Here is a 57671-nt window from a genome sequence, read left to right as displayed (position 1 = left end):
CCCGCTCCCACCGTTTGATCTGTGTTCAATCAGCAAAATCTGTTCAAAGCACTGAGCCCCAATGAAACGCTACGAAAAATTCGCCGACGACATCGCAGAACTGATCCGCTCCGGCGTGCTCGGGCCCGGCCAGCGCGTGCCTTCGGTGCGTTATGCCAGCCAGACCTACGGTGTCAGCCCGTCCACGGTGTTCCAGGCGTACTACCTGCTGGAGCGACGCGGGCTGATCCGCGCCCGGCCGCGCTCCGGGTACTTCGTCAACACCCATGCGCCCAGCCCGTTTTCCGAGCCGGTGGTGAGTGCCCATGTGCACGAGTCCACCGAGGTGGACGTCAGCGAATTGGTGTTCTCGGTGCTCGATTCCATCAAGGACCCGCAAACCGTGCCCTTCGGCTCGGCCTTCCCCAGCCCGACGCTGTTCCCGCTGCAACGCCTGGCCCGTTCCCTGGCCAGCGCCAGCCGGGAAATGGACCCGCGCATGGTGGTCACCGACATGTCGCCGGGCAACCCGCAACTGCGCCGGCAAATTGCCTTGCGCTACATGGTGGGCGGGCTGATGCTGCCCATGGAAGAACTGTTGATCACCAACGGCGCCCTTGAAGCACTGAACCTGTGCCTGCAAGCCGTGACCGAGCCGGGCGACCTGGTGGCCATCGAAGCACCGGCGTTCTACGCCAGCCTGCAAATCCTCGAGCGCCTGAAACTCAAGGCGGTGGAAATCCCCGTACACCCACGCGATGGCATCGACCTCAAGGTGCTGGCGCAAAGCCTGGAGCGCTACCCGATCAAGGCCTGCTGGTGCATGACCAGTTTCCAGAACCCGATGGGCGCAACCATGCCCGAGGCCCGGAAACAGGAACTGGTGGAGTTACTGCGCAGCCACCAGGTGCCGCTGATCGAAGACGACGTGTACGCCGAGTTGTACTACGGTCAACAGGCGCCCAAACCGGCGAAGGCGTTCGACACCGAAGGCCTGGTGATGCATTGCGGCTCGTTCGCCAAGAGCCTGGCTCCGGGCTACCGCATCGGCTGGGTCGCCGCCGGACGTTATGCGCAGAAGATCGAGCGGCTGAAATTGATGACGTCGCTGTGTGCCTCGATGCCCGCCCAGGCGGCGATTGCCGATTACCTGCAACACGGCGGGTACGACCGGCATCTGCGTAAATTGCGTTACGCGCTGGAAGAACAGCAAAGCGCCATGCTCGCCGCCATCGCGCGCTATTTCCCGGCGCAGACACGGGTCAGCCAGCCTGCCGGCGGGTACTTCCTGTGGCTGGAATTGCCGGAGCAGACCGACTCGTTGAAGTTGTTCCAGATGGCGCTGGCCCAGGGCATCAGCATCGCACCGGGACCGATCTTCTCGCCGACACAGCGCTTCAGGAACTGCATTCGCTTGAACTACGGCAGCCCGTGGGATGAGTCGTGTGAGAAGGCGATGGAGACGCTGGGGAAGATTGTGCGGTCGTTTTAACCTACGGATGGGAACCGTAGCCGGGCTAAGAACCACACAGGAGTGCGCTATTTCTTACGATAGAAAGAGCGCATTCACTTGGTTCACATCAGAGATGCCTTATGACTATTTCTTCAGCTGCCGGCCTGCGACCCCTTCCCGTTCCTCCCCACTATATGCGTGCCGCAGAGCAGCAACAGGTGCGCGAAATGACAGGCGCTACCGGGCGCCCCGCGGGAGATCATCGATCAAGTAACCAGATTACCGAACAAAGCCCTGTGCTGAAGAACTTCCTGGATAACCGCGACCACTACGAAGTGAGCGATGACCTGAAGCGCCAGGTGGGTGACTGGAGCGCGGCCAACCAAGACCCGGACTCTCGCGCCGACGCCACCTACAACCTGGATAAGGTACTGCGATTTATCGACAACGTGGACGATCTCAAATTAAGCGCCAGCCATAGCCGCAACGGTGTCCTGGACGGTTTTTCGAATCACGGCTACGCCATTCATCCAGACTCGGAGGCCAGCCTGCTCAAGGCGTTTTCCCTCAGGGGCTATGAAGCGCTGCGCGGCGCCTGATACCTGGGCTGTGGCGAGCGGCGTGCCCCTCACCACAGGCGGTACAAAACTAACGACCGCCCGCCAGGTCAAGAAAGGTTCCCGTCGCATAGGACGCCTTGTCCGAGAGCAGCCAGATAATCCCTTCCGCGACTTCCTCTGCACGCCCGCCACGGGCCATGGGGATGCCCGGCTCAAGCTTGCTGACCCGATCCGGGTCGCCGCTCAGGGCGTGGAAGTCGGTGAAAATAAGCCCGGGACGCACGCCATTGACCCGGATCCCCTCGCCCGCCACTTCCTTGGAGAGCCCGAGAGTGAAGGTATCCAGCGCGCCCTTGGACGCGGCGTAATCCACATATTCCCCCGGCGAGCCCAACCGCGCGGCGGCCGATGAAACGTTGACGATGCTGCCGCCCTGCCCGCCATGCTTGGGCGACATGCGCAGCAGCGCATGCTTGGCACACAGGATCGGCCCCAACACATTGGTCCTGAGGGTCTTCAGGATGCGGAACTCGGACATCTCATCGACCCGCGACTTGTGCCCGACGGTACCTGCGTTGTTGACCAGTGCCGTCACCCGGCCCAGTTCGGTATCGACCCGGTGGAACAGGCCAATCACTTCGTCTTCAATGCTGACATCAGCCCGCACGGCAATCGCCTGGGCGCCGAGGGCACGCACTTGCTCAAGTACGCGGTGGGCGGCGTCTTCATCGGCCTGGTAATTGATACAGATGCGATAGCCCTGGGCGGCGGCCAGCAGCGCCGTGGCGGCGCCGATCCCACGACTGCCACCGGTGATGACGACGACTTTGTCCATGTGTAAGGTCTCCTGGTTCAACGTGAGCTGATGGATCCAATACTACCTGCGCCCTGCAGGTTTTGCATGGGCTCACATCACCGAATGCACACTCACCACCTGCTCGGCGCGCTGGATGTCGGCCATGAAACCCTCGGCCGGTAACGGATGCCCCAGCAGATACCCCTGAAGCGAATCGCAGCCCAGCCGGGTGAGGAAGCTCTGCTGTGAGTCGGTCTCTACACCCTCGGCCACAATACGCAGGCCCAGGGCCTGACCGAGGGCAACGATTGCCGAGACGATAGCGGCGTCGTCGCTGTCGTGCTCCAGGTCACGCACGAAGCCCCGGTCGATCTTCAGCTCATTGGCCGGCAGACGCTTGAGGTACATCAGGCTCGAATAGCCGGTACCGAAGTCGTCGATGGACAGGTCGACGCCCATGTCCGAAAGCTTCTGCAACACCGTCATGCTCGCGTCGGCATCGCTCATGGCGGTGGTTTCGGTGATTTCCAGGGTCAGGCTGTTGGCTGGCAAGCGGTGGCGTTCCAGGGCAGCGGCGACACTCTTGACCAGCCCGGCGTGGCAGAACTGCAACGCCGACAGGTTCACGGCAATGCGCCAGTCGTGATAGCCCTGGGCATACCACACCTGCATCTGGCGGCAGGCTTCGTTGAGTACCCATTCGCCGATGGGGATGATCAGCCCGGTCTTTTCCGCCAGCTCGATAAACTTGTCCGGCAACAACAGGCCTTGTTGCGGGTGTTCCCAGCGCAGCAGCGCCTCGGCACCGACCGGGCGGCCGCTGATGGCGTCGAACTTGGGCTGGTAATAAAGCCGGAACTGCTCGTGCTCCACGGCATTGCGCAAGTCCTGCAGCAGTTGCAGTTGCTTGCGCGCATTGGTGTTCATCGACACGTCGAAAAAGCTGTAGCCGTTCTTGCCCATGCCCTTGGCGTGATACATCGCCGCGTCGGCGTTCATCAGCAGTTCCTGGGGCGTGGCGCCGTTGCCGGGGAACAGTGCGATGCCGATGCTGGCGGAGATTTTCAGCTCATGCTCGGCGACGTGGAAGGCCTGGTTGATCATGCCCACCTGGCGCTCGGCCAGGCGCAACGCATCGTCGGGCTGGCCCAATTGCACCAGCAATACAAACTCGTCACCGCCGATGCGGGCCAGGGTGTCCTGGCTGCGCAAGTCTTCGCGCAGGCGCAGGCCGACTTGCTGCAACAGCTGGTCGCCCATGTGGTGACCAAAAGCGTCATTCACCGGCTTGAAGCCGTCCAGGTCGATAAACATCAGCGCGAAGCAGCCGCCCTCTTCGTTCACCCGCTGTATCGCCTGCTGGATCCGGTCGGCGAGCAGGGTGCGGTTGGGCAAGCCGGTGAGCATGTCGTGCAGGGCCAGGTGGGTGAGTTCCTGGTTGGCCTGGGTCAGGGAGTCGGCCAACACCGCGGTGCGGGCTTCCAGGCGGGCGTCGGCCAGGGAGGTCAGCAGCGCGATGATCAACACTGCCAGGGTGGTGACCAGCACCAGGTTATCCAGGCCCTTGCCACTCAAGCCGTCCAGGGCCGCGCCGCAGAAGCTGCCATCGGCGAAACGCGCGGCGGCCATGCCGGTGTAGTGCATGCCGACAATCGCCACGCCCATCACCATCGCCGCCCCGCCTCGGGCCAACCGCACATACGGCGTGTTGCGCCGCAGGTTGAAGGCAATCCACAACGCCGCCGCCGACGCACCCACGGCAATCAGCAACGAGGCGGTGAACAGCGTGGGGTCGTAGTCGATGCCGGGGGTCATGCGCATGGCGGCCATGCCGGTGTAGTGCATGGCGCTGATGCCGGCGCCCATGATCAATGCGCCAAATGCCAGTTGCCACGCCGGCAAACGCGGCTGGCTCACCAGCCACAAGGCAAACCCGCTGGACAGGATCGCGATCAACAACGACAGCGCCGTGATGCCGACGTCATAGCCGAGGCTGATGGGCAGGCGGAAGGCGAGCATGCCGATAAAGTGCATCGACCAGATGCCCACGCCCATCGCCAGCGCGCCGCCGCCCATCCACAGGTACACCGCGCGGCCCCTGGCAGTGGCGATGCGGCCGGTCAGGTCCAACGCCGTATAGGATGCGAGGATCGCGACGAACAGGGAAATCAGGACCAGGGCGGGGGAATAACTACCGGTGAGCATGGGACTTCTCGTGACCTATGGGCCGAACGGCATCCGTGCCGGGCTGAAAAGTCAGGGATTGTAGCGAGAATAAATCTTGTACACCTGAAATATTGTCGTATAGCCATCATTCAAAATTTGACGCCAATCCGCTGGCTCAAAAACACCGCAGAACCCTTGTGGGAGCGGGCTTGCTCGCGAAAGCGGCGGGTCAGTTCATACACAGTTGACTGCCCCACCGTTTTCGCGAGCAAGCCCGCTCCCACACAAGCCCGTACACCAGCCAGAGCGGTGTTTACTTCTTGTCGCTCAGCTGCATTTGGCCATCCCAGCCACCGCCCAGTGCAGCGATCAGTTGCACACTGGCAACCAGCCGGGTTTGCAGCAGGGTCAGCACCGTACGCTCGTTGCTCAGGGCGGTGGCTTGCACGGTGACCACATCGAGATAGGCGATCAACCCGGCCTTGTACTGGTTCTGGGTCAGGCGCAGGGATTCCCGGGCCGCTTCGAGGGCCTCGTTACTCACGACCGCCTCGTCTTCCAGGACCTTGAGCTGGACCATGTAGTTTTCCACCTCACGGAACCCATCGAGTACGGTCTGGCGGTACTTGGCCACGGTTTCATCGTAGGACGCCTCGGCGCGGTCAACTTCGGCCGAACGCTGGCCCCCGTCGAACAGGGTCATGGCAAGTTTCGGCCCCACCGACCAGAAGCGGTTCGGCAGGCTGATCCAGTCGGCGTAGGTGCTGCTGGAGTAGCCGCCGGCCAGGCTCAGGGTCAGGTCCGGGTAGTAGGCGGTCTTGGCCACGCCGATGTTGGCGTTGGCCGCGATCACCGAGCGCTCCGCCTGAGCGATATCCGGGCGGCGCTCCAGCAGTTGCGACGGCAGGCTCACCGGAATCTGCGGCAGCGCCGGAATGTCCTTGCTCACCGCCAGGTTGAAGTTGGCCGGCGGCACACCGATCAGCACGGCAATTGCGTTTTCCAGTTGCGCCCGCTGCCAGATCAGGTCGATCATGCTGGCCTGGGTGCTTTTCAGCTGGGTCTGGGCCTGGGCGATGGCGTCCTTGCCCGAGACACCGGCGCGGTATTGGTTCTGGGTCATCTGCAGGGAGCGCTGGTAGGTGTCCACCGTGGCCTGCAGCAAACGGGTCTGTTCGTCCATGACCCGCAGTTGCAGGTAATCCTGCACCAGTTCCGATTGCTGGCTCAGGCGCATCGCCGCAAGATCCGCCGCGCTGGCTTCGGCGCTGGCTTCATTGGCTTCCAGGCCCCGGCGCAGTTTGCCCCAGATATCGGCTTCCCAGCTCACGCCCAACTGGGTGTTGAGGGTGTCGCGAATACCGCTGCTGGAGCTGCTGAGGCTGGCATTACTGCTGCCGGTACCCTGGCTGGCCCGGCTTTTCGAGGCACTCAGGTCAACCGTGGGGAAGAACGCCCCACGGGCACTGCGCACCTGCGAGGCGGCCTGGCGATAACGCGCCTCGGCCTGGGCCACGGTCTGGTTGGAGCTGTTGAGTTTTTCTACCAGCTCATTCAGTTGTTTGTCGCCGTACAGCTCCCACCAGGCGCCCCGGGCCAGCGAGTCGCTGGGCGCGGCCTGGCGCCAGCCCTGGGCCTCTTTGTACTGGGCAGGCTCGGTCAATTCGGGGCGTTTGTAGTCCGGGCCGACGGCGCAGGCGCTGAGCATCACGCCGCACAGGGCCAGGCTCAGCAGCTTTGAGCCGCGAGTCATCGCCAGACGTTGCACGGTGGGAAACGTTGAATCGGTCATAGCGCAGTGTCCAGGGCAGCATCGGTACGCACTCCGCGCCAACCGTTGAAACGGTGGCGCAGGCGGTCGAGATAAAGGTAAACCACAGGCGTGGTGTAGAGGGTCAGGATCTGGCTGAACACCAGCCCGCCGATAATCGTCAGGCCCAGGGGCTGGCGCATTTCCGCGCCTTCGGCCGTGCTGAGCAGCAGCGGCACGGCGCCAAGAATCGCCGCCAGCGTGGTCATCAGGATCGGGCGCAGCCGCACCAGGCAAGCGGCGCGGATCGATTCCAGCGGGCTCATGCCGTGCTTGCGTTCCAGTTGCAGCGCAAGGTCGATCATCAGGATCGCGTTTTTCTTCACTACCCCGATCAGCAGGAACAGCCCCAGCAGCGAGATCAGGCTGAACTCGCCCCCCAGCAGGTAAATCGAAAGCAAGGCGCCCACCCCCGCCGACGGCAAGGTCGACAGAATGGTCAGCGGGTGGATATAGCTCTCATACAGAATCCCCAATACCAGGTACACCGCTACCAGTGCACCGAGGATCATGAACGGTTGGCCTTTCTGGGTGGCGGCGAAGGCGTCGGCCGTACCGGCCATCTTCGCGATCACCTCTTCCGGCAGGCCGACCTTGGCAATCGCCCGCTCAATGGCGGCCGTGCCCTGCTCCACCGTGACGCCGGGCGACATATCAAACGCAATGTTTTCCGAGGCGAACTGGCCTTCATGGCTGACCCGGTCGTCCGCCAGGCTGTTCTCATAGTGAGCGATGGCCGACAGCGGCACGCGCGCACCGGTGGACGTGATCACCTGCATCTGATTGAGGGTGATCGGGTCCTGGGCGTACTTCGGATTGACCTCCATCACCACCTGGTACTGGTTGAGGCTGTCGTAGATGGTGGAAATCTGCCGCTGACTGTAGGCGTTGTTGAGCACGGCAGTGACCATGTCCATGTCAATGCCCAGGCGCTTGGCCTGGTCGCGGTCGACAATCAACGTCACCTGGGCCGCGCCGCGCCCTTCACGGGCATCGATGGCGGTCAGCTCCGGCAGCTCACGCAACGCGGCAACCACTTTCGGGTACCACAGGCGCAAGGCCGCCAGGTCACCGCTTTGCAGGATGTAGGAATACTGCGAGGTGGTCTGGTCGCGGCCGCCGCCGAATTGCAGGTCCTGGTCAGCCATCAGCATCAGGCGCCCGCCGGGCACCAGTGGCACATTCTTGCGCATGCGCTCGATCACCGCCTGGGCAGAAATCTTGCGTTCGCTGATGGGCTTGAGCCGCACCAGCATCACCGCGTTGTTGGTGCCGCTGTTGCCGCCAATAAAGCCTGCCACGCTCAACACCGCGGGGTCCTGCAGGACGGCCTTGCGGAAGATTTCCATCTTCGGCTGCATCACACTGAATGACAGCCCGTCGTCGCCACGCACAAAGCCGATCAGTTGCCCGGTGTCCTGCTGGGGCATGAAGGTTTTCGGCACCACCACATACAGCGCGACGTTGACTCCGATGGTCACCAACAGGCTGAGCAGCGTCAGGCGCTTGTGGCGCAGCACCCAGTCCAGGCTGCGGGCGTAGCCTGCCACCATGCGGTCGTTGATCTTCTGGCTCCAGCGCTGCAAGCCTGTTTCCTGGCCTTTGACATGGGGCTTGAGCCAGCGGGCGCAGAGCATCGGGGTCAGGGTCAGCGACACCACCAGCGAGACGATGATCGCCGCTGCGAGGGTGATGGAAAACTCGCGGAACAGGCTGGTAACGATACCGCCCATGAACAGGATCGAGAGGAACACCGCCACCAGCGAGACGTTCATCGACAGCAAGGTGAAGCCGACTTCCTGGGCCCCCAGGTACGCCGCCTTCATCGGCGGCACACCCTCGTCGATGTGCCGGGAAATGTTCTCCAGCACCACGATGGCATCGTCCACCACCAGGCCGGTGGCGAGGATCAGCGCCATCAGCGACAGGTTGTTCAGGGAAAAGCCGAACAGGTACATCACTGCAAACGTGCCCACCAGCGACACCGGCACCGCCAGGGTGGGAATCAGCGAGGCGCGGAAGTTGCCGAGGAACAGGTACACCACCAGGATCACCAGGGCCACGGCAATCAGCAGGGTCATCTCGGCTTCGTGCAAGGTGGCGGTGATCACCGGCGAACGGTCCATGGCCAGGTTCAGCTTGACGCTGGACGGCAACACCGCCTGCAAGGCCGGCAGTTGTGCCTTGATCTGCTTCACCGTCTCGATGATGTTGGCGCCGGACTGGCGGTTGATCACCAGCAGCACCGCCGAGTCATTGTTGAAGAAGCCGCTGTTGTAGCGGTCCTCGACGCCGTCGCTGATCTTCGCCACATCCCCCAGGCGCAAGGCCGCGCCATTCTGGTAGCGGATCAGCAGCGGTTCATAGTCCTTGGCCTTTTCCAGCTGGTCGTTGGCCTGGATCTGCCAGTTGCGCTGGCTGTCCTCCAGCGAACCCTTGGGCCGGCGCACGTTGGCATTGGCGATGGTATTCCGCACATCGTCCAGGGCCACGCCGTACTGGTCGAGGGCCTTGGGTTCCAGTTCGATACGCACGGCGGGCAACGAGCTGCCGCCGATCTGCACTTCACCCACGCCCGGCACCTGGGACAGGCTCTGGGACAGAATGGTCGAGGCCAGGTCGTACAGCTGGCCCTTGGGCAACACGTCCGAGGTCAGGGACAGCACCATGATGGGCGCCTGGGACGGGTTGATCTTCTTGTAGGTGGGCATGCTGCGCATGCCACTGGGCAGCAGGTTACGCGAGGCGTTGATCGCCGCCTGCACTTCCCGCGCCGCGCCGTTGATGTCGCGATTGGAGTCGAACGCCAGGATCACCCGGGTCGAACCCTGGCTCGACGAACTGCTCATGGTGGTAATGCCGGCAATCGCGCCGAAGGAGCGCTCCAGCGGCGTGGCCACCGTAGACGCCATCACCTCGGGGCTGGCCCCCGGCAAGCTGGCCGACACCACGATCACCGGGAAATCGATCTGCGGCAATGGCGACACCGGCAACAGGTTGAAGCTGACGCCGCCCAGCAGCATGATCGCCAGGCTCAGCAGCATGGTGGCTACCGGCCGGCGAATGAAAGGTCCGGACAGGTTCATGACTCAACCGGCTCCAGGCGCACCGGCTCTTTGCGCCAGCGACGGCCGAGGCGGTCGAAATACAGGTAGATCACCGGGGTGGTAAACAGGGTCAACACCTGGCTCACCAGCAACCCGCCCACCATCACCAGGCCCAGCGGCTGGCGCAACTCGGCGCCGGAGCCGGTGGCGAGCATCAACGGCACGGCACCGAACAGCGCCGCCAGGGTGGTCATCAGGATCGGCCGGAAGCGCAACAGCGCCGCCTGGTAGATCGCGGTTTGCGGGTCCAGGCCCTGGTTGCGCTCAGCGTCGAGGGCAAAGTCGATCATCATGATCGCGTTCTTCTTCACGATGCCGATCAGCAGGATGATGCCGATGATCGCGATCATCCCCAGGTCGTTGCCACTGAGCAGCAAGGCCAGCAAGGCGCCCACCGCTGCCGACGGCAGGGTGGAGAGGATGGTGATCGGGTGGATGTAGCTCTCGTAGAGCACCCCGAGCACGATGTACATGGTCACCACCGCCGCCAGGATCAGCAGCAAGGTACTCGACAGCGAAGCCTCGAATGCCTGGGCCGCGCCCTGGAACTGGGTCTGCACGCCCACCGGCATGCCGATGTCTTTCTGGGTCTGGTTGATCAGTTCGACGCCCTTGCCCAGCGCCACGCCGGGGGCCAGGTTGAACGACATCATCACCGCCGGGAACTGACCGATATGCGCGATTGCCAACTGGGCCTGGCGCTGTTCCACATGGGCCAGGCTCGACAGCCGCACCTGGCCGCCGTCGGTGGTTTTCACATGGATCTGGTTCAGGGCGTCCGGGCCGAGGGTTTCACCGGACTGGGCCTGCAATACCACGCGGTACTGGCTGGCCTGGGTGTAGATGGTGGATATCTGCCGCTGGCCGAACGCGTCGTACAGCGCGTCGGTGATGGTCGACACCGACACACCAAGGCGCGATGCGGCGTCACGGTCGATCACCAGGTACACCTGCAAGCCCTTGTCCTGCAGGTCGCTGGCGACGTCGGAGAGTTCCGGCAACTGGCTGAGGGCGTGTACCAGCTTTTCACTCCACAAGGCCAGCAGCTCGGCGTCCGGCGAGGACATGCTGAACTGGTACTGGGTACGGCTGACGCGGTCTTCGATGGTCAGGTCCTGCACCGGCTGCATGAACAGGCGAATCCCCACCAGCTTGTCCAGTTGCGGCTGCAGGCGCGTGATGATCTGTGCCGCGCTCAGGTCCCGTTCGCCGTGGGGCTTGAGGTTGATCAGCAGGCGCCCACTGTTGAGGGTGGCGTTATCACCGTCTACCCCGATATAGGACGACAGGCTCTCCACCGCCGGGTCTTCGAGGATGATCTTCGCCAGTTCCTGCTGGCGCTGGCTCATCGCCGCAAAGGAAATCGACTGTGGCGCTTCGGAAATGCCCTGGATCACGCCGGTGTCCTGCACCGGGAAGAAGCCCTTGGGCACCACCATGTACAACACCACGGTCAGGCCCAGGGTGGCGATGGCCACCAGCAGGGTCAGCGGCTGATGCTTGAGCACCCACTGCAACTTGCGCCCGTAGGCCTCGATCAGCCAGTCGATCCAGGCGCCGCTGGCCTTGTAGAAACGGCCCTGCTCTTCCTCTTTCGGCTCACGCTTGAGCAACCGCGCGCACATCATCGGCGTCAGGGTCAGGGACACCACCAGGGAAATCAGGATCGCCACCGCCAGGGTGATCGCGAATTCACGGAACAAGCGCCCCACCACGTCCGCCATGAACAGCAGCGGGATCAATACCGCGATCAGCGACAGGGTCAGGGAAATCAGGGTGAAGCCGATCTGCTTGGCGCCCTTGAGCGCCGCATTGAGCGGTGTATCGCCTTCCTCGATGTAGCGGGAAATGTTCTCCAGCATCACGATGGCGTCGTCCACCACGAAACCGGTGGCGATGGTCAGCGCCATCAGCGTCAGGTTGTTGATGGAGAAACCGGCGAGGTACATCACGCCGAAGGTGCCCACCAGGGACAGCGGCACGGCGATGGACGGAATAATGGTCGCGCTGAAGCGGCGCAGGAACAGGAACGTCACCATCACCACCAGGGCAATGGCGATCAGCAATTCGTGTTGTACATCCTTGACCGAGGCCCGGATGGTCTGGGTACGGTCGGTAAGCACCGTCACGTCCAGGCCCGCCGGCAGGTTGTCGGTGATGCTTGGCAACAGCGCCTTGATCCGGTCCACCACCTCGATGACGTTGGCCCCGGGCTGGCGCTGGATGTTCAGCAGGACCGCCTGGTTTTCGTTGGCCCAGGCCGCGAGGCGTTCGTTCTCGGCGCCGTCGACGATCTGCGCCACATCCTTGAGCCGCAACGGCGCGCCGTTGTTGTAGGCGAGGATCAGTTCGGCGTATTCCTTGGGCGAGACCAACTGGTCGTTGGCGTCGAGCATCGACACCCGCGTGGGGCCGTCAAAGTTACCCTTGGGCTGGTTGACGTTGGAGGCGGCGATCAGGGTGCGCACATCCGACAGGTTCAGGCCGTTGGCCGCCAGTGCCTCGGGGTTGACCTTGATCCGCACCGCCTGGCGCTGGCCGCCGGCGATGCTGACCATGCCGACGCCGCTGATCTGCGCGATCTTCTGCGCCATGCGCGTGTCGACCAGGTCATTGAGCTTGGGCAGCAACATGGTCTTGGAGGTGATGGCCAGGGTCAGCACCGGGGTATCCGCCGGGTTGACCTTGTTGTACACCGGCGGCGCCGGCAGATCCTTGGGCAGCAGGTTGGTGGCGGCGTTGATCGCGGCCTGCACCTGTTGCTCGGCGACATCCATGTTGATGTCGAGGTTGAAACGCAGGGTCAGCACCGAGGCGCCGCCGGAGCTGGTGGACGCCATCTGGGTCAGGCCGGGCATCTGCCCGAACTGACGCTCAAGGGGCGCCGTGACCGCGCTGGTCATTACGTCCGGACTGGCGCCGGGGTACAGGGTCATCACCCGGATGGTCGGGTAATCCACCTGGGGCAAGGCCGAGACCGGCAGCAGGCGATAAGCGATCACGCCGGCCAGGACAATGGCCAGCATGCTCAGGGTAGTGGCTACCGGGCGAAGGATGAACAGCCGCGAGAGGTTCATGCGCCGCCCTTTTGCGCCTTGGCGGCATCAGCCGGGCCTTGTTGCGTCTTGGCTGCCGGTTGACCCTGGAGGTGTTCGGTCGGCGTGGTCGGCACTTCAGTGCTGTCGTTGACCACTTCAATGTCACTGCCGTCCTTCAGGCGGTCGGTGCCTTCCAGCACCACACGGTCGCCGGCGGCCAGGCCTTGCTTGACCACGGTGTTGTCGCCGTCGGAATCACCGATCACCAGCGGACGCACCTTGACCTTCTTGTCGCCATCGAGCACGTAGACGAAGGTGCCGGTATTGCCGAACTGAATCGCTGCCGACGGCGCCAGCACCACGTTGTGCAGGGTGTCGGCCAGCAAGTGCACGTTCACGAACTGGTTGGGGAACAGCGCCTGGTCCTTGTTATCGAACCGCGCCTTGAATTTCAGGGTGCCGGTGGTGACGTCGATCTGGTTATCGAGGCTCTGCAGCACGCCCGTGGCTTTCACCGCGACATCGCCACGGTCCCAGGCTTCCACCGGCAGCTTGTTGCCGGCGTGATAACGCGCCAGCACGGTTTCCAGGGTGTTTTCCGGCAACGTGAAGACCACGCTGATGGGTTGGGTCTGGGTGATCACCGCCAGGAAGGTGGTGTCGTTGGCGGCGACGAGGTTGCCCACGTCCACCTGGCGCAGGCCGACACGCCCGGTAATCGGGGCGCGGATCTTGGTGAATTCGAGGTTGAGCTTGGCGTCATCCACCGCGCCCTGGTTGGTCTTGACCGTGCCCTGGTACTGCAACACCAGCGCTTCGGCGGTGTCCAGGGTCTGCTTGGCGATACTGTCCTGGGCATACAGGTCGCGATAACGCTGCACGTCGACCTGGGCGTTTTTCAGCTGGGCCTGGTTCTGCAGCAACGTGCCCTGGGCCTGGAGCAAGGCATTCTGGTAACTGCGCGGGTCGATTTCCGCCAGCAGGTCACCGGCCTTGACCATCTGCCCCTCTTCAAAGGCGATCTTGACCAGCTCTCCGCCAACCCGGCTGCGCACATTGATGGTGTTGAGTGCCGTCACCGTACCCAGCGCCTTGTAGTACACCGGGAATTCGCCCAGCACCGCCGGCGCCACACGCACCGGCACCGGGCCAGTAGAACCCCCAAAGCCCGGGCGCATCATCCCCGACTTGCCGGCATGCCCGGCAGGCTTCTTCTCGGCGCTGTCCTTGTGGCTGGTGCCAGGCCAGAACTTCCAGCACAGGCCGGCAATGACCAGCAGCACGAGAAGGCCGAACAGCCAGCGGCGGGAGTGACGAGGGGTGGATTGCATGGAGTGATCAACCATTGGGTGCGAGAGCTTCTTCTTCGGGAGGCTGAAAGATAAGCACTGGGGCGCGTTAAGAAAAGCGCCTTTACCGGCTATTTACCTTGGATTACAACTTTTAACTTCTGTGCTTAGTCCATTCGCTATCTGGCTAAGCCTCTGAAGCACAAATAAAAACGGCCTGGACTAGGCCAGGCCGTAATACTGCATCACGCGTGTTACTGCAAAACGACAGTAATGCGTAGTAACAGTTACTTCAAAACAGCCAGGGCTGCCTCGTAGTTCGGCTCTTGGCCGATTTCGCTGACCAGTTCGCTGTGCAGTACGTTGTCGTTCTCGTCCAGTACCACGACGGCACGGGCGGTCAGGCCTTTGAGCGGGCCATCAGCAATCGCAACACCGTAGTCGACAGCAAAGGCTGCCTCACGGAAGTCCGACAGGTTCTTCACGTTTTCCAGGCCTTCGGCACCGCAGAAACGCGCCTGGGCAAATGGCAGGTCGGTGGAAATGCACAACACTACGGTGTTGTTCACGTCGTTGACCTGGGCGTTGAACTTGCGAACCGAAGTGGCGCAGGTCGGGGTATCAACGCTTGGGAAAATGTTCAGCACTTTGCGCTTGCCGGCGAAAGTCGCCAGGGTCGCGTCAGACAGGTCGCCGGCAGTCAGGGTGAAGTCTGGCGCCTTGGCGCCGACTTTCGGCAAATCGCCTTCGACCTGGACAGGGTTGCCTCGGAGGGTAACTTGAGCCATGAACGGAATCCTTCTAGTGGTGGTAGTGAAACGAATTTCAGGTGCCGAAGTTAAACACAAAGTTCGATGGGCACCTATGGGCGGACGCAAATTGTCATGGTGCGAGGCTCAACGCCCCGCCGCCACGAACCCGCGCTGCAGATCCTCGATCAACGCCTCCACATCCTCCAGCCCCACATGCAGGCGCACCACCGGGTTCAATCCACGGTCGGCGGCGCTCTGGCGATCCTGTGTATCGGCCAGGGTCACCAGGCTTTCAAAGCCGCCCCAGGATGCGCCCAGGCCAAACAGCTGCAGGCCGTCGATAAACCGTTCGACGTAGCCGGCATCCGCGCGGTCGAGTTCGAAGGACAGCAAACCGTTGCTCCCGCTGAAGTCACGCTTCCACAGCGCGTGGCCAGGATGCTCCGCCAGTGCCGGATGAAACACCCGCCTGACCTGCTGCTGCCCCTGCAACCACTGGGCAATCTTCAACGCCTGGCGCTCGTGCACGTCCAGCCGGGAAGCCAGGGTGCGTGCGCCACGCAGGATCAGGTAGGCATCGTCGGCACTCACCGCATTGCCAAAGGTATCGCTCATTTTCGCCAGGGCCGGCCATGCCGCTTCGGTGGTGCAGACGCTGCCCATCATCACGTCACTGTGGCCGCCAAGGTACTTGGTCAAGGCCATGATCGAGATGTCGGCACCCAGCGCCAGCGGTCGGTACAGGTACGCCGAGCCCCAGGTGTTGTCCACCGCCAACAGAATGCCCCGCGGCTTGCACAGTGCGGCTAGCGCGGGCAGGTCACACAGCTCATACAGCAGCGAACCCGGCACTTCGGCGTAGACCATTTTGGTGTTGGCCTGCAGTTGCGCTTCCAGGCCGCTGCCGTCCGGGGCGAAATAGCTGACTTCGATGCCGAATGGCTGGAGGAACTCCCGGGCCAGTTTGCGCACCGGCGAATAGACGGCGTCGGTGATCAACACATGGTCGCCGGGCCGCAGGTAGGCCAGGAACGTCTGCGCCGCGGCGGCGAGCCCGGTGCCATACAGCCGTGTGCGATAGCCACCCTCAAGTTCGGTGACCAGGTCTTCAAGGGCAAAAGCGGTGGGATTGCCGCGTGCGCCGTAACTCAGGACCCGCTCACTGTCGCGTCGGGAGCGCGCGTCACGCATCTGGGCCAGGTTGTCGAACAGCACGGTGCTCAGGCGGGTGATCGGTACGTTCACCGCCCGACCACCATTGCCGCCTTCGGTACGCGCCGCGTGAATCAGCCGGGTACGCACGCGTGACGCGGGCAACAACGGCTTGAGACTGGCGATTTCCGCTTCGCTCATCTGTGCCAACAGGCCAATTTCCCAGGCGAGATATTGGCGGGCAGCGTCCTTGTTGCCGCTGTGACGGTCGTGGGTGAAGAACAGGAAGTCGATGCACTGGTTGTCCGGAGGCGTTTGCGCATCCTCGATCACCGGCAAACCGGCCGCAACCCACGCGGAATAGCCGCCGTCGAGCAAACGCACATCGCCGCCCAAGCCCAACGCAGCAAAAGCGGCCAGTGCCGGATCATCAGCCAGCAGCACCAGTGGACGCCCACCCGCGGTCAACCGCGAACGAATCGACCAGCGCGAACCGACAATCCGGCCCTTGCGATGGATCGTGCTCGGGCGCAGGTCCACCAGGTCCACGGTGCCGTCCTTCAGCGCCTCGGCCAGCGCCTGCACCGAGATCAGCGGCAGCGCGTCAAAGGGCACGGCCTCCTTGACCTCCAGCGCCAATCCACTGTGGACGCCACCCTCCAGCACATACGCCTCATGCCCCAACTGCCGCAGCCAACTGGCGACAATCGGCGCACGCACACCATCACTGTCCAGCAGCACCACCCGTGCCTGACGCACGCCGATGTACAGGTCGGTGGACTGGATCAATTGCCCGCCCGGCGTGTGTTGCGCCCCCGGCAAACTGCCGGCGGCAAATTCTTCAGCGGTACGCACATCGCACAGGAACAGGCTACGGGCCGGGTCCGCCGCCCATTGCCGGACCTGCTCCGCCTTGACACTGACCACCCCTGCCCGCTCCGCCAACTGCCGGGCAGCTTCGCGCTGCCGGCCCAGATCCGTCGAGACCTGGTCGGCATAACGCCGAGTGCTGCCATGCTCCAGCTTGAAGTCCGCCAGGTACCAACCCTGGGTACCGTTTTCCAGGGCATAAACCGGGTTCTTCACCCCGAGGTTGATCAACGTCTGGGCGCCGATAATGCTGCGGGTACGCCCGGCGCAGTTGACCACGATCGGCGTGGTTTCATCCGGCACCAGGTCGTGCACGCGGTAACCCAGCTCACCATTGGGGCAGCAGATCGAACCGGGAATGGTCATCTTGCGGTATTCATCGAACGGCCGACCGTCCAGCACCACCAACGGCTCGCCCGTGGCCTGCCAGTCCGCCAGTTGCTGCGCGGTGACGTGGGGTGTGTGGCTGGCCTCTTCCACCAATTCGCCAAAGGCTTTCGACGGCACATGCACCCCGGCGAACAACTGCAAACCCGCCGCCTGCCAAGCGTTCGCACCACCTTCCAGTACATGCACATGGCGGTAGCCCAGCGCTTGCAAACGCAGTGCCGTGCGCGCAGCCACATCGCCGCCGTCCTGGTCGTAGATCACCAGGCGCACCCGGGGATTCGGTGCCAGGCGCTGCACCTCCAGTTCCAGGCGGCTATAGGGCAGGTTCACCCCGTGAAACAGGTGGGCCTCGCCGTATTGGCCGTGCTCGCGTACGTCGAACAGGGCGATTTCCTGGCCGTCAAACAGCCATTGTTGCAATTGCCCGGGTGTGATGGTCTGGCTCATGGAAGTCCCGCAAAAAATAGATGGGTTACTGCAAGGCCAGCGAACGCTCGCCAGCGGCCACTTCACGGCCCTTGGCATAGGCCCGCTGGACTGCCGGGCGCGCCTTGATGCGCAGACGCCAGGCCTGGATGTTCGGGTAGTCCGCCAGGTCCTGGCCTTGGCGCAGGGGCTGGATCCACGGGAAAATCGCCATGTCGGCCACCGAATATTCGCCCGCCACATACGGCACCTCGGCCAGGCGCTGCTCCAGCACCCGATACAGGCGCGTGGCTTCGGCGTTCAGCAGGCCCAGGGCAAAGGGAATCGGTTCCGGGGCCTTCTCCTTGAACAGCTGCAACTGGCTCAGGTACGGGGTGATATGCCCTACCTGCCAGAACAGCCATTCCTGGACCTTCTGGCGCTCGGCGGTACCGGCGGGCGGCAGGAAGCGCCCGGCCTGGTCGGCCAGGTAGTTCAGGATCGCCCCGGACTCGAACAGGCTCAGGGGTGCTTCAAGGCGGTGGTCGACAATCGCCGGAATCCGCCCATTCGCACTGATGCGCTGGAAGCTTTCCTGCTTCTGCGCGCCTTCGCGGATGTTGACCGGAATCAGGCGGTACTCCGCCTCCAGCTCTTCCAGCAGGATGCCGACTTTCAGGCCGTTGCCCGTAGGCCAGTAATACAGATCAATCATAAAAAACCCTGGATGAACGCTGATCCAATTGTGGGAGCGGGCTTGCTCGCGAATGGGGTGTGTCAGCCAATGAATGCGTTTCTGACCCACCGCATTCGCGAGCAAGCCCGCTCCCACAGTTGATGTGTGTTGTGCTCAGGAATAGGCCCGGATTGAAGGCGCCATCTGCGAGGCGTTGTAGTTGAGGATCCGGCCGTCTGCTTCAACGCCGTAACGGCCATTGAGGGATTCCAGCGGCAAGCCGTACAGGTGGAAATGCAAGGTCGCCTGCTCACCCTCAACGCGAATCCCGTGCAGGTCTTCACCGAGGAACGAGATAGAGGTGCCCGGCTGCACGACGACTTCTTTCTCAAGGGTCAGGGTGGTGAAGCCTTCCTCACGCCCTTCATCGTTGCGGCCATACACGTAGTTGATTTCCTGGCCTTCAACGGCACTGATGATCGCCCAGGTTTCGTGGTTGTGCGGGAGGGTGCTTTTGCCCGGCAGCAACGAGTTCAGGTACAGGGTGGGCGTGTCGCCGTCGTCGTTCAGGCGATAGCGGAACGCGGTACTGCCCTGCCCCGGCACCGGCGCGGGGAATTCGCTGAAGTTGAACAGGTCCCGGCGCTCGGCCAGGGTTTCCAGCAGCCCGACGATTTCCACCAGGGCCGCGCGGTCTACGCCACGCTGGTTGATGACGCGGATCTGCTGCAGGAAGTCTTCGATAACGGCGGCACGGTTTGCGGTACTCATGACGAGGTTCCTCTTGTTAGACGGACAGGGTGTAGCGGCTCAGGTTGGTCAACAGGTACGGATCATTGGCGATCGGCGGCCGACGGCCGGGATCGCCCAAGGCATGGCGCAGGAATTCCTGGGTCCGTTCACTGGTGGGGCGCTGGAAGATCTGCTCGGCGCTGCCGTGCTCGACGATCACGCCGTTTTCGGTGAAATAGACGATGTCGCTGATCTCTTCGGCAAAGCGCATTTCGTGGGTCACCAGCACGCAGGTCATGCCTTCTTCGGTCAGCTCGCGAATCACCGTCAGTACTTCACCGACGGTTTCCGGGTCCAGGGCCGAGGTCACTTCATCGAACAGGATCAGCTCGGGGCGCATCGCCAACGCCCGGGCAATCGCCACCCGCTGCTGTTGGCCGCCGGACAATTGGCCCGGATAGGCATCGGCCTTGTGCTCCATGCGCACCTTGGCCAACAGCGCCCGGGCATCTTTCTCGGCATCGGCACGGTTGCGACCGAGCACCTTGCGCGGGGCGATCACCAGGTTTTCCAGCACGGACAAATGCGGGAACAGGTTGTATTGCTGGAATACAAAACCCACACGCTTGCGCAACTCGATGCGCTGGGCTTCCTGGGTCAGCGTATCGACCCGGGTTTCGCCCACGCGAATGGTGCCGCGCTGAGGCTGCAACAGGCCGGTGATGCAACGCAGGATGGTCGACTTGCCCGAGCCCGACGGGCCGATGATCGACACCGCCTGGCCGCGATGCACATCGAGGTCGATGCCCTTGAGCACCCGGTTGTCACCGAACGACAGCTGCAAATCCCGCAGGCTGACCAGGGGTTCAATAGAAGGCATAACGGCGCTCCAGGCGTTGGGTCAAACGGGAAATCGGGTAGCAGTAGGCGAAGAACAGGACCAACAGGCTGAGGTAGATCACCACGGTAAAGCCGGACATGTTCACGGTGTTGCTGGCGATCTGTGCGGTATCGATCACGTCGTGCACGCCCACCAGCGACGCCAGGGCGGTGCCCATAGTGACCACCGCGTAGAGGTTCATCCACGGCGGCAACATGCGCTTGAAGCACTGGGGCAGAATGATCGAGCTGAATATCTGGCCGCGGGTAAATGCCAGCGAGCGCGCCGCTTCCCATTGGGTGCTGGGGATCGAGCCGATGGCGCCGCGAAAGATCTCCGCCACGTTGGCGCTGGCCGGCAATGCCAGGCCAATCGTCACCTTGACCCAGTCCGGGAACGACACGTAGCTGCTGCCGATATGGATCTCGAACGGGAACACGTAGGTGGTGAAATAGATCAGCACCAGCCACGGTGCATTGCGGAAAACCTGCACCCAGATCCGCGCGGGCAACCGCAGCAGGCGCAGGGGTGACAGGGCCAACGCGCCCACCATCAGGCCCAGCAGCGAACCAAGACCAATCGCCACCAGGCTGATCAGGATGTTCTGGCCGAAACCAGTCACCAGCGCCGGCGACCATTGCAGCAACGCCGACAGCACCGGGAATGAATCAATGGCCATAGCCGGGCATCCTCAGGCGCGCTTCCAGCCAGCGCCCCACACAATTGACGGTAAAACTCAGCAAGCCGAAAAAGCTCAGGATCAGAATCATCAGCTCCAGCACGTTATCGCTCTGGGTCCAGATCATGATCGAGGCGTAAGTGATGTCGCCCACGGCGATGGCCGAGGCCACGGCGGTCATTTTCACCAGGTCGATCAGGTTGTTGATCAGCGACGGCAGCGCGAAGCGCAGGGCCAACGGCAACTGCACATTCCACAGCAATTGCCGACTGCTGAACGCCAGGGAGCTGGCGGCTTCCAGGGTCACGGCGGGCACCGCTTCGATGCCGGCGCGCAGGGCTTCGGCGTGGAACGCGCCCTTGTGCAGCGAAATCACGATCACCACCCAGGCAAACGGCGTCAGCGGGTTGGCCGCGCCGACGGCCTGGGTCAGCAGCATGTTCAACACCAGGAATGCGCAGTACAGCTGCACCAGGGTCGGCGTGTTGCGGGTGACTTCGATAAACACCCGCGCCGGTTTGGCCAGCCACGGGTTGCCGGAAGTCAGCAGCGCTGCCAGGCTGATCCCGGCCAGCAGGCTGCCGACGATGGTGAACAGGCACAACAGCACGGTGGTCAGCGCGCCCTGCTCCAGGGTGCCGCGCTGATAGGCATCCAGCAGGAAGTTGTAGTTGAGGCCGATACCGGCGGCCCAGTGCACAAAAAGCTCCAGCCAATGACTCATTCGACGCCCCGCAGCTTGCCGCAGGCGACAGCGATACGGCGGCCGGCCTCGGCCACGCTGTCGGTCGCCGTGGCGATGGACAGGCGAAACCACGGTGACAGGCCGTAGGCACTGCCCGCTACTCCGGCGACGCCTTCCTCCAGCAAGTACGCGACGACATCGCCGTCATCGTTCAGGCGCTGACCGTCCGGGCGATAGCGACCAAGCAACCCGGCGCAACGCACGAACACGAAAAAGCCGCCCTGGGGTTCGAGTACTTCCAGGCCCACGACGGTGCCGAGGGCCATCATCAACAGGTCCCGGCGCAGCTGATAGGCCGCTACCTGCTCGGCCAAAAAGCCCAGCCCGCCGGTGAATGCCGCCAATGCAGCAGCCTGGCCCACGGAGGAAGCACCGGAGGTGGATTGCGACTGAACAACCGCCATTGCATGGGTCAAGGCCTGCGGTCCGGCGCCGAAACCGATGCGCCAGCCGGTCATGGCGTAGGTCTTGGACACGCCGCCCACCAGCAGGCAACGGTCCCGCAAATCCGGCGCAACGTTCAGCAGGCTCTGGGCCGGGCGCCCGTCGAAGCGGATGTGTTCGTAGAGTTCATCCAGCAGCACCAGCACCTGGGGATGGCGACGCAGCACCTCGGCCAGCGCGTGCAGTTCAGCCTCGCTATACACCGCACCGCTCGGGTTGCCCGGGCCGTTAAGGATCAGCCAGCGGGTGCATTGATTGATGTGCTGCTCCAGCTGGGCGGGCAGCAGTTTGCAGCCCTGCTCCAGCCCGCACTCGATAAAAACCGGCTCGCCACCGTTGAAGCGCACGCTGTCGGGGAACGACGGCCAGTAAGGCGTCGGCACCAGCACTTGATCGCCGTCGTCGAGGGTTGCGGCGAAGGCGTTGAAGATGATTTGTTTCGCGCCGTTGGCGATCACGATATTCGGCAGCGAATAGTCCAGGTGGTTTTCTTCGGCCAGTTTTCGCTGCACGGCCACGCGCAAGGCTTTTACCCCGGGTGTCGGCGTGTACTTGGTGGCGCCCGCAGCAATGGCTGCGCAGGCGGCTTGCTTGATGTGCTCCGGGGTATCGAAATCCGGCTCGCCGGTGGTCAGGTCCAGGATGTCGCGGCCGGCGTCACGCAGTTCCGTGGCGCGGGATTTGGCCGCCGCATTGGCCGACAGCGACACACGCTGCACCCGCTTGGACAAGCGAACGGTCATGGCTGCACCTCAATGACTTTGCCGGGATTGAGCAGGTTTTTCGGGTCGAGGGCCCGCTTGATGCGGCGCATCAGGTCCAGTTCCACCGGGCTTTTGTAGCGGCCCAGCAGGCCGACCTTGCGCTGGCCAATCCCGTGTTCGGCGCTGATAGAGCCGCCATGGGCATGGGCGCTGTCATGTACCAGCAAGCTCAATTCGGCGTAGTTGCGCATGTGCTCGTCAACCGTTGAATCCAGCGGATGAGCCACGTTGTAATGCAGGTTGCCGTCCCCCAGGTGCCCGAACGTGAAGTTGCGAACACCGGGGAAATGCGTCTGCAACAGCGCATCGGTATGGGCGACGAAGGCGACGATTTGCGAAATGGGCACCGAGATATCGTGCTTCATATTGCGTCCGGCACGCTTCTGCGCTTCGCTCATGTTCTCCCGCAGCAGCCATAGCGCTTCGCTTTGCGCCAGGCTTTCGGCGATCAGTGCGTCGGCCAGCAGTGGCTGTTCGAAGGCTTCACCGAGGACCGTTTCGAAGGCTTCGCGGGCGTGGTTTTCACCGTGGTTATCCGACAGCTCCAGCAAGGCAAACCAGGGTTGACTGGCGTTGAGAAACGGTTGCGGGTCCTCGGGAAATTGCTCGCGTAACAACGCCAGGCAATCGGCGCTGAGCAATTCGAATGCAGTGAGGTTTGCACCAAAACCGGCGCGGGCATGGGACAGGAACGCCACCGCCTGGGCCAACTCGTCAAACGCCAGCAGCGCTGTCGCCTGGGCCTTGGGCAGCGGGAACAGCTTCAGGGTCGCGGCGGTGATAATCCCGAGGGTACCTTCGCTGCCCACATACAAATCCCGCAGGTCGTAGCCGGTGTTGTCCTTGCGCAACCCTCGCAGGCCATTCCAGATTTCGCCTTCGGCGGTCACCACTTCCAGGCCCAGGGTCAACTCGCGGGTGTTGCCATAACGCAGCACGGCGGTGCCGCCTGCATTGGTGCCAAGGTTGCCGCCGATGGTGCAACTGCCTTCGGCGCCCAGACTCAATGGAAACAGGCGACCGGCTTCACGGGCCACGTCCTGGATGTTTTGCAGGATGCAGCCGGCTTCGACGGTCAGGGTGTCGTTGTCGGTATCGATCACGCGCACCCGGTTCATGCGGTCGAGCAGCAACAATACCGCGCGGCCGCTGGCATCCGGTGTGGCACCCGCCATCAGGCCGGTGTTGCCGCCCTGGACCACGATGGGCGCTTCCAGGGCGACACACGCACGCACCACGGCGGCCACTTCCTCGGTGTTGGCCGGATGCACCACGGCGATCACCTCGCCGGTGTAGCGGCCCTGTTTGTCGGTCAGGTACTGGGCGGCATCTTCACTGCGCTGCACATGGGCGGCGCCGAGCAGTTGTTGCAGGGTGGCGAATAGCGCTTCACTCATGGCTGTACTGCTCGTGCAGATCACGCAGGGCTTGGGACGGAGCCATGCCGGTACGTTCGCCGAGGGCGATCAACCAGCCGCTGCGATGCCAGTCGCGCACGATGGCGTCGAGCCTGGCCTGGGTGTCGTGTTCGCCTTTGCGGATCCAGATCACGGATTTGGACGGGATCAAATCCCCCGGCAACGGGATCTCGTAGCCGGACCATTCGGCATCCTCCAGCAGCGCATGCATGGTCGGGCTGACGTGCACCGCCGCCACGCAGCCATTGCCGCGCAACGACAGCAGGGATTCGGACTGGCTGCGGAACGCCTTGATCTGCGCGCCGTAGGTTTCCTGCAACGGCTTGATGAAGTTGCTGCCCTGGGACACGCACACCGGCTTGTCCTTGAGGTCGGCCCACTGGGTGATGCCGGCGCCTTTGCGGATCAACGCCGCGCCGCCGACTTCTTCATAGGGCGTGGGCACGTAGTCGAGAATCTCGGCGCGTTCGTCGGTGTACTGCATGTTGGCGATCAACACATCGACCTTGCCCTGTTGCAGGAACTGCACGCGGTTGGGCGCCAGTACCGAAACGGTCCTGGTCTCCACACCCAGCGCCTGGCCCAGGCCCTTGGCCAGTTCGACGTTGTAGCCCAGGTGTTCGCCGGTCTTGGGGTCGATGGTGCCAAACGGCGGACCGCTGAGGATCACGCCGACGCTGATGGCGTGGCGTTGCTGGATCTTGTCGAGGGTGGCGTCGGCGTGGGCCAGGCTGGCGCACAGTGCCAGGCCCAAGGCGGTCAGGGTTCTCAATGTCATGTGTCAGGCGCCCTTGAACTGTTTTTGCAACTCCACCAGCGCCGGGGACGCCGGGGTGATGTGGTTGCGGGTCTGGGCTTCGATCAGCCAGCCGCTGCGGTGCAGTTCCTTGACGATGGGGTCGAGTTTGGCCTGGGTGTCGCTCTCGCCACGGCGGGTCCAGATCACCGATGGCGCCGGGTTCAGCTCGGGACTGAGGGTGCGGTGATCCTTCCATTCGGCGCTGTCGTTGATCAGCGGGTTGACCAGGGTGGAGTCATGCACCGCGGCGACGCAGTTGTTGCCGCGCAGGGCCAGCAGGGATTCCGAAGAGCTCTTGAAGGCCTTGATCTGCGCGCCCAGTTCGGTCAACGGCTTGACGTAGCTGCTGCCCTGGGAGGTGCACACCGGCTGGTCCTTGAGATCTTCCCAGCGGGTGATCTTGCTGTCCTTGAGTACGGCAGCAGTGCCGCCGATCTTGTAGAACGGCGTCGGCACGAACCCGAGGATCTCGCCACGCTCGGCGGTCCATTCCATATTGGCGATCAGCAGGTCGACCTTGCCCTGTTGCAGGAACTGCACACGGTTGGCCGGCAATACCGGCACCAGCTGCACCTCGGCGCCCAACTGACGGCCCAGCTCGTTGGCCAGGTCGACGTTCAAGCCCCTGGGCTTCTGGGTGGTGGGGTCGATGCCGCCAAACGGCCCGCCAGACAGCAGCACGCCGACCACCAGCACATGGCGCTGCTGGATCTTGTCCAGGGTCGCATCGGCCTGAGCCACTGCGCTGCCGCCCAGGGCGATCAACGCGCCCAGGACCACAGGCAACCTTCGTTTTACCGCCGCGCGCACAAACCCCATGGAACTCCCCTCATTAGCGATCGGCGTACCCCGACCTGATGTGGGGGCATGCTAGGGAGAGTGCCGGGCTAACGGAAATTCAAATATCTAATATCGTTATAACTTCCCGTATATGGACGCGCTGACTTTTGGCCATATACTCGAATTCATTAGCCCTCGTAAAAACCCAGCGCGACAAAACATAAACATCTGTAATGTTTATCTTCGCACCCTTGATATAAAAACGCCCTGGAATGGCCATGTCGACCCTCGATCTTGAACTGCTCCGCACCTTTATCGCCGTGGTCGACCACCACAGCTTTGCCGAAGCCGGCACTCACCTGGCACGCACACAATCTTCCGTCACCCAGCATATGCAGCGTCTGGAACAACAAGTGGGCGTCAGCCTGTTTGAAAAACGTGGCCGGCAAAAACAACTGACAGAACCCGGGATGCAGCTGTTGCGGCATGCGCGGCAGATGCTCTCACTGAATGACGACGCACTCAATTCCCTGCGGGAAAGCAGCCTCAGCGGCGTACTGCGTATCGGCTCGCCCCACGACATCGCCGACACCATCCTGCCGCCGATCCTCAGCCACATCGCCCGCTCGGCACCGCGCCTGCGCCTGGAGATCGACGTGGGGCGCAGCCCGTTCCTGATGGATGACCTGCACCGGGGCAAGGTCGACATGGTGATTTCCACCCGCGCCGATGCCAACCTGGAGGGCTTTGCACTGCGCACCTCGCCGGTGTGGTGGATTTGTTCGGCGCAATACATTCACTCGCCAAGCGAGCCGCTGCCATTGATTCTGGTGGATGAGCCGAGCATTTATCGGCGCTACGCCCTTGAGGCGCTGGAACGGGCGAATATCCCGTGGCGCCAGGCGTACCTGGCATCGAACCTGATCGGCATCAAGGCGGCAACCCGCGCAGGGCTGGGCGTAACCCCACGGAGCATGGAGATGCTAGGGCCGGATATGCGGGTATTGGGGGAAAACGATGGATTGCCGAGGATGCCGGAGGTCACGTACTACCTGTGGATCCGTCCGAACACGGCGAACCCGATTGCGCGCAAGGCATATGACCTGATCAGGGCCAGCCAGGGGCTGGCGCTGGGGTAAAGGTTATTGCTGGGTCAATTGGGTCCACAACGCGGGTGCGCCGGCAGACTTGGCAATCGCCTCGAGGCGCGCTGCATGCTCGGCCATGTCCTGCTCGCTGGCACGAATGATCGTAGTGGGCCGGCGATCCGCTGGCAGGCGGCGGATTTCCGAAGGACGATTGCCCGAGCCTTCCGCCGAACCATTGCCGTCCGAGGCATTACCGGCCAGGGACAGGCTGGTCTGGCCACCGGTCATGGTCAGGTAGACGTCGGCGAGAATCTCGGAGTCGAGCAACGCGCCGTGGAGTTCACGGCCGGAGTTGTCGACGCCATAGCGTTTGCACAACGCATCGAGGCTGTTGCGCTGGCCCGGGTGACGCTCACGCGCCATCATCAAGGTGTCGAGGATCGAGCAGTGCCGGGTAATATCAGCCCGGTCGGTCTGCCCCATCAGCGCGAATTCGTTGTTGATGAAGCCAACGTCGAACGCCGCGTTATGGATGATCAGTTGCGCGCCGTTGATGAACTCAAAGAACTCATCCGCCACTTCGGCAAACCGTGGCTTGCCCACCAGGAATTCGTTGGTGATGCCGTGGACGCCGATGGCGCCTTCGTCACTTTCCCGGTCCGGTTGCAGGTAGACGTGAAAGTGCCGGCCGGTGAGGCGGCGGCCCATCAGTTCGACACAGCCGATTTCAATGATCCGGTGGCCGTCGGTCACCGGCATGCCGGTGGTTTCGGTATCGAGTACAACAGATCGGATGGCCATCAGGGTTCAGCTCTCAACGGTTTGGTACATTTCAAGGGGCGGGATCTTAACACGTCAGACGGCATCAGCTCTGTTTGTAGCCGCGCACTTCATCCACACCGCGGTTGGCCAGTTGGTCGGCCCGCTCGTTGCCGGGATGGCCGATGTGCCCGCGCACCCATTTCCAGGTGATGTTGTGGCGATTGCATTGCTCATCGAGCAATTGCCACAGGTCGGCGTTTTTCACCGGCTCCTTGGCCGCAGTCTTCCAGCCGCGCTTCTTCCAGTTGACCATCCACTCGTTGATGCCCTTCATCACGTACTGGGAGTCGGTCACCAGCAATACGTCGCAACGGCGCTTGAGCTCTTCCAGGCCACGGATCGCGCCCATCAGTTCCATACGGTTGTTGGTGGTGTTGGCTTCGCCGCCCCACAGTTCCTTCTCCACGCCCTTGCACACCAGCAAGGCGCCCCATCCGCCGGGGCCGGGGTTGCCCTTGCAGGCGCCATCGGTGAAGAGTTCTACGGTATCGGTCATTTCACTGTCCATTAAAGCGGGATCCATCAAAGCGGGTTGCCGATAATCGACCGACAAGTGCCCGAGGTCGAGAGGCTCGACCTGAAATCAAAAAGGTATGTTTACTGTTCGCTCTGCTTGCGATTGACCTTGGCCATCGGCATCGGCACCAGCTTGCCCATCGGCTCGCGACGCACCTGGCGCACCGGGCGCAGGCCAACGACGATCTTGCGCGCCACCAACAGGTAGAAACCCCCGCCGGACAATTGCCAGGCACCGGCCCTGCGTTCCCAGCCGGCCAGCCGGCCTTGCCACTTGGCAGACGCAAGCGGCGGACGATAGCACCCGAAGCGGCGTTTCTCCAGCGCAAAGCCCAGCAGGTTCAACCAGTCGCCGACTCGCGACGGCGAGATGCAGCGCGCCTGGCGCAGCCCGTCATGGGCGAACACATGGCGCAAGCCCCAACTGCTCCAGGGGTTGATGCCAATGATCAGCAAATGGCCACCAGGGCGCACGCTGCTGGCCGCTTCGCGCAGCAAACCGTGGGGCGACAGGCAGAAATCCAGGCCATGCTGCATCACCACCACATCGGCCGCATGCTCGCTCAACGGCCAGGCCTGCTCCTCGCAGACGATTTCAACCCCCGGCAGCGGCGCCCCCAGGCGCACATTGCGTTGCACCTGGGGTGCCGACGGCGGGGTTTGTGCCGACGGCCCGTAATGCACCAGGTAACCACCAAAGAACCGACCCAGCTCGTCTTCGAGCATGCGCCGTTCTTCATCCAGTAAAAATTGCCCGACAGGCCCGGACAGCCATTCACGGGCGGCACCGATCAGTGCCAGCCACTCGGGATCGGCCTGGGCGAACGCTTTATCAGTCATTGCATTCTCCAACGCGCCAAGAAGCTCTAAGATGCACCAATGTGTTCAGCTTGGCGAATCAAAGAATGATACAGATCAGTGCCCTGCCCGCCTTCACCGATAACTACATCTGGTTGTTACAGGATCAGCCGAACAAGCGCTGCGCGGTGGTCGATCCCGGTGATGCCGCGCCCGTGCTGGCCTGGCTCCAGCAGCATCCCGAGTGGACCCTCAGCGACATCCTGGTGACTCACCATCACCATGATCATGTCGGCGGCGTCGAGCAACTTAAAAGTGTTTCAGGCGCCACGGTCTACGGCCCGGCAAATGAAAAGATCCCGGCGCGGGACGTGGCACTCCAGGATAACGACCGCATCAACGTGCTGGGTTGGGACTTCGAGGTGTTTGCCGTACCCGGCCATACCCTGGGGCACATCGCCTTTTATCACGAGGGCGTGCTGTTCTGTGGCGACACCCTCTTTGCCGCCGGTTGTGGCCGCCTGTTCGAAGGCACCCCGCAGCAAATGCACACCTCACTGGAGCGCCTGGCGGCCTTGCCGGCCAACACGCTGGTGTACTGCACCCACGAATACACACAAAGTAACCTGAAATTCGCCCAGGCCGTGGAACCGCATAACGCGGATATCGCCGAACGGGTGGAGAACGTGCGGCAACTGCGGGCGAACGGCCAGATAACATTGCCTTCGACTTTGGCCCTGGAAAAACGCACTAACCCTTTTCTGCGGACCTCTGAAACATCCGTTAAAGAAAAAGCGGACGAACGGAATGGCCGCGATAACCGGGCCGGGAGTGAGGTGTTTGCTAGCTTGAGGTCGTGGAAAGATACGTTCTAAGCGCGCGGAATTTAGTACGTAATTTCTGAATGGTTGACCGCAACCCACGCGCTTTCTAGAATCGCCCGACATTTTTGCCCGGAACTTACTTCCAGCCAATGTCGTCATCTATTCGTAAAACCAACCATTCAGACGCATTGACCCGCCTGGCTCAAGCCGTGGCGGTGGCTGTGTCCGCTACTCTGGCGGGCTGCCAATCGACCCATTTTGCCGCACAATCCACCGTGCAACCCAAGCCAAACCTTACCGCCAAGATCAAGCAAAAACCCCTTTGGCTATCAGAGAAGCCAAGCCCGGAAGTGCCCCAGGATGTCTGGGAACGCATGCGCCGGGGCTTTCAATTGCAGGACGGGTTAGGCGTCAACCCGCGCATTGAACAGCAACGATTGTGGTTTGCCAGCAACCCATCCTTCCTCGAGAACGCCGGCGAACGCGGCAGCCTCTACATTCATTACATCGTCGAACGCCTTGAAGAACGCAACATGCCCCTGGAGCTGGCGCTGCTGCCAGTGATTGAAAGTGCCTACAACCCAATGGCCTATTCCCGCAGCGATGCGGTCGGCCTGTGGCAGTTCGTTCCCGCCACCGGGCGCTATTTCAACCTGCGCCAGACCCGCGCCTACGACGGCCGCCGCGACATCACCGCCTCCACCACCGCCGCCCTCGACTACCTGACTCGCCTGCATGATATGTTCAACGGCGACTGGTTGCTGGCCCTGGCGGCTTACAACGCCGGTGAGGGCACGGTCAGCCGGGCCATCGAGCGTAACGAGAAGCTCGGTTTGCCGACGGACTACTGGAACCTGCCACTGCCCCAGGAAACCAAGGACTACGTGCCCAAGTTCCTGGCGCTGTCCCAGGTGGTGCTGGCCCCTGAGGCGTATGGCGTCAACCTGAACCCGATCGCCAACACGCCGTACTTCGAAGTGGTAGAAATCAAGACCAGCATGGACCTGTCACGGGTCGCCGCGCTGGCCGAGATTGACGAAGACGAACTGTTCCAGCTCAACCCTGCCTTGAAACAGCGCACCACCCTGGACGGCCCGCAGCATTTGCTGGTGCCGACGTCCAAGGCGCAGCTGCTGGCCAGCAGCCTTTCGGCGATGAAGCCGGAAGAATTGCTGAGCATGCGCCCGAAAAAGCCGGTGTTCGACGACGTTGAGCACAAGGCCATTGCCGGTCGCACCCGCAACTACAAGGTGCGCAGCGGCGACAACCTGACGCTGATCGCCAAGGCCAACAAGGTCGATGTACATGACCTGCAGCGCTGGAACAAGCTCAACGGGCAGGCGCTCAAGGTCGGCCAGACCCTGGTGATGCAGGACACCCGCAAGCTGGTGGCCAAGGCCGACAGCAAGAAGCCGGTGCAGTACAAGGTCAAGAAAGGCGATTCGCTGTACATCGTCGCCAAGCGCTTCAACGTCGAGATGCAACATCTCAAGCGCTGGAACCCACGCACTGGCCAGGCGCTGAAACCTGGGCAGATGCTGGTTGTTTCCGGGCCGCGCTAAGCAGCAAACACGAGGGGAAACTGGCAACAGCTCCCCCTTTGTTCTTCACCCTGCCAACCCCCATCCAAGCCTGTAGTCTCCCTCCTACGGCGCCAGCCTTTTTCCAATCGGAACAAGCTGTTACTGTACGGTTCATAAAGCCCAAGCCGCCTGGATCGGATCCCTGACTTGAAGCGTCCCCTCCTTCTACTAATAAGTCTGGCCTTGAGCTTTTCCGCGAACGCGACCATCACCGAGAGCCACGGTTATGCGCAGTTCGGCACGCTCAAGTACCCGGCCAAATTCACCCACTTCGACTGGGTAAACCCCGCAGCGCCCAAGGGCGGCACCTTGCGGGTCATGGCGTTTGGCACTTTCGACACCCTCAACCCGTACACCTTCAAGGGTTCCAGCCCGGTTTCCACCGCCAATTTCCTGCAATATGGCGTCAACGAGCTCAATGAGCCGTTGATGGTCGGCACCGGCCAATATGCCCCTTCCGGCGATGAACCCACCTCCAGCTACGGCCTGATTGCCCAATCGGTGGAATACAGCGAGGACCGCAGCTGGGTGGTGTTCAACCTGCGCCCTGAAGCGCGGTTTCACGATGGCAAGCCGATCACCGCCTACGACGTGGCGTTTTCCTATCGCACGCTGCTGACCGAAGGCCACCCGCAGTACCGCACCAACCTGCAGGAAGTGGCCCGGGTCGACATTCTTAACCGGCATCGCATTCGTTTTGTGTTCAAGCGCGCCGGCAACCCGTTGCTGATCCTGCGCCTGGGCGAGCTACCGGTATTGCCCCAGCATTACTGGAAAAACCGCGACTTCAAGGCCACCACGTTCGAGCCGCCGCTGGGCAGCGGGCCTTACCGCATCAGCAAGGTCAGCCCCGGGCGACAACTGGTGTTCGAGCGGGTCAAGGATTACTGGGGCAAGGACCTGGCGGTCAACCGGGGTTTGTATAACTACGACAAGGTCGAGGTGGAGTTTTACCGCGACAGCGACGTGGCCTTCGAAGCGTTCAAGGCCGGCGAGTTCGATATCTATATCGAGCACCAGGCGAAGAACTGGGCCAACGGCTACAACTTCCCGGCGGTCAACCGTGGCGATGTGATCAAGGCGCAGATCGCCCACCAGATACCGACCCAGAGCCAGGGCCTGTTCATGAACAGCCGGCGCCCGGCTTTCAGCCAGGCCAAGGTCCGCGAAGCCTTGGGGCTGATGTTCGATTTCGAGTGGACCAACCGCACCCTGTTCAGCGGCGCCTATAAACGCAGCCTCAGCTATTACCCCAACAGCGAATTCTCCGCCACCGGCGTGCCGACCGGTCATGAGTGGCTGATGCTGTCGCCCTATCGCGACCAACTGCCGGCCAACCTGTTTACCCAGCCATTCAGCCTGCCCCAGACCGACGGTCGTGGCATTCCTCGCGACACGATGCGCCGCGCCCTCGCATTGTTGGCGGACGCCGGCTGGAAGCTGTCCGGGCAACGCTTGCTCAACAGTGACGGGCAGCCGCTGAGGCTGGAGATTCTGCTGGTGAACCCGAACCTGGAGCGCATCCTGCAGCCCTATGTCGAGAATCTGACAAGCATCGGCGTCGATGCCCGCTTGCGCACGGTAGACCGCGCGCAGTACAAACAACGCCTCGATCAGTTCGACTTCGACATGATTCTGATGACCCTCAACCAGACCCTCAGCCCCGGCCTTGAGCAGTGGCAGTATTTCCACTCCAGCCAGGCGGGGATCAAGGGCAGCAAGAATTACGCAGGCATCGCCAACCCGGTGGTCGACCACCTGCTGGACCAACTGCTGGCGGCGCAAACCCGTGAAGAACAGTTGGCCGCCGGCCGGGCGCTGGACCGCGTCCTGCTGTGGCAGCACTACAGTATTCCCAACTGGTACCTCAACTATCATCGCCTGGCGTACCGCAACCGGTTCGCCTTCGTCACCACGCCGCCCTACAGCCTGGGCCTGAGCGCATGGTGGCTGAAAGCTTCGGAGAAAGCCCAATGATACCTTTGCGTACTGCGATCCTTGGCAGCCTGCTGTTTTGCGCCGCGGCCAATGCGGCCCCGCAACATGCCCTGACCCTCTACAACGAACCGCCCAAGTACCCCGCCGATTTCAAACACGTCGACTACGTAAATCCGGATGCCCCCAAGGGTGGCACCTTCCGCGTATCCAGCATGGGCAGCTTCGACAGCCTCAACCCATTCATCAGCAAGGGCGTGCCGGCAGATGATATCGGCCTGATCTACGACACCCTCGCCCAGCAAAGCCTGGACGAACCCATCACCGAATACGGGCTGGTGGCCGGCAAGATCGAAAAGGCCCCGGACAACAGCTGGGTGCGCTTCTACATCCGCCCCGAAGCGCGCTTCCACGACGGCCACCCGATCCGTGCCGAAGACGTGGTGTTCAGCTTCCAGACACTGATGAAGGACGGCTCGCCGATCTTCAAGACCTACTACGCCGATGTCGACGAAGTGATCGCCGAAGACCCGCTGCGGGTGCTGTTCAAGTTCAAGCGCACCAACAACCGCGAACTGCCGCTGATCCTTGGGCAACTGACAGTGTTGCCCAAGCATTACTGGGAGGGCCGCGACTTCTCCAAGGGCAACCTGGAGATTCCGCTGGGCAGCGGCCCGTACAAGGTGGCCGAGGTCAAGGCCGGGCGCTCGATCCGCTATGAGCGGGTCAAGGACTACTGGGCCAAGGACCTGCCGATCAACAAGGGTTTCTACAACTTCGATTACCGGGTCACCGATTACTACCGCGACAACACCGTGGCCCTCGAAGCCCTCAAGGCCGGGCAGTTCGATTACTGGCTGGAAATCAGCGCGAAAAACTGGGCCAATGCCTACAACACCCCCGCCGTCACCCAGGGCCGCCTGATCAAGGAAGAAATTCCCAATGGCAACCCCACCGGCATGCAGGGCTTCGTGTTCAACACCCGCAAGCCGATGTTCCAGGACGTGCGGGTGCGCAAGGCCATCAGCCTGTTGCTGGACTTTGAATGGAGCAACAAGCAACTGTTCAACGGCGCCTACACCCGCAGCCGCAGCTATTTCGAAAACTCCGAGATGGCCGCCACCGGCCTGCCCGGCCCGGATGAGCTGGCGATTCTTGAACCGCTGCGGGACAAGATCCCGCCCCAGGTGTTTACCGAAGCCTTCGAGCCGTCGAAGACCGATGCCAGCGGCATGATCCGCACCCAGCAGCGCGAGGCCTATCAACTGCTGCAAGAGGCCGGCTGGAAGATCGTCGACGACAAGATGGTCGACACCACCGGCAAGCCAGTGACCATCGAGTTCCTGCTGGCACAGACCGAGTTCGAACGCATCCTGTTGCCGTTCAAGCGTAACCTGGCAGACCTGGGGATCGACCTGGTGATTCGCCGGGTCGACATCTCGCAGTACATCAACCGCATCCGTTCCCGGGACTTCGACATGGTGGTGGGCAGCTTCCCGCAATCCTCATCGCCCGGTAACGAGCAGCGCGAGTACTGGAAGTCATCCAGCGCCGACAAGCCCGGCAGCCGCAACTACATCGGCCTGAAAGACCCGGCCATCGACCAGTTGGTGGAAGAACTCATCGACTCCGACTCGCGCAAGAGCCTGGTGGCCCACGCCAAGGCCCTGGACCGCGTGCTGCAGTTCGGCTACTACGTGATCCCCAACTGGCACATCAAGACCTTCCGCGTGGCGTATTGGGACCACCTCGGCCATCCGAAGGTCTCGCCACGGTATGACGTCGGCACCGCCACCTGGTGGAGCAAACCCGACGTGAAACCTGCGATAACCGTGGACACCAACCAGAGCGCCGATCCGGCGAGCGGGGGCGACTGAGATGCTGGCCTATATTTTTCGTCGACTGCTGCTGATCATCCCGACCCTGTTCGGCATTTTGCTGATCAACTTTGTGATCATCCAGGCCGCCCCGGGTGGCCCGGTGGAGCAGATGATCGCCAAGCTCGAAGGCTTTGAAGGCGCCACCAGCCGGATTGCCGGGGGCGGTGCCGAAGTCTCGGTGGCCGGTTCCAGCTACCGCGGCGCCCAGGGCCTGGACCCGGCGCTGGTGAAGGAAATCGAGAAGATGTACGGCTTTGACAAGTCGGCGCCGGAACGCTTGTGGATCATGGTCAAGAACTACGCCCGGCTGGATTTTGGCGACAGCTTCTTTCGCGATGCGAAGGTCATCGACCTGATCAAGGAAAAGATGCCGGTGTCCATCTCCCTCGGATTATGGAGCACCCTGATCATGTACTTGGTGTCGATCCCCCTGGGGATCGCCAAGGCTACGCGGCACGGCAGCCACTTCGACGTGTGGACCAGCTCGGCGATCATCGTCGGCTACGCGATCCCGGCGTTCCTGTTTGCGATCCTGCTGATCGTGGTGTTCGCCGGCGGCAGTTACTTCGACTGGTTTCCGTTACGCGGGCTCACGTCCAACAACTTTGATGAATTGAGCTGGGGCGGCAAGGTCCTCGATTACTTCTGGCACCTTGCCCTGCCGGTGACCGCCCTGGTGATCGGCAACTTCGCCACCATGACCCTGCTGACCAAAAACAGTTTCCTCGACGAGATCAACAAGCAGTACGTGGTCACCGCCAAGGCCAAGGGCCTGACCAACCACCGCGTGCTGTACGGCCATGTGTTTCGCAACGCGATGCTGCTGGTGATTGCCGGCTTCCCGTCGGCCTTCATCGGCATTTTCTTCACCGGTTCGTTGCTGGTGGAAGTGATCTTCTCCCTCGACGGCCTGGGCCTGATGAGCTTTGAAGCGGCGATCAACCGCGACTACCCGGTGGTGTTCGGCACCCTGTTTATCTTCACCCTGCTGGGATTGGTGGTGAAGCTGATCGGCGACCTCACCTACACCCTGGTCGATCCGCGCATCGACTTCGCCAGCCGGGAGCATTGAGATGAATCTATCCCCCCTCAATCGTCGCCGGTTCGAGCGTTTCAAGGCCAACAAGCGTGGCTGGTGGTCGCTGTGGCTGTTTTTGATCCTGTTCGGCCTGAGCCTGGGCGCCGAGCTGATCGCCAACGACAAGCCGCTGGCGGTGCACTACGACGGCGACTGGTATTTCCCGGCGCTCAAGCGCTACCCCGAGACCACCTTCGGCGGCGAATTCCCGCTGGAAGCCAACTACAAGAGCCCGTATATCCAGGAGCTGCTCAAGGCCAAGAATGCCTGGACCTTGTGGGCGCCGATTCCGTACAGCTACCAGAGCATCAACTACGACCTGAAAGTTCCGGCACCGGCCCCGCCGTCACGGGACAACCTGCTGGGCACCGATGACCAGGGCCGCGATGTGCTGGCGCGGGTGATCTACGGGTTCAGGATTTCCGTGCTGTTTGCCCTGACGCTGACCGTACTCAGTTCGATCATCGGCGTGATCGCCGGGGCCTTGCAGGGTTTCTACGGCGGTTGGGTCGACCTGGCCGGGCAGCGCTTCCTGGAGATCTGGTCGGGCTTGCCGGTGCTGTATTTGCTGATCATCCTCGCCAGTTTCGTGCAGCCCAATTTCTGGTGGCTGCTGGGGATCATGCTGCTGTTTTCCTGGATGAGCCTGGTGGACGTGGTGCGCGCCGAGTTCCTGCGCGGGCGTAACCTGGAATATGTGCGGGCGGCGCGGGCGCTGGGGATGCAGAACGGCGCGATCATGTTCCGCCATATCCTGCCCAACGCCATGGTCTCCACCATGACCTTCATGCCGTTCATCCTGACCGGCGCGATCGGCACCCTCACCGCGCTGGACTTCCTGGGTTTTGGCCTGCCGGCCGGCTCGCCGTCCCTGGGTGAACTGGTGGCCCAGGGCAAATCCAACCTGCAGGCGCCGTGGCTGGGCATGAGTGCGTTTGCCGTGCTGGCGATCATGTTGAGTCTGCTGGTGTTTATCGGCGAGTCCGCTCGCGATGCCTTCGACCCGAGGAAATGAGATGAATCAGGACAATCTGATCGAAGTCCGCGACCTCTCCGTCGAGTTCGTCGTAGGCAACAGCCACCAGCGGGTGGTGAACAACGTCAGCTTCGATATCAAGCGCGGCGAAACTTTGGCACTGGTGGGCGAAAGCGGCTCGGGCAAGTCGGTCACGGCGCACTCGATTTTGCGCCTGCTGCCCTACCCGCTGGCGCGTCACCCGTCGGGGACGATCCAGTACGCCAACCACGATTTGCTGACCCTGAAGGAAAAGACCATCCGGCATATCCGCGGCAACCGGATTGCGATGATTTTCCAGGAGCCGATGACTTCGCTGAACCCGCTGCACTCCATCGAGAAGCAGATCAACGAAGTGCTCGGCCTGCACAAGGGGCTTACCGGCAAGGTGGCCACCAAACGCACCCTGGAGTTGCTGGAACTGGTGGGCATCCCCGAGCCCCATAAACGCCTCAAGGCCCTGCCCCACGAGCTGTCCGGCGGCCAGCGCCAGCGGGTGATGATCGCCATGGCCCTGGCGAATGAGCCGGAGTTGCTGATTGCGGACGAGCCGACCACGGCACTCGACGTCACCGTGCAGTTGAAGATCCTGGAGCTGCTCAAGGAACTGCAGGCGCGCCTGGGCATGGCCTTGCTGTTGATCAGCCACGACTTGAACCTGGTCAGGCGCATCGCCCACCGGGTATGCGTGATGCAAAAAGGCTGCATTGTCGAGCAGGCCGAATGCGAAACCTTGTTCGAGGCGCCGCAGCACCCTTACACCCAGGAGCTGCTGGCAGCGGAACCCAGCGGCGGGCCCGCCACCAATGAAGTCGGCCCACCGTTGCTGGAAGTCGATGACCTGAAGGTCTGGTTCCCGATCAAGAAAGGCTTCCTGCGCAATACCGTCGATTACGTCAAGGCGGTGGACGGCATCAACTTCAGCCTGCCCCAGGGCCAGACGCTGGGCATCGTTGGTGAAAGCGGCTCGGGCAAATCCACCCTGGGCCTGGCAATTTTGCGGCTGATTGCGAGCAAGGGTGGCATTCGCTTCGAAGGCCATCAGATGGACAAGCTCAGCCAGCAACAGGTGCGCCCACTGCGCCGGGAAATGCAGGTGGTGTTCCAGGATCCGTTCGGCAGCCTGAGCCCGCGCATGTGCGTGAGCGAGATCGTCGGCGAAGGCCTGCGTATCCACAAGATGGGCACTGCCGCCGAGCAGGAAGCGGCGATTATCGCCGCGCTGAAGGAAGTGGGCCTGGACCCGGAAACCCGCAATCGCTACCCCCACGAATTTTCCGGCGGCCAACGCCAGCGCATCGCTATTGCCCGCGCCCTGGTGCTCAAGCCCCGGCTGATTCTGCTGGACGAGCCGACCTCGGCCCTCGACCGTACCGTGCAGCGCCAGGTGGTGGATCTGCTGCGCAACCTGCAGGCCAAGTACAACCTGACCTACCTGTTCATCAGCCACGACCTGGCGGTGGTCAAGGCCTTGAGTCACCAACTGATGGTAGTAAAACACGGGCAGGCGGTTGAACAGGGAGATGCACCCGCGATCTTCGCCAACCCCCAGCATGCCTACACCCGGCAACTGCTGGAGGCGGCGTTTTTGGTGCCCGGCCCCTAGCAGTAGAACCACCGTAGCAGCTGTCGAGCCATTGGGTGTCAGAAATCGGTTGAGGCCGACAATTCACGCCAGGCAGCGGTCTCTTCCTTGACGTAGGCCAGCTTGTCCTCAATCGCCTGCAACGTGTCGGTGCCCAGGGCCAGGCGCATCGGCGGATGCGGCGCTTCCACCAGCTTGATCATGGCCACTGCCAGCAGCTCCGGGTTACCCGGTTGCTGCTGGTTGTAGACCTTGGCCAGCTTGCGCACCTCGCCGGACGTGGCGGCGTAGTCGTCGATGATCAAGGGCGACTCCACCAGGGAGTTGCCATCCAGGAAGTCGGTACGGAAATAACCCGGCTCCACCACCGTCACCTTGACGCCCAAGGGTGCCAACTCTGCGTGCAGCGCCTCGCTCAACCCTTCAACGGCAAACTTGGTCGAGCAATACGTGCCGAATCCCGCCCCCGAACGGAAGCCGCCCACCGACGAAATATTGATCACGTGCCCACTGCGCGCCTGGCGCATGAACGGCAATACACCGCGAGTGACATTGAGCAGCCCGAACACGTTGGTTTCATACAAGCGGCGAATCTCATCGGCAGACGCCTCCTCCACCGCGCCCAGCAGGCCAAAACCGGCATTGTTGACCAACACATCAATGCGCCCGAAGTGCTCGATGGCGGCACGGGCAACGTCGGCAGCCTGGGATTCGTCGGTCACGTCCAGCTGCACCGCCAGCAGCCCGGGTTGCTCGCCGAAGCGTTCGGTGACGGTATGGGCGTTGCGGGCCGTCGCCACCACCGCATCACCGTGGGCCAGAGCTGCCGCGACGATTTTCGCGCCGATGCCCCGGGAAGCCCCGGTTACCAGCCAAACACGCTTGAAGGAATGTGCCGTTGTCATGATCCGTACCTGATGGAGTGAATGTGAAGCCAAGGTACGCTGAGGCATTAGCCTGAAAAACCGTCTCGTGCTACAAGCACTCTGAAACAGAATTTCATAATGGCTGACCGATGAACCTTGATCCCTTCAATGGCTTGACCGAATTTCTCGCCGTGGCCGAACTGAAGAGCTTCACCCAGGCCGCTGCACGCCTCGGCGTAACACCGACCGCGGTCAGCCATGCGGTGAAGACCCTGGAGAAGCGCACGGGTGTGGTGCTGTTCCAGCGCACCACGCGCCGGGTAGCGCTGACCGAGGCCGGCATGACGCTTTACAGCCGCCTGCGCCCCGCCGCCGGGGAGATTGACGAAGCGCTGGCGGCCCTCAGTGGCTACCGCGACCGGCCCATGGGCACCCTGCGGCTGACGGTGCCAAGGTTGTCGGGCAAGTTGCTGATCGAGCCGTTGATCCCGCGTTTTCGCGAGGCCTTTCCCGATGTGGTACTGGATATTTCCCTCGACGATGCCACGGTGGACCTGGTCACCGAGGGCTTCGACGCCGGTATTCGCCTGGGGGAATCCATCGACAAAGACATGGTTGCCGTGCGCCTGACCCCGGACCTGAACTGGTCGGTGGTGGGCTCTCCCGCCTACTTTGCCAAGGCCGGCAAGCCGACAACGCCGGAAGCGCTCACGGCCCATCAAACCATCGGTTATCGCTTCCTGACCTCGGGCATGGCACACCGCTGGGAATTCGAGCGGGCGGGCCGGGAATTTACGGTCGGCGTTCAAGGCGGGTTGATCGTCAATGACCGCAACCTGATGATCGCCGCCGCGCGGGCCGGCCAGGGCCTGGCGTACGTGAGTGATTTCGAGGTCATGGAGGACCTGGCTTCAGGCGCACTGGAGCCCGTGTTGCAATCTTTCGTACCGCCAAGCAGCGGGCTGTACCTGTATTTCCCCGCCCGAACCCAGAGCCAACCGAAACTGCGGGCCTTTATCGACCTGGCCACCGCATGGATTGCCGAAAAGCGTGGGCGCTGACAACGCCGCAAAAGCAAACCAATATCATTTGCGCAGTGCCCGACCCTTTGGTTTAATCGCGACCAATTCTTATTTACGCCAAGGCTTCTGCGCCACATGGATACTGTGTCGACCCCGTCCACCTCGTTCAGCGACCTCTACGGCAATCACCATTCCTGGCTGCTGGGGCTGCTGCGCCGGCGCCTGAGCAATCGCTGGGATGCGGCGGACCTGGCCCATGACACCTTCATCCGGGTACTCAAGCGCCCGCCGGCCGACGCCGATGAGACGCGGGAGCGCTCCTACCTGGCCACCATCGCCCGGGGGTTGTGCATTGATCACTGGCGCCGGCGCCAACTGGAACAAGCGTGGCTGCAAAGCCTCGCGGACCGGCCCCAAGCCCTGCAACCGTCGCCGGAGCAGCGGGCAATCATTGTCGAAACCCTGTACGAAGTGGACGCCATGCTCGCGCGGCTGCCCCACAAAGTCCGCGAGGCATTCCTGCTGGCGCAGTTGCACGGCCTGCCCTACAAGCAGATCGGCGAACAGCTCGGGGTAGGCGAACGGATGGTGAAAAAATACCTGGCCCAGGCGCTGCTGCATTGCGCGGTGCTGGAAGCCGAACTGGACGGGATGCTCGTGGAGTGAACAGCCCCGGAAAGCTCAGCCATGCCAGCCTTGAGCAAGCGGCCCAATGGTACGTACGCCTGCAGGATCAGCCAGAGGCTGCCCAGCACTGGCAGGCATGGCTCGGGCAAAGTCCGGAACACCAGGCCGCCTGGGGCTATGTAGAACGGGTCAGCCAACGCTTTGCGCCGTTGGCCGAGCAATCCCACAGCGCCAGCCGTGCGTTGCGCAGCTCTCGGCGCCAGACGCTCAAGACCCTGCTGGTGCTGTGTGCCGGTTCAACGCTGGCCTGGGGCACCTGGCGCAACACCGCCCTGCCCCGGTTGGTGGGAGGCTGGAGTGCGGATTACGCAACCGCCGGCGGTGAAACCCGCGAAGCGCTGCTGGACGATGGCAGCCGCCTGTGGCTGAACGCCTTGAGCGCCCTGGATGTACGTTTTGACCGGGTCCAGCGCTTGCTGCACCTGCGTTTCGGCGAAGTGCTGATCGAGACCGCCAAGGACCCGAACCGCCCGTTTCTGGTGGAGACTGAGCAGGGTCGCCTGCGGGCACTCGGCACCCGCTTCAGCGTGTTGCAGGACGGCGACAGCATTTTGCTCAATGTGTTTGAAGGCAGGGTTGAAGTGCGCACCGCCGCCAGCCGGCAACAACGAATCATCGAGGCCGGGCAACAAGTGGCCTTCACCCGCGATGGGTTCAATCTCCATTCACCCGCATCCGCCACCCGTGAGGCCTGGAGCCGTGGCGTACTGCTGGCCGACAACCTGCCGCTTGGCCAACTGGTCGCCGAACTCAATCGTTTTCGCCCCGGCCACCTGGGTTGTGATCCAGCCGTGGCGCAATTGCCGGTAATGGGTTCGTTCCCCCTCAAAGACAGCGACCACGCACTGCGCCTGCTACAGGCCGCGCTGCCGATTCAGGTCGACACGCTCATGCCGTGGTGGGTCACGGTCAGGCCCAAACACCCAGGCGCATAAAAACTTTCAGCCGTCAGTTCCCTTTTCCAAAACTCGTTCGGTAAACCCTGCAGATGCTTTCAATTCGCCGATCGATTTGATCCAAAGGGAATGTTCATGTCGCAACCCGTTCGCTTCACTTTGCGCCCGCTGGCGCTGGCCGTTACTGCTACCTTGTTGTGCCTGGGCGCGCTCGACGCGCAAGCCGCCGAGTCACCGTCGACTCAGGAAGCGGCCCGCCACTACACCATCGCCGCGGGTTCGTTGGTCAACGTGCTGAACAGCTTCGCCGAGCAGTCCGGGATCTTTTTCGCCGGCCACAACAGCCTGGCCAGCGGCAAAACCAGCCCGGGCCTCAACGGCAGCTACACCCCGGCCAGCGGTTTGCAACGGCTGTTGCAAGGCAGCGGCTTGCAGGCCGTGCCCCAGGGCAACAACGGCTACGTGCTGGAGTTGGTCCCGGCCAACACCGGCGCCCTGGAACTGGGCGCCACCACCATCTCCGGCGAAGGCCTGGGCGCCACCACCGAAGATACGCACTCCTACACCACCGGCGCCATGGCTTCGGCCACCGGCCTGGCGTTGTCGATGCGCGAGACGCCGCAGTCGGTAACAGTGATCACCCGCCAGCAAATGGACGACCAGGGCTCCACCAGCATCGCCGACACCCTGCGCCGTGCGCCCGGTGTGAGCGTGCAGAACTACGACAGCGAGCGCTGGGAATTTTCCAGCCGCGGCCTGCCGATCACCAATTTCCAGTACGACGGGGTCAACTCCACCTACGACGGCGTGTATGACTACGGCACCACCAGCACCGACATGGCGGTGTATGACCGCCTGGAAATCATCAAGGGCTCAGCCGGCCTGATGTCCGGCTCCGGCGATCCTTCGGCCACGGTCAACCTGATTCGCAAAAAGCCCACCCGGGACTTCAAGGCGTCGGTCACGCAGACCTTCGGCTCGTGGGACAACTACCGCACCGAAGGCGATATTTCCGGGCCTTTGACCGACTCCGGCAACGTGCGCGGGCGCTTCGTCGGCGTGTATCAGGATCGCCAGTCGTACCTGGACCACTACCAGAACACCAAGGACATTGCCTACGGCATCCTCGAAGCCGACCTGACGCCGGACACCCTGCTGACCTTCGGCATCGACCAGCAGGACACCCGCTCCCGTGGCGCCAGCTGGACCGGCTTCCCGATGTACTTCAGCAACGGTTCACGCACCGACTTCTCGCGGTCCTTCAACCCGGCCGCCGACTGGAGCCGCCGCGACTTCCAGAACCAGACCCTGTTTGCCTCGGTGCAACAAAAGCTCGCGAACGACTGGTCGCTGAAAGTCAGCCTCGACCGCAAGCGCAGCCAACACGACACCCTGCTCGCCTCCGCCAGCGGCGGCAACCCGGACCCGGTCACGGGTGACGGGATGTACATGTTCATGGGCAAGTACAAGGGTGACCAGGTGCAAAACACCCTGGACATCAACCTCAATGGCCCCTTCAGCCTGTTCGGGCGCGAGCATGAATTGATCATGGGTTTCATGGCCACCCGCTCGAAGCAGGACGTGCCGGTGTACGGTTCGATCTACCCGCCCGTGGGCGGCAGCATTTACGACTGGCGCGGCGAATACCCGAAGCCTGACATTCCCCGCAGCGGCCAGAACGACATCGTGCAACGCCAGACCGGCGCGTACCTGGCCACGCGCTTGAAGCCCACCGATGACCTGTCGGTGATCCTTGGCACCCGCGTCAGCAACTTCAGCGGCACCGACAACACCGACTTCTACGACCCGACCAAGGCCGACAACCGTTTCACCTACCGCCAGACCGGCGTCGTCACGCCCTATGCCGGTATCGTCTACGACCTGAATGACATCTGGTCGGTGTACACCAGCTACACAAAGATCTACAAACCGCAAAACAGCAAGGACGCCGACCGCAAGTTGCTCGATCCGATTGAAGGCGACACCTACGAAGCCGGGCTCAAGGCAGCATTTTTCGACGGCCGCCTGAACGCCAGCTTCGCCGCATTTCGCATCGAACAGGACAACGTTGCGCAGTACGTTTCCGGGTTTGAGACCGACTCGGTGTATCGCCCGATTGCCGGCGCCACCACCAAGGGCTTTGAAGTCGAACTGGCCGGTGAAGTGCTGGACGGCTGGAACGTCTCGGCGGGCTACACCTACCAGCACAGCCGTGACGCCAACGGCGATTACGTCTACGGCTCCGTGCTGCAAACCACCACGCCCCAGCAAGTGGTGCGGTTGTTCAACAGCTATCGCCTGCCCGGCGCCCTGGAGAACCTGACCGTGGGTGGCGGCGTGAATTGGCAGAGCGAGTTCTTCGGCAATGTGTTCCAGCCCGATCCCAACGACTCGGTGAATTTCGGCCACAACTCACGCATTACCCAGGACAGCTACTTCCTGGTGGACGTCATGGCGCGCTACCGCTTCAACGAGCACTTGAGCACCACGTTGAACGTGAAGAACCTGTTCGACAAAAAGTACTACACCGGCCTGGGCAACTTCGGTACCGGTTTCTACGGCGAGCCGCGCAGCCTGCAATTGGCGACCCGCTGGGATTTTTGAGCCCAAACGCCAGACTGCCGTAGCGCCCGCAACGGCAGTCGACTCGGGCTACATCCCATCAGGAAGGTACGTCTTTTGTTCTGGCCCGGCCCATCCGACGATGCAGGCTCCGGTCGCCCATAGCACGTGGGCGACCTTGCACAGAGCCTGAACGCCATGGATGACTTACCCTTTCTGTCCCACCTGTTGAAGAATATTTCTCCCTCCGCCCTGGACCTGATCAAGCACCAGGCATTGCGCCTCAAGGATGATCAAGTGCTGATCGCCGAACTGATCGCCGGTTTGATCAGACTGGTTGCCCAAGGCACCACCCCGGCAACCGAACCCATCTTGATCAGCGTGCCGGAAAATACCATGCTCGGTCGCTGGGTGCGGCTCTTCTGTGACGCCATCGGCCGCCCGGCCTTCCGTGAGTGGGCCTCACGCCATGACCTGGAACTGGCGAGCCTGGTGTTTCGGGGCGGCGATCTGCAGGCCACGATCCTGGAAGGCACGGTCAAAACACCGTACACCTTCACCCTGGACAAAGACTCTGATTGGTGGCGCGTCGCGAATCCGATCCTGGAGGTGGTGCAGATTATCGATACGGTCAACGCCGGCTTGCCATTCATGGAAAACCTCGTCGAACCTCATTCGAGGACACTGCCTCTGAACCTGGTATTGCCCTTCTATGGCTACCCGGTACCGACCAATCATTTGCAGGCTCAGGTGATTCTCGAAGAGATCCATACCCTCGACACGCTGCCCGGTGTCGATGAAAGCGGGCGGCTCAAATCCACCCTGCGCAAGCGCTTGACCGAGGAGCAGCGGGATTACCAACAACTGGCCGATGCGCTGCAGACGCTCCTGGAACAAAGTACAAACGGCAGCCCGCCTTTCGATTGGCTGCAGCTCTATCTGCAACGATGCACGCTGGACTCGGACTCAATGTTGTCGAGCACCTTAAAGTACGCGGCACAGCTGCTTTACGCCGTGACGCAGGGAGAAGAGTTCGCGAGCCTCAACCCTGCCAGTCAAGGCGCTGCCCCCACTTACCGCTATTCCGTCGACCAAAAAGTAGTGATCGCCGTGACCGACGGCCGCGAGGCCAATACCTCACCTCTGGATCGCTCCAACAACTCAGCGCTGAATCAGCAATGGGATGAGCTGGAGCGCCTGGCCAATCTCGCCCATACCGACATATTGCCGGACGCCAGCCTCAGCCTGGCCGCGCTGATGACGGCGTATCGGCTACCCCGTCCTGCCAGTGCAGGGGACGTTCAGGTCCTCGTGGAACAACTGCGCGCCACCAGCGCAGCGACGTTTCCCTATGTCAGCTCGGCCGCCCACTCGTTGGTGGCCGTCAGCAAACACATGCGCCATATCGCAGTCCTCAATGACCGTTACACCATGCAAGCAGCACTCAAGTCGATCACCCTCGATACGCAGCTCACTAGCACCCTGGACATGACGTTCAACCTGGCGGCTGACTCGCCCTTCGCCATGCTGGTGGACAAAGGGGCGCAACTGCTCGCAGGTTTGCGCCAGGAATCGGCCTTTCAACGCGTGAGCGCCACCCGCCAATTCAACCTTGCCCGGGTGTATGTACTGAACGCGGACGGCGAACTCAGTGGTTACGCGCTGGACAATGCGCCCAAGGTACTCACCCGTGCGGACACACCGCTTTCAAGCCTGACCTCGATGGCCGAACCCCTGTTGGAACTGGCCCGCCAATCCGGCGGGCGCATCAGCACCAATGGCCAGGTCAGCTTGCGCCAGTTACTCAACCTCTACCAGATGGCGCTACCGGCTACCCGTGACGAAGCCCATGCCACGGCACGCATCCTGCGCATCCCGACAACCAAACAGCCACGCCACGGCAACTACTGGCGGGCATTGCAGGTGATGCCACTGCTGGCGGCGCAACGCAAACAGGTGCTGCAGACCGTCGCCGCCTTCCTGCCCAACCAGGACGTAAAACTGTTCGACTACCTGAGCGAAACAATCGTCGGCGAAAAAAACCGTGACCAGGTGCGCGCCGAGGCTGATCTGCTGCTGCACCAACTATTGGCATCGCCCCCGGCCCAGGCACTGGCCGCGCGGCTATCGGAAACCGTGGGCTGGTACGGTGAACACGCCAGCGCTGCAAACACCCGTGCCAGCAGAAACGCACTGTTGTTTGCCGCACTGATTCTCAGCCTGGACGCGAATGCTGGTAAGCAGCGGGCCACTGTCGCCGGCTATGACCTGACCGATTCCTACAACTGGGGCCTGACCTTCCATGAAGTCCGTAACGCCGTAGAAGCCATGGTCCAGTTCAAGGTCCTGCGCACCAGCGCCGTACCCATGGCCGCGCACCTGTTGCTGGCGGGCATCGCCCCGGAATTCCTGGTGCGGGACATCCCTGATGAGGTGTCGTACATGAGTTCCCATACCTGGGTACATTTCAAGCAATACGTGGACCTGATCGAAGCTGAAACACCGGGTGCATCACGGGCCATGCGCTTCACCGACTTCATGGCGGTGATCTACTTCATCATGCCCTCCCGCCGGGTTCGCCGAGGCAGTCTGCCGATCGTCGACTGGGCCGTGGCCAACGGAGTACTGGCCAAAAACGTTGATGGGCACAGTACCACGCAGAAGAATCGCGCCATTGCCGCGTTGAACGAGCAGCTCAACCAGTTGCAGATCAGTTCCGAGTTGAAGAAGAACGGGCATACCAGCCTGTATGAGATAGCCTTGCAGGATCTTCAGCGGGTGTTTGCCGGTAGCACCGATCTGGAGCGAATGGTCATACAATGGCAGGCCAGGCCTGGTAACCGCTCGGAGCCGGATATCGCCGCCAATACCGCCGTTTCCCTGGTTCAGTTGCACATGGCAGGCAAGCTGACCAAAGGCACAACGCAATGGCGCTCGACCCTCAAGGACGTTGATTTCGCCAGCATGGCGTCACGGTTCGATGAGTTGGGGTCAATCCATTCCACTTTCGCGGCCGAGTTCGAGAAGCGCTACACGGCGGTGCGCGCCGCGCTGCTACAGTCGATCGTGTATTGGATGTCACAACTGCCCCTGCTTAGCCGTAAAGGCATGGAATATGGCAGCCTGGAATTCCATCGCCTGCAAACGTCACGCGCCAGTGCTGGCGGGCAGACATCGGGCATCGGGAGATTCGGGGTGCTGGTGTTGTGCAGGTACGCCGGCGACAAGCGCTTCTACGAATTTCTCCCAAAGCAACTGAAGGTTGCCCCATTACCGGGCCTGACCCTGCAAATATTCGAACAGGCCCTGCGCACCGGCAATACCCAAGGCAGCCCGCTGCCGATCGATTGGTCAGCGTACGCGCGCGGCACCATTCCCAACGGGCAGCAACACGCGACGGTCATTGCCCAACGTTTTGCCGAGCTGCCTGCCGTCTATGGGCCGGGCCCTGTGGTACCCAACACCTTCACCTCGCCACGCAGCCTGGCCATTGCCAGCATCGTGATTGACCAGCACTTGCTGGTAGGCGCCGATGAGGCGCGAGCGGCGGCGAAGCAACCCCTTTCCCTGGCAGACGCCATCAACGGCGTAGATCCGCGGATCGGTTTCCTGCGCAGAATGGAACCCGAAACCATGAAATGAAACGTTGCAGGCCGGTTTCTGTGTAATCATTCACTGCATTGTTTCCCGGTGAGACTTGTAGTGATGCGATCGCCCCTCGAACCGACTGCCCCGTCCTTCTGGCGCGACGAACGCCTGCCGTTCATTGAGGCTCGCACCATCGCCGACGGGCGGAAGGTCTGCTACACCCGCCACGCCCACGAGCACTTTTCCATCGGCGCGATCACGGCCGGGCAGAGCCTGTACATCCATGGGGCATCGACCTTCAAGATCAGCACCGGCACCGTGGTCTTGATGAATCCCGGGGATGTCCACGCCTGCAACCCCATTGATGATCTGCCCTGGTCCTATCACATGCTGTATATCGATACGGCCTGGCTGACCGACCTGCAGCATCAGTTGGGTTTCAGCAAGGACCAGGACTTTCTTCCGTTCACCGCCACCCAAACCACGGATGTCGCGCTGTACCGCGGGCTGAACGAGCTGTATGAGGTGCTGGTGGACAACCACGCCGAACACCTGCACAAGCAGAGTGCGGTGGTGAGTTTTTTCACCGAGGTGCAACAACGCCTCAACCCGTCGGAGACCCCGGTGCGCGAGGTCAATCACAAGCTTGAGCGCGCCGCCGACTATATCCGCGAACATTGCACCGAGGCCCTGAAGCTCGAAGACATTTGCCAGGCGGCTGAACTGTCGCCGTCGTACCTGATTCGTGCGTTCAAGCAGTATTACGGCATGACGCCCCACGCATTCCTGGTCAATCGCCGTATTCAGTTTGCCCGCACCCAGTTGCGCAGCGGCCAGTTGATCGCCGACGTCGCACTGGCGGCCGGCTTTTCTGATCAGGCGCATTTCCAGCGCACGTTCAAACAGCACCTGGCGGCGACGCCCGGGCAATATCGCGGCTGAATCAGGCCAGCAGCAGATACCCCACGCTGGCCACCAACAAGGCGGCCATCGAGCGATTGAACAGGCGCATGCCCTGGGGATTGCTCAGGTAGCGGCGCAGGAACGTCCCGGCGTACGCCCAGCACGCCACCGACAAGTAGCAAATCACCAGGTAGATCGTCGCAAACAGCCAGACTTGCTGCGCATCGCCCTCGGCGACAAACAGCCCCATGCCTGCCACACACGCCAGCCAGGCCTTGGGGTTGACCCATTGCATGATCGCCCCATAGAGCATCGACGGCGCCGCGGCCGTGCCTTCAGCGTCCAGGCGCCCATCGTCCACTGCCAGCTTCCAGGCCATGTACAACAGGAACGCCACCCCGCCCCATTGAATCAGTTGGGTCAGCAGCGGCCAGCGCACCAGCACCTCATGCAGCCCCAGGCCAATCAGCACCAGCAGCAAGGTGAACCCCAGCGCGGCCCCGGCTACATGCTTCTGGCTGGCGGCAAACCCAAAGCGCGCGCCTGAACTGAGGGCCACCACATTCACCGGTCCCGGGGTGATGGACGTGGCCAGGGCGAAGGCGGCCATGGAAATGATCAAGCTCATTGCAGTTCCTTGTTGTTGTGCAGGTATGAGCTGAACCTTAAGGGGAGGACGGATCGCGGTATTGAAGAAAATGCCCCTGCCGGGAATGACCGAAAAAACCACCAGTTGAAACCTTTAGCTCACCCGCTGCAAAAGACAAATTTATTCCATTGATATAACTGTATTTTTCTCTTTCCAAAGGGCGTTTTTGATAGGAAAAAATGCGTGTTTCCCAAGGTAGGCACGGTGCTAGAGTCGAGCGCACATCTGGCCGGATGACCTCAACCTGCTCACAAAAAAGGAATCGCCATGTCACGTCGCTTATTGGCAGCTGTCTGCCTGTTGCTGTCCCTCTCCGGGGTTCAGGCCGCGGAACGCTGGGAAACCCTTCCGCCCACCCCGGCGCCGATTGCGGGGGCCAAGACCGGCTATGCCGCCGTCAATGGCATCAAGGTCTACTACACCAAGACCGGGCATGGTTCGCCGGTGATCCTGCTGCACGGTGGCCTGTCCAATTCCGATTACTGGGGCAACCAGGTCAAGGCGCTGGCTGCCAAACACACGGTCATCAGCCTCGACAGCCGTGGCCACGGGCGCAGTTCCCGGGACGAGAACCCCTTCGGTTACGACTTGATGGCCGATGATGTGGTCGCCGTACTCGACAGCCTGAAAATCCCCCGTGCCGATATCGTCGGCTGGAGCGACGGCGCAATCATCGGTATCGATCTTGCCCTGCGCCACCCCGACCGTATCGGCAAGGTGTTCGCCTTTGCCGCCAACACCCAGACCTCCGGGGTCAAGGATGGCGTAGAGAAAAACCCGACCTTCGCCGCCTTCATCGAGCGCGCCGGCAAGGAGTACGCCAGGCACTCGCCGACGCCAAAAGAGTACGACGCCTTCGTCGAGCAGATCAGCCATATGTGGGCCAGCCAACCCAACTGGACCGACGCGCAACTGGCGTCCATCAAGACTCCGATCCTGATTGTCGACGGCGACCACGATGAGGCGATCAAGCGAGAACACACCGAATACATCGCGGCGACCATTCCGGGAGCGGGCCTGCTGATTCTGCCGAACACCAGCCACTTCGCATTCCTGCAGGACCCGACGCTGTTCAATGCCGCGCTGCTGGACTTCCTGGACAGCAAATAGCCCCGCCTACTCTCCTGTCATCCGCTCCAGGCTGTTGCTCAAGTGCAACAGCATGGCGGCCCGGGCCGCGTCCGGGTCCTGGCGGCGGATGGCTTTCAGGATCGCCTCGTGCTCAAGGTTCGCCAGGCGCCCCAGCGCCATCAGGTCCGCGTCGCCGCGTTCCTCGGCATTGATCCGGGTGCGTGGGATTACCGAGTGGCCCAGGTGATAAATCACGTCGGTGAAATAGGTGTTGCCGGTGGCCTGGGCGATCAGGCGATGGAAGCGCACGTCAGGCTCAACGGCACTGTCGTTATTGGCGAGTGAATCCTGGTAATCATCCAGTGCCTGGCGCATCTGCTGCAGTTGTTCATCGGTACGGCGCAAGGCTGCCAGGGCGGCTGCCTGGGTTTCCAGGCCCATGCGCAGTTCAAGAATGCCGCGCACGCTGGCCGCGGTGTCGTGGGTCAGGTGCAGGCCGTGGCGCTCGTCGCGCTCCAGCACAAAGGTGCCGACACCGTGGCGGGTTTCGACCAGCCCGGCGGCCTGCAATTTGGAAAGCGCTTCGCGCACCACCGTGCGACTGACGCCGTACTCGCCCACGATAGCGGACTCGGATGGCAGCTTCTCACCCGGCGCCATCTGTCCCAGGAGAATTTGCTGGGTCAATGCGGTGACGATGTCGTGGGCAAGGCCCGGGGAGCGCTTGCGATGAGGTGCCGAGCTGGGGTTTTGCATCAGGAATTCCGTTCTGGGGCGCCTGGCAATACTAGCATTCTTAGACGAGCCAACTTGTATGACAACAAACAAATACCTGTAGGAGCGAACCTGCCCGCGAAAAACCCCGTCGCAGCGCAAACATTGCACAAAACCGCGCAATCGTTGACGATTTTCGCGAGCAAGCTCGCTCCTACAGAGGGTTGCCATCTTTGAAAATGCAGTTGTATGATGTCTATCAAGTTGTCTGACATCTCTGGCAACCCAAATACGTCCCCGCACAACAATAATCAGTGGGAGTTTGACCTCGTGACCCCTTCCAGCCCTGCGACAGCTGCGCCTGCCACCGACCCGGTCCTGGCCCGCGCGATCAAGAAGGTGAAGAGCCATGTGCTCCCACTGTTCGTGATCATGTTCATCGTTAACTACATCGACCGCGTCAACATCGGCTTTGTGCGTACCCATATGGAGCACGACCTGGGCATTGGTGCGGCCGCCTACGGCTTCGGCGCCGGGTTGTTTTTCATCGGCTACGCGCTGTTCGAAGTGCCGTCCAACATGCTCCTGCAAAAAGTCGGCGCGCGCATCTGGCTGACTCGCATCATGTTCACCTGGGGCATCACCGCGACATTGATGGCCTTTATCCAGAACGAAACCCACTTCTACATCCTGCGCTTTCTGCTGGGCGTGGCCGAAGCGGGCTTCTTTCCCGGGGTGATCTACTACTTCACTCGCTGGTTGCCCGGCGTCGAACGCGGCAAGGCGATTGCAATCTTCCTCAGCGGCTCGGCCCTCGCCTCGCTGATCTCCGGCCCCTTGTCCGGCGTGCTGCTGCAAATCACCGGGCTGGGCCTGCATGGCTGGCAGTGGATGTACATCATCGAAGGCATGGCGTCGGTGCTGCTGTGCTTTTTCGTGTGGTTCTGGCTGGACTCCAAACCCCACGACGCCAAGTGGCTCAGCCTTGAAGAAAAGGATGCGCTGGTGGGCGAGATCGACCGCGAACAGCGCGAGCGTGACGCCGCCACCACGGTCAAGCCGACCCTGGGCAAGCTGCTCAAGGACCGTCAGATCATGCTGTTCTGCGCCCTGTATTTCTGCATCCAACTGACGATCTATGCCGCCACTTTCTGGTTGCCGAGCATCATTAAAAAGATGGGCGACCTGAGCGACATCCAGGTGGGTTTCTACAACTCCATCCCGTGGTTGATCTCGATCATCGCGATGTACGCCTTCGCGGCACTGGCGGGCAAATTCAAGTTCCAGCAAGCCTGGGTCGCTGCGGCGCTGTTGATCGCCGCCGTCGGCATGTTCCTCTCCACTACCGGCGGGCCGATCTTTGCCTTTATCGCCATCTGCTTCGCGGCGATCGGCTTCAAGTCGGCGTCCTCGCTGTTCTGGCCGATTCCCCAGGGTTACCTGGATGCACGCATCGCCGCGGCGGTGATCGCATTGATCAACTCCATCGGCAACCTCGGCGGGTTTGTCGCGCCCACCACCTTTGGTTTCCTGGAACAGACCACCGGCTCGATCCAGGGCGGTTTGTATGGCCTGGCGGGCACTTCGATCCTTGCGGCCATCCTGGTGTTTTTCGCCAGGACACTGCCCGGCCCGACCACCAGCAGCGTGCTGCAACCCGCCCCCGTCTTGAGCAAATAAGGACTACACGATGAACACAGAACACCAGCACCACGCCAACAGCGCCCCGGTCGTGACCGGCCTGCAAGTCATCCCGGTGGCCGGTCACGACAGCATGCTGCTCAACCTCAGCGGTGCCCACGGGCCGTTTTTCACGCGCAACATCGTGATCCTTACCGACAGCGCCGGCCGTACCGGCGTCGGTGAGGTACCCGGCGGCGAACGCATCCGCGAGACCCTGGAAGACGCCCGCAGCCTGGTGATCGGCAAGCCCATCGGCCAGTACCAGAGCATTCTCAATGCCATGCGCCAGACCTTCGCCGCGCGGGATTCGGCGGGCCGGGGTTTGCAGACGTTTGACCTGCGCATCACCATCCATGCCGTCACGGCGATGGAAGCGGCACTCCTGGATTTGCTCGGCCAATTCCTCGAAGTCCCGGTGGCGGCCCTTCTCGGCGAAGGCCAGCAGCGCGACGCGGTGAAGATGCTCGGCTACCTGTTCTACATCGGTGATCGCCAGCAAACCGACCTGGCCTATCGCAGCGAAGGCGATGCCGAAGACTGGTTCCGCCTGCGTCATGAACAGGCCATGACGCCCGAAGCCATCGTGCGTCTGGCAGAGGCGGCCAAGGCGCAATACGGCTTCAATGACTTCAAGCTCAAAGGCGGCGTACTGCGCGGCGGCGACGAAATCGAGGCGGTGACTGCACTGGCCGAACGCTTCCCCGATGCGCGCATCACCCTGGACCCCAACGGTGCCTGGTCACTGAAAGAAGCCATCGCCCTGTGTCGCGACCAGCATCATGTGCTGGCCTATGCCGAAGACCCTTGCGGCGCGGAAAACGGTTACTCCGGGCGCGAAGTCATGGCCGAATTCCGCCGTGCCACCGGGCTGCCCACCGCCACCAACATGATCGCCACCGACTGGCGGGAAATGGGGCATGCGATCCAGTTGCAGTCCGTGGATATTCCCCTGGCCGACCCGCACTTCTGGACCATGCAGGGCTCGGTGCGCGTGGCGCAGATGTGCCACGAATGGGGCCTGACCTGGGGCTCGCACTCCAATAATCACTTCGACATTTCCCTGGCGATGTTCACCCAGGTGGCCGCCGCCGCGCCGGGGGAAATCACGGCCATCGACACCCACTGGATCTGGCAGGACGGCCAGCGGTTGACCAAGGCTCCGCTGAAGATTGTCGACGGCCACATCAAGGTGCCGGCCAAACCGGGCCTGGGCGTGGACATCGACATGGACGCCGTGGCCCACGCCCATGAACTGTACAAAGGCATGGGCCTGGGTGCGCGCAATGACAGCGTGGCGATGCAGTTCATGATTCCGGGCTGGACGTTCGATAACAAGCGGCCGTGCCTGGTGCGCTGACCTCAGTTGAAGATCATCGAAAAGTGCGCGCCCACCCCGGCGCGCACACCCTCGCCGACCGCCAGCGCCACCGAGCCGCCGGCCAGGTTGGCATCGCCGCAGGCAAACACACCGGGCACGGTGGTCTGGCGCGTCTCGTTGGTCAGCAGGTAGGGCCCGGTCGGCCCTTCGACAAACTCACAGCCCAACTGCTCGGCCAATGGGCTGGCCATGCGCGTACGGGACAGGGTGAAAATACCGTCCAGCACGATCATCCGCCCGTCTGCCAATTCCACCTCCGCCCGCTCACCGACAATCCGCCGCACCGCCGAGCTTTCGACGCTGACCCCGCGCCGATCCAGTTGCGCCTGCTGCTCGGCATCCGGCACAAATGCGCCGTTGGTAAACAGCGTGGTGGTGCCCCAGTCCGGCAGCAGCATCGCGTGATGCATGGCCAGTGGCGACGTCGCCAGCACGCCGATGCGGCCTTGATCCAGTTCATAGCCGTGGCAATACGGGCAATGGAACACATGCTTGCCCCAGCGCTCCTTCAACCCCTCGACCTCGGGTAACTCATCCACCACGCCGGTAGCGAGAATCAAGCGTTTAGCGTTGAACTCACCGTTGCAACGGGTTTGCACCACGAAGCCATCCTGGTTTCGAGTCGCTTCAACGGCGGTGTCCTGCACCCAGGTCACCGTCGGATATTCCATCAACTGCCCTCGCCCTTCGGCAGCGATCAGCTCCGGCGGCTGGCCATCCTGGCTGAGGAAACCGTGGGACGTGGCCGCAAACCGGTTGCGCCGCTGCCCGGCGTCAATCACCAGCACCTTGCGCCGAGCCCGCGCCAGTTGCAGCCCGGCAGACATTCCGGCGTAGCTGCCGCCGACGATAATCACGTCGTAAACCATGAAGATGACCTCTCTGGTGGCCCTTGCATCGGTTGCCGGGCACTCACGACACACCATAAGTTACATAAAAATACCTCGTCAAGCGTCTCGCAACTCCAATCGTTACGAACGATACTTTCGGGCAGGAACTCCAGAGGCTTGCAGATGAGAAACGACACCCGGCTTTCGCGCATGCTCCATGTGCTGATCCACATGGGCCGCCACGAGGAACGCGCCACCTCGGAGACCATCGCGCAGATGCTTGGTACCAACGCGGTGGTGGTACGCCGCACCCTGGGCCTGCTCAAGGAGAAAGGTTATGTGCGTTCGGAAAAAGGCCATCAGGGCGGCTGGATGCTGGGCAAGCCGCTGAGTGAAATCACCCTGCTGGACATCCACAATGCCCTTGGCACGTCGTCGATCTTTGCCGTCGGCCTGTCCACCGATCATCCGCAATGCCTGGTGGAACAGGCCGTCAATGCGGCGCTGAACCAGGCGTTTGACGATGCCCAGGCGTTGCTGCTGCAGCGTTTGGGAGAGGTGACGCTGGCACAGTTGGCGGATGATTTTGACGAGCGCTATCGGGTGGGGATAACGCCCGCACCCTGTGCGTGATGCACGCGACGCCCTAAGCGCCGCCCACCGAGCGCCACGCTGCCTCGGCCAGGGTTTCCCGGTACACCCGAGGGCTGCTGGCCGAGCGCCCGGCCAGCCAGGCACGGCAGTAGCTGTCGGCCTGGCCGATGATCAGTGATGGCAAGAGTTCGGCGGGCACCTGGCTGAGCTGATCACCCCGTCCAGGCAGCACCATCCACTCCTTCAGCAACGCATTGCGCGCCTGATTGCGGCTTTCCAGTTCAGCGGCGAACGGGCCCTTGGTCACCGCGAAATGCGCGTGGTACTGAAAGCGCGCCCACTGCGGTTCGCTGTCCACCCAATCGACATAGCTGTGGACCAGTGCGTACACCCCCTCCTTCGCCGTTTTGGCCGATTCAAGGTAGCGCCCACGCAATTCGGCCTGATCCTCCAGCGCGGTAAAAAACAGCGCGGCGACCAGGCCTTCCTTGTTGCCGAAGTGATGATAAATGGCGCCGACGCTGGTATCGCAGCGCGCGCGGATCATCTCGATGGTGGTGGCTTCAAGGCCCTGCTCGTTGAACAGGTCCAGGGCTGCCTTGAAGATATCGCGCTTCAATTCGGCCCTTCGGCCAGGGAAGCAACGCTGAAGCAGATCCGGGGTTTGCATGCTGAACAGGAACTCAGTCAGTGAAGAAGAATAAGCCCGGGCAGCTTGACAGATTTCCCATGGGCAGAATACTGTTCCGTTACAGAACATTATTCTGTAACGGAACAAGATTCCGTAAAATTCATTTAATCAGCGAGGCAGCACCATGAGTCAGGCCCTGAGCATGTTCAACAGCGTTGGCCCCGAAGCGTTCAGCAAATTGGCGTGCCAGATGGCGCCCTACTTCAGCACCATCAATCCGTTGATGACCCAGTTGCGTCCGGGGTTTGCCTCGGTGGAAGTGCCGTTCAGCAAGGCCATCACCAACCACCTGGGCACGGTGCATGCCATTGCCATGTGCAACGCGGCGGAGTTGGCGGCGGGTACCATGACGGACGTTTCCGTGCCGGCGGGTGCGCGGTGGATTCCCAAGGGGATGACGGTGGAGTATCTGGCCAAGGCCAAGAGCAGCGTGACGGCGACGGCCAATGGCGAAGGTATCGACTGGCAAACGGCGGGTGACAAGGTGGTGCCGGTGGAGATGCTGGATGCGGAGGGGAAATTGGTGTTTACCGCGCGGATTATCATGAATGTGAAATTGGGGTGATGGGGTTGGGGGCATATCCGTTGCTGCGGTTATGGCCGCTATCGGGTTGCGCTCTCACAGCGGCCTACCAGCCGGCTTGAGTGGGGTGAAGCAACCGCAAAATCAAAGGCGGACACGGTCCAAATGTGGGAGCGGGCTTGCTCGCGAAGGTCGTTAACGATGAC

General features: G+C 62.1%; 46 protein-coding genes. 21 read left to right on the top strand and 25 right to left on the bottom strand.

The features are described from left to right. Positions 1-61 precede the first annotated feature (61 nt). Positions 62-1471: a GntR family transcriptional regulator MpaR gene (mapR, locus tag HX873_RS16695; protein ID WP_003207510.1), complete on the top strand. Its 1410-nt coding sequence runs from the start codon at positions 62-64 to the stop codon at positions 1469-1471. A gap of 188 nt (positions 1472-1659) precedes the next feature. Beyond that, the gene (locus HX873_RS16690; protein ID WP_043224475.1) at positions 1660-2031 is read left to right on the top strand and encodes a hypothetical protein; all 372 of its coding nucleotides are present in this window, start codon (positions 1660-1662) and stop codon (positions 2029-2031) included. 49 nt (positions 2032-2080) lie between these two features. On the opposite strand, the gene HX873_RS16685 is transcribed toward HX873_RS16690, so the two are convergent. From HX873_RS16685 to HX873_RS16605, 17 genes are all read right to left on the bottom strand, one after another. Beyond that, a complete protein-coding gene (locus HX873_RS16685) occupies positions 2081-2827 on the bottom strand; it encodes an SDR family oxidoreductase (RefSeq protein WP_003207506.1) in 747 nt (248 codons plus the stop codon). 72 nt (positions 2828-2899) lie between these two features. Then, entirely contained in the window at positions 2900-4993 is a 2094-nt protein-coding gene (locus HX873_RS16680) for a bifunctional diguanylate cyclase/phosphodiesterase (RefSeq protein WP_003207505.1), read from the bottom strand. Between the two features lie 274 nt (positions 4994-5267). Beyond that, positions 5268-6746 (bottom strand): efflux transporter outer membrane subunit, encoded by a 1479-nt coding sequence (locus HX873_RS16675; protein WP_003207503.1) that lies wholly within the window; start codon positions 6744-6746, stop codon positions 5268-5270. Then, complete coding sequence (locus HX873_RS16670) at positions 6743-9850, bottom strand: efflux RND transporter permease subunit (protein WP_177122926.1); 3108 nt, start codon at positions 9848-9850, stop codon at positions 6743-6745. The genes HX873_RS16675 and HX873_RS16670 overlap by 4 nt, the downstream gene beginning before the upstream one ends. Further along, positions 9847-12948, bottom strand: coding sequence for an MdtB/MuxB family multidrug efflux RND transporter permease subunit (locus HX873_RS16665; RefSeq protein ID WP_177039908.1), 3102 nt, complete (start codon positions 12946-12948; stop codon positions 9847-9849). Before HX873_RS16665 ends, HX873_RS16670 begins: the two co-directional genes overlap by 4 nt. Further along, positions 12945-14255, bottom strand: coding sequence for an MdtA/MuxA family multidrug efflux RND transporter periplasmic adaptor subunit (locus HX873_RS16660; protein WP_003207498.1), 1311 nt, complete (start codon positions 14253-14255; stop codon positions 12945-12947). Before HX873_RS16660 ends, HX873_RS16665 begins: the two co-directional genes overlap by 4 nt. A gap of 230 nt (positions 14256-14485) precedes the next feature. Next, positions 14486-14986: a thiol peroxidase gene (gene tpx, locus HX873_RS16655; protein WP_003207496.1), complete on the bottom strand. Its 501-nt coding sequence runs from the start codon at positions 14984-14986 to the stop codon at positions 14486-14488. Positions 14987-15094: 108 nt separating this feature from the next. After that, a complete protein-coding gene (metC, locus tag HX873_RS16650; RefSeq protein ID WP_177122925.1) occupies positions 15095-17809 on the bottom strand; it encodes a cystathionine beta-lyase in 2715 nt (904 codons plus the stop codon). 25 nt (positions 17810-17834) lie between these two features. Next, positions 17835-18482: a glutathione S-transferase family protein gene (locus HX873_RS16645; RefSeq protein ID WP_177122924.1), complete on the bottom strand. Its 648-nt coding sequence runs from the start codon at positions 18480-18482 to the stop codon at positions 17835-17837. A gap of 135 nt (positions 18483-18617) precedes the next feature. Then, positions 18618-19214, bottom strand: coding sequence for a cysteine dioxygenase (locus HX873_RS16640; protein WP_008435185.1), 597 nt, complete (start codon positions 19212-19214; stop codon positions 18618-18620). Positions 19215-19230: 16 nt separating this feature from the next. Continuing rightward, positions 19231-20055: an amino acid ABC transporter ATP-binding protein gene (locus tag HX873_RS16635; protein ID WP_003207489.1), complete on the bottom strand. Its 825-nt coding sequence runs from the start codon at positions 20053-20055 to the stop codon at positions 19231-19233. After that, positions 20042-20734: an amino acid ABC transporter permease gene (locus HX873_RS16630; RefSeq protein ID WP_177122923.1), complete on the bottom strand. Its 693-nt coding sequence runs from the start codon at positions 20732-20734 to the stop codon at positions 20042-20044. The genes HX873_RS16635 and HX873_RS16630 overlap by 14 nt, the downstream gene beginning before the upstream one ends. Continuing rightward, positions 20724-21458, bottom strand: a complete 735-nt coding sequence (locus tag HX873_RS16625; protein ID WP_177122922.1) for an amino acid ABC transporter permease — start codon at positions 21456-21458, stop codon at positions 20724-20726. The genes HX873_RS16630 and HX873_RS16625 overlap by 11 nt, the downstream gene beginning before the upstream one ends. Then, positions 21455-22666 carry an aminotransferase class I/II-fold pyridoxal phosphate-dependent enzyme gene (locus tag HX873_RS16620; RefSeq protein WP_177122921.1) on the bottom strand — a complete coding sequence of 404 codons (1212 nt, stop codon included), beginning with the start codon at positions 22664-22666 and terminating at the stop codon, positions 21455-21457. The genes HX873_RS16625 and HX873_RS16620 overlap by 4 nt, the downstream gene beginning before the upstream one ends. Then, entirely contained in the window at positions 22663-24084 is a 1422-nt protein-coding gene (locus HX873_RS16615; protein WP_177122920.1) for an FAD-binding oxidoreductase, read from the bottom strand. Before HX873_RS16615 ends, HX873_RS16620 begins: the two co-directional genes overlap by 4 nt. Continuing rightward, entirely contained in the window at positions 24077-24883 is an 807-nt protein-coding gene (locus HX873_RS16610; protein WP_177021968.1) for a transporter substrate-binding domain-containing protein, read from the bottom strand. Before HX873_RS16610 ends, HX873_RS16615 begins: the two co-directional genes overlap by 8 nt. Before the next feature lie 3 nt (positions 24884-24886). Beyond that, positions 24887-25723, bottom strand: a complete 837-nt coding sequence (locus HX873_RS16605; protein WP_177122919.1) for a transporter substrate-binding domain-containing protein — start codon at positions 25721-25723, stop codon at positions 24887-24889. A 239-nt stretch (positions 25724-25962) separates the two neighbouring features. Between HX873_RS16605 and HX873_RS16600 the strand changes: the two genes are divergently transcribed. After that, positions 25963-26823, top strand: coding sequence for a LysR substrate-binding domain-containing protein (locus HX873_RS16600; RefSeq protein ID WP_003207477.1), 861 nt, complete (start codon positions 25963-25965; stop codon positions 26821-26823). A gap of 3 nt (positions 26824-26826) precedes the next feature. On the opposite strand, the gene dnaQ is transcribed toward HX873_RS16600, so the two are convergent. The 3 genes from dnaQ to HX873_RS16585 form a co-directional block, all read right to left on the bottom strand. Further along, positions 26827-27567 (bottom strand): DNA polymerase III subunit epsilon, encoded by a 741-nt coding sequence (gene dnaQ / locus HX873_RS16595; RefSeq protein ID WP_177068311.1) that lies wholly within the window; start codon positions 27565-27567, stop codon positions 26827-26829. Positions 27568-27637: 70 nt separating this feature from the next. After that, complete coding sequence (gene rnhA, locus HX873_RS16590; RefSeq protein WP_003207474.1) at positions 27638-28090, bottom strand: ribonuclease HI; 453 nt, start codon at positions 28088-28090, stop codon at positions 27638-27640. Between the two features lie 101 nt (positions 28091-28191). Next, entirely contained in the window at positions 28192-28950 is a 759-nt protein-coding gene (locus HX873_RS16585; RefSeq protein ID WP_008435200.1) for a class I SAM-dependent methyltransferase, read from the bottom strand. 65 nt (positions 28951-29015) lie between these two features. On the opposite strand from HX873_RS16585, the gene gloB reads away from it, so the two are divergent. The 7 genes from gloB to HX873_RS16550 all read left to right on the top strand — a co-directional run bounded on the left by gloB (position 29016) and on the right by HX873_RS16550 (position 38829). Then, positions 29016-29783, top strand: a complete 768-nt coding sequence (gene gloB, locus HX873_RS16580; protein WP_003207471.1) for a hydroxyacylglutathione hydrolase — start codon at positions 29016-29018, stop codon at positions 29781-29783. Between the two features lie 98 nt (positions 29784-29881). Next, entirely contained in the window at positions 29882-31294 is a 1413-nt protein-coding gene (locus tag HX873_RS16575; protein WP_008435202.1) for a lytic transglycosylase domain-containing protein, read from the top strand. Positions 31295-31462: 168 nt separating this feature from the next. Continuing rightward, the gene (locus tag HX873_RS16570) at positions 31463-33292 is read left to right on the top strand and encodes an extracellular solute-binding protein (protein WP_008435204.1); all 1830 of its coding nucleotides are present in this window, start codon (positions 31463-31465) and stop codon (positions 33290-33292) included. Further along, on the top strand, positions 33289-35127 hold the full coding sequence (locus HX873_RS16565) for an extracellular solute-binding protein (protein WP_003207465.1): 1839 nt from the start codon (positions 33289-33291) through the stop codon (positions 35125-35127). The genes HX873_RS16570 and HX873_RS16565 overlap by 4 nt, the downstream gene beginning before the upstream one ends. A 1-nt stretch (position 35128) precedes the next feature. Continuing rightward, a complete protein-coding gene (locus tag HX873_RS16560) occupies positions 35129-36202 on the top strand; it encodes a microcin C ABC transporter permease YejB (protein WP_008435207.1) in 1074 nt (357 codons plus the stop codon). A 1-nt stretch (position 36203) separates the two neighbouring features. Further along, positions 36204-37223, top strand: coding sequence for an ABC transporter permease (locus tag HX873_RS16555; protein WP_003207460.1), 1020 nt, complete (start codon positions 36204-36206; stop codon positions 37221-37223). 1 nt (position 37224) lies between these two features. Continuing rightward, entirely contained in the window at positions 37225-38829 is a 1605-nt protein-coding gene (locus tag HX873_RS16550) for an ABC transporter ATP-binding protein (protein ID WP_177122918.1), read from the top strand. 38 nt (positions 38830-38867) lie between these two features. Here HX873_RS16550 and HX873_RS16545 read toward each other — a convergent pair whose 3' ends face one another. Next, a complete protein-coding gene (locus HX873_RS16545) occupies positions 38868-39713 on the bottom strand; it encodes an oxidoreductase (protein ID WP_177122917.1) in 846 nt (281 codons plus the stop codon). A gap of 110 nt (positions 39714-39823) precedes the next feature. Between HX873_RS16545 and HX873_RS16540 the strand changes: the two genes are divergently transcribed. The 6 genes from HX873_RS16540 (at position 39824) to HX873_RS16515 (ending at position 49371) form a co-directional block, all read left to right on the top strand. Then, a complete protein-coding gene (locus tag HX873_RS16540; RefSeq protein WP_003207454.1) occupies positions 39824-40735 on the top strand; it encodes a LysR family transcriptional regulator in 912 nt (303 codons plus the stop codon). A gap of 96 nt (positions 40736-40831) precedes the next feature. Further along, on the top strand, positions 40832-41362 hold the full coding sequence (locus HX873_RS16535; protein WP_177035467.1) for a sigma-70 family RNA polymerase sigma factor: 531 nt from the start codon (positions 40832-40834) through the stop codon (positions 41360-41362). After that, positions 41359-42318, top strand: a complete 960-nt coding sequence (locus HX873_RS16530) for a FecR domain-containing protein (protein ID WP_177122916.1) — start codon at positions 41359-41361, stop codon at positions 42316-42318. The genes HX873_RS16535 and HX873_RS16530 overlap by 4 nt, the downstream gene beginning before the upstream one ends. Positions 42319-42414: 96 nt before the next feature. Beyond that, the gene (locus tag HX873_RS16525) at positions 42415-44883 is read left to right on the top strand and encodes a TonB-dependent siderophore receptor (RefSeq protein ID WP_371318397.1); all 2469 of its coding nucleotides are present in this window, start codon (positions 42415-42417) and stop codon (positions 44881-44883) included. Between the two features lie 156 nt (positions 44884-45039). Continuing rightward, positions 45040-48483 carry a hypothetical protein gene (locus tag HX873_RS16520; RefSeq protein ID WP_177122914.1) on the top strand — a complete coding sequence of 1148 codons (3444 nt, stop codon included), beginning with the start codon at positions 45040-45042 and terminating at the stop codon, positions 48481-48483. 63 nt (positions 48484-48546) lie between these two features. After that, positions 48547-49371: an AraC family transcriptional regulator gene (locus HX873_RS16515; protein ID WP_177122929.1), complete on the top strand. Its 825-nt coding sequence runs from the start codon at positions 48547-48549 to the stop codon at positions 49369-49371. A 1-nt stretch (position 49372) separates the two neighbouring features. Here HX873_RS16515 and HX873_RS16510 read toward each other — a convergent pair whose 3' ends face one another. Continuing rightward, on the bottom strand, positions 49373-49960 hold the full coding sequence (locus HX873_RS16510; protein WP_177122913.1) for a LysE family translocator: 588 nt from the start codon (positions 49958-49960) through the stop codon (positions 49373-49375). A gap of 288 nt (positions 49961-50248) precedes the next feature. Here HX873_RS16510 and HX873_RS16505 point away from each other — a divergent pair, with 288 nt between their 5' ends. Next, the gene (locus HX873_RS16505) at positions 50249-51091 is read left to right on the top strand and encodes an alpha/beta fold hydrolase (protein WP_177122912.1); all 843 of its coding nucleotides are present in this window, start codon (positions 50249-50251) and stop codon (positions 51089-51091) included. Positions 51092-51097: 6 nt separating this feature from the next. Here HX873_RS16505 and HX873_RS16500 read toward each other — a convergent pair whose 3' ends face one another. Next, the gene (locus HX873_RS16500) at positions 51098-51808 is read right to left on the bottom strand and encodes a FadR/GntR family transcriptional regulator (protein ID WP_003207438.1); all 711 of its coding nucleotides are present in this window, start codon (positions 51806-51808) and stop codon (positions 51098-51100) included. Positions 51809-52096: 288 nt separating this feature from the next. On the opposite strand from HX873_RS16500, the gene HX873_RS16495 reads away from it, so the two are divergent. Beyond that, positions 52097-53446: an MFS transporter gene (locus HX873_RS16495; RefSeq protein ID WP_008435222.1), complete on the top strand. Its 1350-nt coding sequence runs from the start codon at positions 52097-52099 to the stop codon at positions 53444-53446. A 10-nt stretch (positions 53447-53456) separates the two neighbouring features. Continuing rightward, a complete protein-coding gene (gudD, locus tag HX873_RS16490; protein WP_177081469.1) occupies positions 53457-54806 on the top strand; it encodes a glucarate dehydratase in 1350 nt (449 codons plus the stop codon). Positions 54807-54808: 2 nt separating this feature from the next. On the opposite strand, the gene HX873_RS16485 is transcribed toward gudD, so the two are convergent. Next, entirely contained in the window at positions 54809-55696 is an 888-nt protein-coding gene (locus HX873_RS16485; RefSeq protein ID WP_177122911.1) for an NAD(P)/FAD-dependent oxidoreductase, read from the bottom strand. A 144-nt stretch (positions 55697-55840) separates the two neighbouring features. Here HX873_RS16485 and HX873_RS16480 point away from each other — a divergent pair, with 144 nt between their 5' ends. Next, on the top strand, positions 55841-56290 hold the full coding sequence (locus HX873_RS16480) for an Rrf2 family transcriptional regulator (protein WP_087692404.1): 450 nt from the start codon (positions 55841-55843) through the stop codon (positions 56288-56290). A 13-nt stretch (positions 56291-56303) separates the two neighbouring features. Here the strand turns inward: HX873_RS16480 and HX873_RS16475 are convergent, their stop codons facing one another. Then, the gene (locus HX873_RS16475; RefSeq protein ID WP_032899370.1) at positions 56304-56921 is read right to left on the bottom strand and encodes a TetR/AcrR family transcriptional regulator; all 618 of its coding nucleotides are present in this window, start codon (positions 56919-56921) and stop codon (positions 56304-56306) included. Between the two features lie 145 nt (positions 56922-57066). On the opposite strand from HX873_RS16475, the gene HX873_RS16470 reads away from it, so the two are divergent. Next, complete coding sequence (locus HX873_RS16470) at positions 57067-57507, top strand: hotdog fold domain-containing protein (RefSeq protein ID WP_008435232.1); 441 nt, start codon at positions 57067-57069, stop codon at positions 57505-57507. Positions 57508-57671 lie beyond the last annotated feature (164 nt).

Origin of the sequence: Pseudomonas sp. P7758, assembly GCF_013386485.1 — a bacterium.
In the GTDB taxonomy this organism is placed as follows: domain Bacteria; phylum Pseudomonadota; class Gammaproteobacteria; order Pseudomonadales; family Pseudomonadaceae; genus Aquipseudomonas.
This window is presented reverse-complemented; position numbering and strand designations above follow the sequence as displayed.

Coding starts and splice junctions, on each gene's coding strand:
- mapR (WP_003207510.1), top strand. CDS start 62: ATGAAACGCTACGAAAAATTCGCCGACGACATCGCAGAACTGATCCGC.
- HX873_RS16690 (WP_043224475.1), top strand. CDS start 1,660: ATGACAGGCGCTACCGGGCGCCCCGCGGGAGATCATCGATCAAGTAAC.
- HX873_RS16685 (WP_003207506.1), bottom strand. CDS start 2,827: ATGGACAAAGTCGTCGTCATCACCGGTGGCAGTCGTGGGATCGGCGCC.
- HX873_RS16680 (WP_003207505.1), bottom strand. CDS start 4,993: ATGCTCACCGGTAGTTATTCCCCCGCCCTGGTCCTGATTTCCCTGTTC.
- HX873_RS16675 (WP_003207503.1), bottom strand. CDS start 6,746: ATGACCGATTCAACGTTTCCCACCGTGCAACGTCTGGCGATGACTCGC.
- HX873_RS16670 (WP_177122926.1), bottom strand. CDS start 9,850: ATGAACCTGTCCGGACCTTTCATTCGCCGGCCGGTAGCCACCATGCTG.
- HX873_RS16665 (WP_177039908.1), bottom strand. CDS start 12,948: ATGAACCTCTCGCGGCTGTTCATCCTTCGCCCGGTAGCCACTACCCTG.
- HX873_RS16660 (WP_003207498.1), bottom strand. CDS start 14,255: ATGGTTGATCACTCCATGCAATCCACCCCTCGTCACTCCCGCCGCTGG.
- tpx (WP_003207496.1), bottom strand. CDS start 14,986: ATGGCTCAAGTTACCCTCCGAGGCAACCCTGTCCAGGTCGAAGGCGAT.
- metC (WP_177122925.1), bottom strand. CDS start 17,809: ATGAGCCAGACCATCACACCCGGGCAATTGCAACAATGGCTGTTTGAC.
- HX873_RS16645 (WP_177122924.1), bottom strand. CDS start 18,482: ATGATTGATCTGTATTACTGGCCTACGGGCAACGGCCTGAAAGTCGGC.
- HX873_RS16640 (WP_008435185.1), bottom strand. CDS start 19,214: ATGAGTACCGCAAACCGTGCCGCCGTTATCGAAGACTTCCTGCAGCAG.
- HX873_RS16635 (WP_003207489.1), bottom strand. CDS start 20,055: ATGCCTTCTATTGAACCCCTGGTCAGCCTGCGGGATTTGCAGCTGTCG.
- HX873_RS16630 (WP_177122923.1), bottom strand. CDS start 20,734: ATGGCCATTGATTCATTCCCGGTGCTGTCGGCGTTGCTGCAATGGTCG.
- HX873_RS16625 (WP_177122922.1), bottom strand. CDS start 21,458: ATGAGTCATTGGCTGGAGCTTTTTGTGCACTGGGCCGCCGGTATCGGC.
- HX873_RS16620 (WP_177122921.1), bottom strand. CDS start 22,666: ATGACCGTTCGCTTGTCCAAGCGGGTGCAGCGTGTGTCGCTGTCGGCC.
- HX873_RS16615 (WP_177122920.1), bottom strand. CDS start 24,084: ATGAGTGAAGCGCTATTCGCCACCCTGCAACAACTGCTCGGCGCCGCC.
- HX873_RS16610 (WP_177021968.1), bottom strand. CDS start 24,883: ATGACATTGAGAACCCTGACCGCCTTGGGCCTGGCACTGTGCGCCAGC.
- HX873_RS16605 (WP_177122919.1), bottom strand. CDS start 25,723: ATGGGGTTTGTGCGCGCGGCGGTAAAACGAAGGTTGCCTGTGGTCCTG.
- HX873_RS16600 (WP_003207477.1), top strand. CDS start 25,963: ATGTCGACCCTCGATCTTGAACTGCTCCGCACCTTTATCGCCGTGGTC.
- rnhA (WP_003207474.1), bottom strand. CDS start 28,090: ATGACCGATACCGTAGAACTCTTCACCGATGGCGCCTGCAAGGGCAAC.
- HX873_RS16585 (WP_008435200.1), bottom strand. CDS start 28,950: ATGACTGATAAAGCGTTCGCCCAGGCCGATCCCGAGTGGCTGGCACTG.
- gloB (WP_003207471.1), top strand. CDS start 29,016: ATGATACAGATCAGTGCCCTGCCCGCCTTCACCGATAACTACATCTGG.
- HX873_RS16575 (WP_008435202.1), top strand. CDS start 29,882: ATGTCGTCATCTATTCGTAAAACCAACCATTCAGACGCATTGACCCGC.
- HX873_RS16565 (WP_003207465.1), top strand. CDS start 33,289: ATGATACCTTTGCGTACTGCGATCCTTGGCAGCCTGCTGTTTTGCGCC.
- HX873_RS16560 (WP_008435207.1), top strand. CDS start 35,129: ATGCTGGCCTATATTTTTCGTCGACTGCTGCTGATCATCCCGACCCTG.
- HX873_RS16555 (WP_003207460.1), top strand. CDS start 36,204: ATGAATCTATCCCCCCTCAATCGTCGCCGGTTCGAGCGTTTCAAGGCC.
- HX873_RS16550 (WP_177122918.1), top strand. CDS start 37,225: ATGAATCAGGACAATCTGATCGAAGTCCGCGACCTCTCCGTCGAGTTC.
- HX873_RS16545 (WP_177122917.1), bottom strand. CDS start 39,713: ATGACAACGGCACATTCCTTCAAGCGTGTTTGGCTGGTAACCGGGGCT.
- HX873_RS16540 (WP_003207454.1), top strand. CDS start 39,824: ATGAACCTTGATCCCTTCAATGGCTTGACCGAATTTCTCGCCGTGGCC.
- HX873_RS16535 (WP_177035467.1), top strand. CDS start 40,832: ATGGATACTGTGTCGACCCCGTCCACCTCGTTCAGCGACCTCTACGGC.
- HX873_RS16525 (WP_371318397.1), top strand. CDS start 42,415: ATGTCGCAACCCGTTCGCTTCACTTTGCGCCCGCTGGCGCTGGCCGTT.
- HX873_RS16520 (WP_177122914.1), top strand. CDS start 45,040: ATGGATGACTTACCCTTTCTGTCCCACCTGTTGAAGAATATTTCTCCC.
- HX873_RS16515 (WP_177122929.1), top strand. CDS start 48,547: ATGCGATCGCCCCTCGAACCGACTGCCCCGTCCTTCTGGCGCGACGAA.
- HX873_RS16510 (WP_177122913.1), bottom strand. CDS start 49,960: ATGAGCTTGATCATTTCCATGGCCGCCTTCGCCCTGGCCACGTCCATC.
- HX873_RS16505 (WP_177122912.1), top strand. CDS start 50,249: ATGTCACGTCGCTTATTGGCAGCTGTCTGCCTGTTGCTGTCCCTCTCC.
- HX873_RS16500 (WP_003207438.1), bottom strand. CDS start 51,808: ATGCAAAACCCCAGCTCGGCACCTCATCGCAAGCGCTCCCCGGGCCTT.
- gudD (WP_177081469.1), top strand. CDS start 53,457: ATGAACACAGAACACCAGCACCACGCCAACAGCGCCCCGGTCGTGACC.
- HX873_RS16485 (WP_177122911.1), bottom strand. CDS start 55,696: ATGGTTTACGACGTGATTATCGTCGGCGGCAGCTACGCCGGAATGTCT.
- HX873_RS16480 (WP_087692404.1), top strand. CDS start 55,841: ATGAGAAACGACACCCGGCTTTCGCGCATGCTCCATGTGCTGATCCAC.
- HX873_RS16475 (WP_032899370.1), bottom strand. CDS start 56,921: ATGCAAACCCCGGATCTGCTTCAGCGTTGCTTCCCTGGCCGAAGGGCC.
- HX873_RS16470 (WP_008435232.1), top strand. CDS start 57,067: ATGAGTCAGGCCCTGAGCATGTTCAACAGCGTTGGCCCCGAAGCGTTC.